This is a genomic window from Acinetobacter sp. CFCC 10889, from assembly GCF_003268395.1.
In the GTDB taxonomy this organism is placed as follows: Bacteria; Pseudomonadota; Gammaproteobacteria; order Pseudomonadales; family Moraxellaceae; genus Acinetobacter.
Window position 1 is genome coordinate 1 of the sequence record NZ_LQXQ01000239.1, and the last position, 46,944, is coordinate 46,944.

Annotated in this window: 41 protein-coding genes and 4 pseudogenes; 17 read left to right on the forward strand and 28 right to left on the reverse strand. The window is 37.4% G+C overall.

What is annotated here, in order from left to right; all coding sequences use genetic code 11:
- Positions 1-369: 369 nt before the first annotated feature.
- Complete coding sequence (gene acs / locus AVJ19_RS21740) at positions 370-2,313, reverse strand: acetate--CoA ligase (RefSeq protein WP_111861496.1); 1,944 nt, start codon at positions 2,311-2,313, stop codon at positions 370-372.
- 291 nt (positions 2,314-2,604) lie between these two features.
- Here acs and AVJ19_RS21745 point away from each other — a divergent pair, with 291 nt between their 5' ends.
- Both AVJ19_RS21745 and AVJ19_RS21750 read left to right on the forward strand, forming a co-directional pair.
- Positions 2,605-3,186 (forward strand): DUF805 domain-containing protein, encoded by a 582-nt coding sequence (locus AVJ19_RS21745; RefSeq protein WP_111861534.1) that lies wholly within the window; start codon positions 2,605-2,607, stop codon positions 3,184-3,186.
- A gap of 100 nt (positions 3,187-3,286) precedes the next feature.
- Positions 3,287-4,258, forward strand: a complete 972-nt coding sequence (locus AVJ19_RS21750) for a mechanosensitive ion channel family protein (RefSeq protein WP_111861497.1) — start codon at positions 3,287-3,289, stop codon at positions 4,256-4,258.
- Here the strand turns inward: AVJ19_RS21750 and AVJ19_RS21755 are convergent.
- From AVJ19_RS21755 to AVJ19_RS21780, 7 genes and pseudogenes are all read right to left on the reverse strand, one after another.
- The gene (locus AVJ19_RS21755) at positions 4,241-4,954 is read right to left on the reverse strand and encodes a 16S rRNA (uracil(1498)-N(3))-methyltransferase (RefSeq protein WP_111861498.1); all 714 of its coding nucleotides are present in this window, start codon (positions 4,952-4,954) and stop codon (positions 4,241-4,243) included. The genes AVJ19_RS21750 and AVJ19_RS21755 overlap by 18 nt on opposite strands.
- Before the next feature lie 76 nt (positions 4,955-5,030).
- Positions 5,031-6,230: a 3-deoxy-D-manno-octulosonic acid transferase gene (locus tag AVJ19_RS21760; RefSeq protein WP_416240592.1), complete on the reverse strand. Its 1,200-nt coding sequence runs from the start codon at positions 6,228-6,230 to the stop codon at positions 5,031-5,033.
- 92 nt (positions 6,231-6,322) lie between these two features.
- Entirely contained in the window at positions 6,323-6,658 is a 336-nt protein-coding gene (locus AVJ19_RS22740) for a glutathione S-transferase C-terminal domain-containing protein (protein WP_322873954.1), read from the reverse strand.
- A 69-nt stretch (positions 6,659-6,727) separates the two neighbouring features.
- Positions 6,728-6,823: pseudogene (locus AVJ19_RS22745) on the reverse strand (glutathione S-transferase N-terminal domain-containing protein); the annotation flags it as partial.
- An 85-nt stretch (positions 6,824-6,908) separates the two neighbouring features.
- The gene (locus AVJ19_RS21770; RefSeq protein WP_111861500.1) at positions 6,909-7,676 is read right to left on the reverse strand and encodes a transporter; all 768 of its coding nucleotides are present in this window, start codon (positions 7,674-7,676) and stop codon (positions 6,909-6,911) included.
- 12 nt (positions 7,677-7,688) lie between these two features.
- Positions 7,689-8,230 (reverse strand): annotated as a pseudogene (locus tag AVJ19_RS21775) (ankyrin repeat domain-containing protein).
- A gap of 170 nt (positions 8,231-8,400) precedes the next feature.
- Entirely contained in the window at positions 8,401-8,766 is a 366-nt protein-coding gene (locus tag AVJ19_RS21780; protein ID WP_111861501.1) for an HPF/RaiA family ribosome-associated protein, read from the reverse strand.
- A gap of 533 nt (positions 8,767-9,299) precedes the next feature.
- On the opposite strand from AVJ19_RS21780, the gene AVJ19_RS21785 reads away from it, so the two are divergent.
- The 4 genes from AVJ19_RS21785 (at position 9,300) to AVJ19_RS21800 (ending at position 12,275) form a co-directional block, all read left to right on the forward strand.
- Positions 9,300-10,034 carry an outer membrane protein OmpK gene (locus AVJ19_RS21785; protein WP_111861502.1) on the forward strand — a complete coding sequence of 245 codons (735 nt, stop codon included), beginning with the start codon at positions 9,300-9,302 and terminating at the stop codon, positions 10,032-10,034.
- Between the two features lie 103 nt (positions 10,035-10,137).
- Positions 10,138-10,653, forward strand: a complete 516-nt coding sequence (locus AVJ19_RS21790; protein WP_111861503.1) for a GNAT family N-acetyltransferase — start codon at positions 10,138-10,140, stop codon at positions 10,651-10,653.
- 93 nt (positions 10,654-10,746) lie between these two features.
- Positions 10,747-11,487: a hypothetical protein gene (locus AVJ19_RS21795; protein WP_111861504.1), complete on the forward strand. Its 741-nt coding sequence runs from the start codon at positions 10,747-10,749 to the stop codon at positions 11,485-11,487.
- 83 nt (positions 11,488-11,570) lie between these two features.
- A complete protein-coding gene (locus tag AVJ19_RS21800; RefSeq protein WP_111861505.1) occupies positions 11,571-12,275 on the forward strand; it encodes a phospholipase D family protein in 705 nt (234 codons plus the stop codon).
- Between the two features lie 27 nt (positions 12,276-12,302).
- Here the strand turns inward: AVJ19_RS21800 and parE are convergent, their stop codons facing one another.
- Positions 12,303-14,183 carry a DNA topoisomerase IV subunit B gene (gene parE, locus AVJ19_RS21805; RefSeq protein ID WP_111861506.1) on the reverse strand — a complete coding sequence of 627 codons (1,881 nt, stop codon included), beginning with the start codon at positions 14,181-14,183 and terminating at the stop codon, positions 12,303-12,305.
- Positions 14,184-14,340: 157 nt separating this feature from the next.
- Complete coding sequence (locus tag AVJ19_RS21810; protein ID WP_111861507.1) at positions 14,341-14,928, reverse strand: YqiA/YcfP family alpha/beta fold hydrolase; 588 nt, start codon at positions 14,926-14,928, stop codon at positions 14,341-14,343.
- A gap of 231 nt (positions 14,929-15,159) precedes the next feature.
- Between AVJ19_RS21810 and AVJ19_RS21815 the strand changes: the two genes are divergently transcribed.
- Positions 15,160-16,491 carry an alpha/beta hydrolase gene (locus AVJ19_RS21815; RefSeq protein ID WP_111861508.1) on the forward strand — a complete coding sequence of 444 codons (1,332 nt, stop codon included), beginning with the start codon at positions 15,160-15,162 and terminating at the stop codon, positions 16,489-16,491.
- 63 nt (positions 16,492-16,554) lie between these two features.
- Here the strand turns inward: AVJ19_RS21815 and AVJ19_RS21820 are convergent, their stop codons facing one another.
- Positions 16,555-17,055, reverse strand: a complete 501-nt coding sequence (locus AVJ19_RS21820) for a disulfide bond formation protein B (protein ID WP_111861509.1) — start codon at positions 17,053-17,055, stop codon at positions 16,555-16,557.
- 32 nt (positions 17,056-17,087) lie between these two features.
- Complete coding sequence (gene gshA / locus AVJ19_RS21825) at positions 17,088-18,665, reverse strand: glutamate--cysteine ligase (protein WP_111861510.1); 1,578 nt, start codon at positions 18,663-18,665, stop codon at positions 17,088-17,090.
- 208 nt (positions 18,666-18,873) lie between these two features.
- Here gshA and AVJ19_RS21830 point away from each other — a divergent pair, with 208 nt between their 5' ends.
- Complete coding sequence (locus tag AVJ19_RS21830) at positions 18,874-19,413, forward strand: DUF924 family protein (protein WP_111861511.1); 540 nt, start codon at positions 18,874-18,876, stop codon at positions 19,411-19,413.
- 24 nt (positions 19,414-19,437) lie between these two features.
- Here the strand turns inward: AVJ19_RS21830 and AVJ19_RS21835 are convergent, their stop codons facing one another.
- Entirely contained in the window at positions 19,438-19,956 is a 519-nt protein-coding gene (locus AVJ19_RS21835) for a hypothetical protein (RefSeq protein ID WP_111861512.1), read from the reverse strand.
- Positions 19,957-20,099: 143 nt separating this feature from the next.
- Between AVJ19_RS21835 and AVJ19_RS21840 the strand changes: the two genes are divergently transcribed.
- From AVJ19_RS21840 to AVJ19_RS21850, 3 genes are read left to right on the forward strand one after another with little or no spacing between them, the layout of a single operon-like run.
- Positions 20,100-20,654: a CC0125/CC1285 family lipoprotein gene (locus AVJ19_RS21840; protein ID WP_111861513.1), complete on the forward strand. Its 555-nt coding sequence runs from the start codon at positions 20,100-20,102 to the stop codon at positions 20,652-20,654.
- Positions 20,655-20,669: 15 nt separating this feature from the next.
- Positions 20,670-21,977 carry a DUF445 domain-containing protein gene (locus AVJ19_RS21845; RefSeq protein WP_111861514.1) on the forward strand — a complete coding sequence of 436 codons (1,308 nt, stop codon included), beginning with the start codon at positions 20,670-20,672 and terminating at the stop codon, positions 21,975-21,977.
- A 36-nt stretch (positions 21,978-22,013) separates the two neighbouring features.
- Entirely contained in the window at positions 22,014-23,927 is a 1,914-nt protein-coding gene (locus tag AVJ19_RS21850) for an acyltransferase family protein (RefSeq protein ID WP_111861515.1), read from the forward strand.
- 42 nt (positions 23,928-23,969) lie between these two features.
- Here AVJ19_RS21850 and AVJ19_RS21855 read toward each other — a convergent pair.
- A pseudogene (locus AVJ19_RS21855) lies at positions 23,970-24,317 on the reverse strand (IS982 family transposase); the annotation flags it as partial.
- Positions 24,318-24,402: 85 nt separating this feature from the next.
- Positions 24,403-24,822 carry a hypothetical protein gene (locus AVJ19_RS21860; protein ID WP_111861516.1) on the reverse strand — a complete coding sequence of 140 codons (420 nt, stop codon included), beginning with the start codon at positions 24,820-24,822 and terminating at the stop codon, positions 24,403-24,405.
- Positions 24,823-25,319: 497 nt separating this feature from the next.
- On the opposite strand from AVJ19_RS21860, the gene AVJ19_RS21865 reads away from it, so the two are divergent.
- The 3 genes and pseudogenes from AVJ19_RS21865 (at position 25,320) to AVJ19_RS21875 (ending at position 29,478) form a co-directional block, all read left to right on the forward strand.
- A complete protein-coding gene (locus AVJ19_RS21865) occupies positions 25,320-26,474 on the forward strand; it encodes a methionine aminotransferase (RefSeq protein WP_111861517.1) in 1,155 nt (384 codons plus the stop codon).
- 116 nt (positions 26,475-26,590) lie between these two features.
- The gene (locus tag AVJ19_RS21870; protein WP_111861518.1) at positions 26,591-27,958 is read left to right on the forward strand and encodes an MATE family efflux transporter; all 1,368 of its coding nucleotides are present in this window, start codon (positions 26,591-26,593) and stop codon (positions 27,956-27,958) included.
- Positions 27,959-28,108: 150 nt separating this feature from the next.
- Positions 28,109-29,478: pseudogene (locus AVJ19_RS21875) on the forward strand (LLM class flavin-dependent oxidoreductase).
- A gap of 58 nt (positions 29,479-29,536) precedes the next feature.
- Here the strand turns inward: AVJ19_RS21875 and AVJ19_RS21880 are convergent.
- The 10 genes from AVJ19_RS21880 to AVJ19_RS21925 all read right to left on the reverse strand — a co-directional run bounded on the left by AVJ19_RS21880 (position 29,537) and on the right by AVJ19_RS21925 (position 40,383).
- The gene (locus AVJ19_RS21880; protein WP_111861519.1) at positions 29,537-30,352 is read right to left on the reverse strand and encodes an ABC transporter ATP-binding protein; all 816 of its coding nucleotides are present in this window, start codon (positions 30,350-30,352) and stop codon (positions 29,537-29,539) included.
- Positions 30,353-30,363: 11 nt separating this feature from the next.
- Entirely contained in the window at positions 30,364-31,125 is a 762-nt protein-coding gene (locus AVJ19_RS21885; protein ID WP_111861520.1) for an ABC transporter permease, read from the reverse strand.
- A gap of 11 nt (positions 31,126-31,136) precedes the next feature.
- Positions 31,137-31,988 (reverse strand): ABC transporter permease, encoded by an 852-nt coding sequence (locus AVJ19_RS21890; RefSeq protein ID WP_111861521.1) that lies wholly within the window; start codon positions 31,986-31,988, stop codon positions 31,137-31,139.
- A 28-nt stretch (positions 31,989-32,016) separates the two neighbouring features.
- Positions 32,017-33,084, reverse strand: a complete 1,068-nt coding sequence (locus AVJ19_RS21895; RefSeq protein ID WP_111861522.1) for an ABC transporter substrate-binding protein — start codon at positions 33,082-33,084, stop codon at positions 32,017-32,019.
- Positions 33,085-33,116: 32 nt separating this feature from the next.
- Entirely contained in the window at positions 33,117-34,646 is a 1,530-nt protein-coding gene (locus AVJ19_RS21900) for a hypothetical protein (protein WP_111861523.1), read from the reverse strand.
- 13 nt (positions 34,647-34,659) lie between these two features.
- Positions 34,660-34,875: a TOBE domain-containing protein gene (locus tag AVJ19_RS21905; protein ID WP_111861524.1), complete on the reverse strand. Its 216-nt coding sequence runs from the start codon at positions 34,873-34,875 to the stop codon at positions 34,660-34,662.
- A gap of 109 nt (positions 34,876-34,984) precedes the next feature.
- On the reverse strand, positions 34,985-35,689 hold the full coding sequence (locus tag AVJ19_RS21910; RefSeq protein WP_228203433.1) for a Crp/Fnr family transcriptional regulator: 705 nt from the start codon (positions 35,687-35,689) through the stop codon (positions 34,985-34,987).
- A 118-nt stretch (positions 35,690-35,807) separates the two neighbouring features.
- A complete protein-coding gene (locus tag AVJ19_RS21915; protein WP_111861526.1) occupies positions 35,808-36,752 on the reverse strand; it encodes a TauD/TfdA dioxygenase family protein in 945 nt (314 codons plus the stop codon).
- Positions 36,753-37,030: 278 nt separating this feature from the next.
- Positions 37,031-39,328 carry a YncE family protein gene (locus tag AVJ19_RS21920; protein ID WP_162626716.1) on the reverse strand — a complete coding sequence of 766 codons (2,298 nt, stop codon included), beginning with the start codon at positions 39,326-39,328 and terminating at the stop codon, positions 37,031-37,033.
- Positions 39,329-39,537: 209 nt separating this feature from the next.
- On the reverse strand, positions 39,538-40,383 hold the full coding sequence (locus AVJ19_RS21925) for an SDR family NAD(P)-dependent oxidoreductase (protein WP_111861528.1): 846 nt from the start codon (positions 40,381-40,383) through the stop codon (positions 39,538-39,540).
- Positions 40,384-40,615: 232 nt separating this feature from the next.
- Here AVJ19_RS21925 and AVJ19_RS21930 point away from each other — a divergent pair, with 232 nt between their 5' ends.
- The 3 genes from AVJ19_RS21930 to phoR all read left to right on the forward strand — a co-directional run bounded on the left by AVJ19_RS21930 (position 40,616) and on the right by phoR (position 43,606).
- Positions 40,616-41,293, forward strand: coding sequence for a TetR/AcrR family transcriptional regulator (locus tag AVJ19_RS21930; RefSeq protein ID WP_228203435.1), 678 nt, complete (start codon positions 40,616-40,618; stop codon positions 41,291-41,293).
- A gap of 223 nt (positions 41,294-41,516) precedes the next feature.
- Positions 41,517-42,227 (forward strand): phosphate regulon transcriptional regulator PhoB, encoded by a 711-nt coding sequence (gene phoB / locus AVJ19_RS21935; protein WP_111861529.1) that lies wholly within the window; start codon positions 41,517-41,519, stop codon positions 42,225-42,227.
- Positions 42,228-42,247: 20 nt separating this feature from the next.
- Positions 42,248-43,606, forward strand: a complete 1,359-nt coding sequence (phoR, locus tag AVJ19_RS21940; protein ID WP_111861530.1) for a phosphate regulon sensor histidine kinase PhoR — start codon at positions 42,248-42,250, stop codon at positions 43,604-43,606.
- An 84-nt stretch (positions 43,607-43,690) separates the two neighbouring features.
- On the opposite strand, the gene asd is transcribed toward phoR, so the two are convergent.
- From asd to pncB, 3 genes are all read right to left on the reverse strand, one after another.
- Positions 43,691-44,542 (reverse strand): archaetidylserine decarboxylase, encoded by an 852-nt coding sequence (gene asd / locus AVJ19_RS21945; protein WP_111861531.1) that lies wholly within the window; start codon positions 44,540-44,542, stop codon positions 43,691-43,693.
- Entirely contained in the window at positions 44,539-45,387 is an 849-nt protein-coding gene (locus AVJ19_RS21950; RefSeq protein ID WP_111861532.1) for a sulfurtransferase, read from the reverse strand. Before AVJ19_RS21950 ends, asd begins: the two co-directional genes overlap by 4 nt.
- Positions 45,388-45,495: 108 nt before the next feature.
- Entirely contained in the window at positions 45,496-46,707 is a 1,212-nt protein-coding gene (gene pncB, locus AVJ19_RS21955) for a nicotinate phosphoribosyltransferase (protein WP_111861533.1), read from the reverse strand.
- Positions 46,708-46,944: the final 237 nt, after the last annotated feature.

The following is a 46,944-nucleotide window of genomic DNA, read 5'->3' on the forward strand; positions in this document are numbered from 1 at the left end:
CAAACTGTTCAGCAAGTCTTTGAGCAACGTCAAGGGGAGATCGGTTTAAAGTCTGTGGTGCATTCATGTGACTGTCCTTATTTTCAATATTTTTAGCTTAGCAGATCATCCTGAACTGCTTTATCTGAATGCCTGCTGTACTTATGCACTATTTTGAAAATACTGAGCCACAAAAAAATACCGCCAGCTTGAAGCAAACGGTATTTAAACTTCGATTTAATTTATTAAACTAAAAGTGATTCAAGAAATAGTATTCTCCCATAACTTAAAAATAATCAATTAGCTACTATCAAAATCATAATGTAAGTCCCTTCTTTATGGGATGAGGAGTGAAACTCCGCAAGAGAAAGGTGAAAACCAATTGTCAAATCAACTGTTCGCCTGCACTTCTTTAATCAACTGATCGACCACACTTGGATCTGCTAAAGTCGAAGTATCACCCAAACTGTCCAATTCATTGGCGGCAATTTTACGTAAAATACGACGCATGATTTTCCCTGAACGAGTTTTCGGCAATGCAGGTGCCCAATAGATCGCGTCTGGAGTTGCAACAGGGCCCAGAACCTTACGTACCCAATTTACTAACTCTTTACGTAAATCTTCTGTTTCAATAGCATCGGCTTGTAAAGTCACATAAGCTGCAACCCCCTGCCCTTTGATGTCATGTGGCATACCCACCACAGCAGCCTCAGCCACAAGTTCATGTGCAACCAATGCGCTTTCAATTTCAGCCGTTCCTAAGCGATGCCCTGAAACATTCAGCACATCATCGACTCGCCCTGTGATCCAGTAGTAACCATCTTTGTCACGACGTGCACCATCACCTGTAAAGTAACTCCCTGGATAAGTCGCAAAATAAGCTTCGATAAAACGTGCTGGATCGCCCCAAATGGTTCGCATTTGTCCCGGCCAAGAATCCTTAATAATCAAATTCCCTTCAGCTTCACCTTCAAGTTCATTGCCATCTGCATCCACCAATGCAGGTTGCACACCAAAGAATGGACGTGTTGCAGATCCCGGTTTTAATGCTGTTGCACCCGGCAAAGGAGAAATCAAAATACCGCCTGTTTCTGTTTGCCACCATGTATCTACAATCGGACAGCGACTTTCACCAACAACGGTATAATACCAATTCCATGCTTCAGGATTGATTGGCTCACCCACCGAACCAAGTAGACGCAAACTACTACGATCACTTTCACGGATATAAGCATCCCCTTCACGCATCATCGCGCGAATGGCAGTGGGTGCTGTATATAAAATGGTAACTTGATGTTTATCGACAATATGCCCTGTACGTGCCCATGTTGGATACTGTGGTACACCTTCTGAAATCAAAGTCGTTGTACCATTGGACAATGGCCCATAAAGCACATAAGAATGCCCTGTAATCCAACCAACATCAGCTGTACACCAGAACACATCATCTTGTTTAATATCAAAAATTTCACGGAAAGTACAATTCACATAGGTTAGATAACCACCTGTGGTATGCAACACACCTTTCGGTTTTCCTGTTGACCCTGAGGTATATAAAATGAAAAGTGGATCTTCTGCATTCATCGGTTCAGGTGGGCAAACATCCGTAACAGTCATGATTTCCATGTGATACCACAAATCACGCCCTTCTTTCATTTCAATGGGTTCGCCAGTGCGATACACCGTTAGGACGGTTTCAACCGATTCAGTTCCTTTTATATTCAAAGCAGCATTCACATTTTCTTTGATCGGAATTGGCTTACCACCACGTAAACCAGAGTCAGCTGTGATGACTAATTTTGCTTGACTATCTTCTATGCGACTCGCCAAAGAATCAGGAGAAAAACCGCCAAATACAACACAATGCACTGCACCAATTCGGGTACATGCCAACATGGCAATCGTAGTTTCAGGTACCATGGGCATATATAGCACCACACGATCACCTTTTTTGACACCATGCTTTTTAAGGACATTGGCAAAGCGACAAACTTCATCATGTAAGGCAACAAATGAAATAATTTTATGGCGTGAAGGATGGTCTCCTTCCCATATAATCGCAGGTTTATGTGGATGGACTTTTAAATGACGATCTAAACAGTTTGCACTGACATTCAATTGCCCATCTGCAAACCATTCAATTTTAAAATTATCCTTGTCATAACTGGTATTTTTTACTTGGGTGAAGGGTTTGATCCAATCGAGCTGTTGCGCAGCTTCTGCCCAAAACTGATCAGGATTTTCAACAGATTTTTGATAACGTTGAAAATATTGTTGCTCGTTGGTTCTTGCAGTTTTTACAAAATCTTCTGGTACTGGATATACTTCATTCATATTATACTTCCTTATTTTCTAATCATCTCGTCTCGAGATCTATGCCTACGTTCTTGATTTTATTCCTTGCATACGATCAGTATTACGATAGCGCATTTTAGATCACAATTGTGCTTTGGTCGTAGACGAGGCGTTCACTTTAATGATCGAGTTTGTACAAATCATTTGCAAAAACATTCAAAAAAATCAGCATTTTTGTCGTTTTTTGATCTTATAATTTAACAAACGCTTTAGCTGTATTTCTCAAGCCGTTACATTTTCTTACTGAACATGTTCAAAAAGTTAATTTCTATGTCATCTCAAGATAGCGCGCCATTTTTTTCTCGACAAAATCATCCATCTACAGACCGAGCTTTTTCAGTAAAGGGCCGTTTTAACCGTCTCAGTTATATTGCTTGGTATGGCTTGCTGCATTTTATTTTTTTGGCAGCCGCAATCGCACTGAGTTTGACTTTAGGTATTTTTAACCTTAGCAATGCCTCATTTCATCAGCATGATTTAGCTACTTTTGGCAGTTTGGGTAGCATTGGCTATAGTGTACTTTTGGTACTGTATATCTATTTTAATTTTGTCATCATTATTCGCAGACTACATGACCGTAATCGCTCAGGATGGTTGTGTTTACTGTTATTTGTACCTGTAGTGAATTTCTTTTTCGCCTTATATTTACTGTTTGCCAAAGGTGACGCAACATATAACTCATATGGACACCCTCGCCCTGCCACAGTGATCGAAAAAATCATTGCATGGACACTGATCATACTGACCACTTTAAGCATTCTCGCAACGGCTAGTGCGATATCGTATTTTGTAGGAACAGGTGATCTAGAAAATCCACGTGAAATAATTCAGCACAGTACTGAATATTTCTAACAAGACAATACAGTGATTCAACTGATTGTCAAAACTCACCTTGCTATTGTTGATCATGTCAAAGCAAGGCTGAGTCATTCAACTTTTATTGGACTTTAAAGTGGCTGAAGAAACAACCAAACTCAGTGATGTCGCCCAAGACACCACACAATTGCTACATACTGCAGGTGAAAAAACAGCAGAAACTGTGATTAAGCACACAGCAAAATACAATGATGCCTATACCACCATTGATAAAATTATGGATGGTTTTTGGGAACGTGTGCCTTATTTCTGTATTGCACTTATCGTATTAATGATTTTTTGGCTGCTGTCAAAAGTCTTTAAGTTTTTTGTACGTAAAACCCTTGAAAACCGTTCATATACCCGCCAAAACTTGGTTTTAGTACTAAATCGTGTTGGAAGTACGATTATCATTTTCTTTGGTTTTCTCATTGCCATGGTCATCGCCATTCCTGGTTTTACCCCAGGTCAATTGATGAGTGCTTTGGGAATTGGTTCGGTGGCAATTGGCTTTGCTTTCAAAGACATTTTCCAAAATATGTTGTCAGGGATTTTGATTTTACTCAGTGAGCCTTTCAAAATTGGGGACACCATTGTGGTCAATAATATGGAAGGAACTGTTGAAGATATTCAAATCCGTGCGACATTCTTACAATCACCTGATGGTCGCCGCATTGTCATTCCTAATGCAACGGTATATACCAGTGCAGTAACAGTCAATACAGCTTATCCACGCCGCCGTTGTGAGTTTGTCGTGGGGATTGGCTATGAAGACAATGTACAAGAAGCCAAAAACATTATCATGAAAATTTTAGATCATGATCAGACCATTCTCAGTCAACCTACATTTAGTGTGAATGTCGCAGCTTTGGCGGATTTCTCAGTGAATTTAAAAGTACAATGGTGGGTGGATACCTCTGAAACCACAACTTCGGCATCGATTAGTGAAGTACAAGAACGAGTGATTCAATCATTTGCAGACAATAACATTTCGATTCCTTATCCAGTGCAAGAAGTCAAAGTCTATCGTGGTGAAAACCTAGAGGAAGAATCAGCACGTGCTAAATAAGCATCCTAAAACATAAGGAATGACGGTTTCAGTACGAATAATACGGTTGCCTAAGCTTACAGCTTGGCAGCCATTTTTAACAAGTAAATCAATCTCATAAGGAATAAAACCACCTTCAGGACCAATGACAACTGTGCATGCATGATTGATTGCAAAAGGCATTTTTTGTTCCACATACGGATGTGCCACAAAAGCAGGTTTTTCCCGACTAATCAATGTTGGTAAAATATCTTCGACAAACGGTTTAAAACGTTTATGTAGCTCAATTTGTGGTGCTACAGTATCACCTGCTTGCTCCAATCCAAGTGTTATAAAATGATCAAGCTGTTGCAAAAAAGGCGTTTGCCAATAACTTTTATCCACCCGATAACTATGTAAAAGAATAATTTTTTCTACGCCCAAAGTCACCGCATCCATAATTAAACGGCGCAAAACTTTCGGTCTAGGCATTGCTACAATCAAAGTCACTGGTAATTTTTCAGGGACAGATTCTTCTTTAAGCGATTTGATCTGAATCAAGTCTTCTGAAATATCAACAATTTCAGTTAAATAACGCTTTCCTCCACGAATACCAACTTTTAAAGTATCGCCAACCTGCACACCAACATGGCGATGTAAATGTTCAAGTTGTCGTTTAGAACTAATTGTCCACGTTTCAGATTGAGTTTGTCGTGGATCTAATAACACGATATTCATAAATATGTATCAATCACTGCAATATGTTTTTGCAAAGAACCTTTATTTTGCGCTAACACACGATCTGCATGTTGACTCAGTGCTGTGCAAAACCAACATCATCAATACAACGCAGCAACAGCACCACAACCTCATCTACAGATTGCCCAACTTTGACCGCATCTGCCTGTAAAAACTCATCAACAATAGCTTGAAAATTAAAATAATTTTGACCAATGACGGTCGGTACATGTAATGCCATCGGCTCTAAAATATTATGTCCACCACCCGGTTCATTTAAAGAACCACCAACAAAACACGCTTGGCTTAAGGCATACCACAGCCATAACTCGCCCATACTGTCTGCTAGATAAACTTGCGTATTCTCTTGAATATTCTCATTTAAACTGCGGCGCTGTGTATTTAAATTCAAACTTTGCGCAAGCTGAAAAACCTCATCAAAACGTTCAGGATGACGAGGTACAACGACACATAACAATTCAGGTCGTTGCTGCAAATACGGCTTTAAAGCCGTCAGTAATTTTTGCTCTTCAGGAAAATGTGTACTGGCAAGGATAATAATTTTACGTGTATTTAAATGCCAATCCTGTTGTAACTGTTGTGCTTGCTCAATAAATATTTGTGGTGCTGAAATATCAAATTTAATACTACCCACCACATTAGCAACATGTTCAACTAAGCCCAATGCGATAAAACGCTGTGCAGTTGCCGCATCTTGTGCCAAAAGACGATCTAATTTTTGCAACATTGGACGGGTTAAACTCGGTACTTTGCCATAACCTTTGGCAGATTTTTCAGATAAACGAGCATTAACCAATAGACATGGCACAGCACATTGTTTGGCTTGATCAATCAAATTTGGCCAAAGTTCTGTTTCCACTAAAATCAAAAGTTTAGGTTGATATTTACGATAAAAATCTGCAATTAAATCTTTCAAATCAGCAGGTAAATATACCGCTTGGAAACGTGACTCAAAAGGTGCTTTGAGAAATAATGACTTGGCACGTGCTTGACCTGTTTTGGTGGTATTGGTCACCAAAACTGCATGCCCCTGTTTCAGATAATGTTCAATGAGCGGTTGCGCAGCATTGGTTTCACCAACAGAAACACAATGAAACCAAATTGTTTGCGTATTTTTAACAGGCTGAAATGGACCAAAACGCTCAAGATATTCCTGTTGGTATGCTGGCAAATCTGTTGCACGTTTTTTGATGCGCCATTGATATAAAGGTTTGACGATCGCAAGTGCTGCGTTATACCAAAAAGGAGTAGCCAAGCAAAAATTCTCATATCAGGATCAATCGGCAAATATAACAGAGCATACCGAGCTTGTTAATCAACAATCGTGTAGAAAATTTGCAGCTTGGTTTATTGACCCACTTCATGTAAGGCGTCCTTCATCCACATCTGCACCGCAGTCACATTTAAAATCGTGTTCATATAATGTTGACTACTATCACTCACAGGCAATCCATAACTTTTAAAACGCATCACTACAGGCGCATAAAATGCATCTACAATGGTAAATTCATCACCAGATAAAAAACCGTGTGGGTTTTCACGCTTCGCCCAAATATCTTCAATGCGTTTTACATCCACTTGTAACTCAGCACTTTCACGAAAAATTTGTTGCCCTAAGTCCGTCAAGTCTTGGGTAATATTCATTGGGTATAAGCTGCGTAAAGTCATAAAACCACTATGCATTTCCGCACAAATCGCACGTGCATAGGCACGAGTTTTTACATCTTTCGCCCATAAATGTCGTTCAGGAAAAAGTTCTGCTAAATATTCACAAATCGCCAAAGAATCCCAAACAATCAAATCCTGATGTTTTAACACAGGGACTTTGCCCACAGGTGTAATTTTCGCTAAGGTTTGTTTTTGATATTTTTAGACAAATAAAAAAAGAGCAACATCATGTTGCTCTCTTCAAATTCATATTACAAGACAGTATTTAGAACAAAAATGAAACACCAAATCCTGCATTATAACTACGATCTTGACCGTCTAAATCAACCCCAATGCTACCATCAAGTTGAGTACGATCATTTAATGCATAGATCAAACCTGAAGCCAAACCATATTGGTAATCTTCACTTTCACCTTTACGGTAAATAAACTCAGAAAAACCTGATAAATTTCCAGCAATTTTATAACCTACAGTCGGAATCGCAGTCACTGACCAGTCACCATCTTGCACTGCATAATTCATGGTAATGCCTGTATTGACCAAGTCATTGTATTTATAATCAAGTGAAGTACCTAGACTATAGATATCATCTTCATTGCTAAAACCTTCGTTGCCTGTAGCAATCACAGCTTGCGCCAACACAGCCAATGAGAGTTTTTCATCGTCTAAATCAATTGCTTTCTTTAAGCCAATGCTGACATCACCTAAACCATTATCATCAACTTTGTCGCCTTTATACTTGGTTTGTGTCCATGCAGGTCCTGCCCAGCCCAATTGTAACTCTAAACCTGATGCCAAACCTGTACGCAATAACATATCGCCATTTAAAGTCACAGTTTTTGCCTTTGCACCATCTACAGTTGTTTCTGTATAAGTTGCACTCGGTAAACCTTGCTCCCAAGCCACTTGACCGACAGGTGTAATTCCCGTACCAAACCCTGCACCAGGGCGATCAAATGAAAATTCTGCTGCAAAGCTGCTCATACTTGCACTTGCTGCAAGCAGAACGATGATTTTGTTAGATATTGTCATACTATTACTCTGTTAAGCTAATTCTTTAGACATTTTAGCGCCATGACTACGCAATAACTCTAAAGTTTCTTTCTCCTCAGGTAAAGCCTGTGACCAATCTATTTCATCAAAATCTTGATCAAAAAATAAATCGCAGATCGAAGTAAGAATGGTTTTCCCTTCTTCATCTTTGCTATTTGGCTCAACTTTGTGTTCTAACAACGTTTTACCGCAGGCACACATGCAGCACTTGCAGCATCCCACAATGGACCATAGCATTCCTCTGCATCCCATAAATGGAAATTTGCATTGGCTTGAAGTAATTGTTCCAAGATGTCTAAATGTACCTGTAACTGTGCTTGCTTCTGCTCTGCACTCAATGGCTGCCCTGCTTCATACGCTTCGCAAACTACTTCCCACCATTGGAATAAACCATCTGACCATACAGATACCGCAGGTCCTTTATCTAGGTCGATAAAATTAGGGTCTAAACCCTCAGCCAATAGACGCTTTACTTGTTCCAAATCTAATGCTTCTATAGCCTGTAAGAAATTTTGTTGTGGCGCAGTCAGCATGTGCTTATCTCATTTTGAGGTTTATATAAGGCATATTATGCCGAAAAATAAAAAAGATAGTTCAAGTAATTTTAGCTCCCTGATTTTGAAAAAAATTATGTCATTTTTTGTTGTTTTCTGACCAAAAGTTTTAAACCATCCATAAAAAAAGCCCCTTTCGGGGCTTCTTATTAAGCTTCATCAGCTTCTACATCTGCATCACTAAATTCTAACTTTCCACCACGTGGATTTTCTTTTTTCTCTAAAACATGTTCAATACTACGTTTAACACGATCAATTGCACCATGTAATGCGAGATCAATATTTTTTGCCTTATGTGTGACTACAACAGGTTTTAAACCCGCTGCTTTGGCTTCAATCATGCAACGGATATCGTCATCGCCGCCTTTGTCCCCATTTTCATCACTGATATGAACCGAAAATTGCGTAATACGCTCACTATGACGTTGAAATTCTTGATTTAACTCGTCACGCACATAGGTAATTAAACGATCACTATTTTGAATATTTTTATCTGTACGAATTTCAATGTTCATAAATATCAACCTCTTCTAACCATTTTATATTTTCAATAAATTTAAAAAAATCATTTATGTGTATGTGCAAAACTTTCTTATGTTGGCACGTTGGGTTCTGGCTGATGTTTCAGCACTAAGCACATCTTCATTTAAATTTTGGTCGTAACCTCCACAATGAATGATGAACACTTTAGAGAAGTTTCTGTGTCCTTATATCTTCAATATCGGGCTATATTGAAAAATATGCAAGGGGATTTTGAAAATATTTATGAAAACAATATGAAAAATGACAGTTTGTTACTTTAATTTCTAATTTAATGATTTATTTATCTTTTTTCCTTGATAATTTTATACTTTTCACACATCTATAAATCGCTCAAAAAGCATACTGCAATATTTTAAACTTTATGCTTCATATTCAAACAATCTGCTTTAAAGCATTTTTATCTACTGCAAAATTACATAATAATTCACATTTTCGATCATTGTAGCTTTATTTTTACTTAAGAATCTGTATCCTTGTTACGCTTTCTTGGGGGGAAGAGATTTTCATGAAACTGACACACTTTGCAACGATATGTACACTGGCTTCAACTGCAACTTTCGCACAAGCGAATCCTGTCGTTTGGCAGGATTTCAGCCTCACGGGGCTTTATGGTGAAAACTATGAAGTCGGTACTGAAGATCGTACAACAGTGACTGCTGAATATGCAGCAAAATTGAAATACTCTGATGTATTTTTCTTTTTAGATCATCAACTTGATGGCAATGATGAACAAAGTACATATTTCGAGTTATCACCTCGTTTAAGTCTAGGCGAAGTTTCAGGTCAAAAACTTGCTTTTGGTCCAGTCAAAGATGTATTAATCTCAACGACTTGGGAACATAATGCAGGTTATGATCTCAACCAAGAATTCAACAACTTTATGTATGGTGTAGGTTTTGATCTTGCAATTCCTTATACACAGTTTGCAAGCGTAAACTTCTATAAAGTTGATAATGACAAACAAGATGATGACTATCAAATGACCGTTACTTACGGTGTGCCATTTAAACTCGGTTCAGAAGACTTTTTAGTCGATGGTTTCCTTGATTGGTCTACAGCAGAAGATGACCACGCAAGCGAGCTTAACTGGACAACACAGTGGAAATGGAATGCAGGTAAACACATTTCTCCAAAAACTAAACTATATGTTGGTCTTGAGCATTCTGTTTGGAACAACAAATATGGCATCAAAGGCGCTGACCAAAATGATGTCAGTGCCTTAGTGAAATATCATTTCTAAGTCACTCAATACTTGATTTTGAAAGCAAGATTTCGGTCTTGCTTTTTTATTTTTTAAAGCGTAAAAATAATTCCATTCCTGAAATTTATACTGCTGATTTATTATGAGTTTTCATATTCGCCCTGCTCAAGCTCAAGATATCATTCACATTATGCATATTTATAATCGTGAAATTGAAAATGGCTTGGCGACATGGAATAACATCTCTAAAAGCTTAGAAGAATATCAGCAGTGGTTTGCCGATTTAGAAAAGAATAATTTTCCATTGTTTGTCGCAGAAGAAGTTGCGACCCAACGTATTGCAGGCTATGCAGAATATTCTAGTTTTCGGAATTTTAATGGCTATAAGCATACCGTTGAACATGCAGTATATATTGATCCACAGTTTGCACGGCAAGGTTTAGGCAAAGCCTTATTGTTAACCTTAATTAAACATGCTCAACAACAGAAAATTCATGTCATGATTGCCGCGATTGACCATGAAAACAAGGGTTCTATTCATTTGCATGAACAACTTGGCTTTAAACATACAGGTTATATGCCGCAAGTTGGACAAAAATTTGGACAATGGCGTGATCTTGTTCTCATGCAACTTTTGTTAGATCGTAAAATTCCATAGACTTAGAATTTATCGTCTTTTCAAATTTTGACAATGCGACATGCCTTATTTTGCTATAAATAGCTTATATAAAATTTTCAATGTTGAATAAAAATGCAAAAAGCACCAATCTTTTTCACTTTACTTTTTTCTACTTCTGCCCTCCAACTTACACATGCTGAAGAATTTTCATTTGAACAAGAACTACAACAAGGCTGTGCAGCAGTAAAAAATGAAGCTGCTTTAGGCAAAAAGTTCTATGATCAAAAAAATTATAAAAAAGCCTTAAAACATTTTCAAACTCAAGCTGCTTGGACAGCTTTTTGTCTCAGCAATGCTGATGAAACCACCATCAAATTTTCTGAAAATAATATCATCACTGCACAGAATAATGTTGCTCTAACCTATGCCAAACTCGGTCAACCAATGTGGGCAAGGGCATGGCTCATGATCAATAAAGATGAAAAAACCAATCAATTCAATCTCAAAAACTTAGCTAAACCCAAAATTTCTCATGATTTATCAGGTGAATATGTCAGTTATGCAGGTTTTGGGGAATGGGATCATATTTCAGTTAAACGCAGTAAAAATGGCTATGCCGTTGGTTATTCGGGTATTTATATGGGCATTCGTAGCTTAATTTATGGACCAAATATGGGAGAGTTTGATACGACTTTTACTTTAAATCAAAAGCGTGCGCTGTATAAATATGAAGACTGCACTATTCAGCTTGATTTTAATACCAATCAAAATTTAGGAAATTATATTGAAGTGAAACAAGAGGATGGTAACTCTGGTTGTGGCTTTGGACATAATGTCAATGCGGGCGGTACATATTATAAAGTGGAGAGATGAATTTTAATTCATCAGTCTTTTACCTAGCCCCCTAAAATATGCTTTAATTACAATATAATAATTTAAAATTTTAGGGGATATACATGGCAAAGTTTTTAAATACCAGTGCTACGAATTTTTTCTTAGAAGAACTGATTAAGAATGCCAAAGAGCGTTTGATTTTAATTAGTCCATACTTGCGTTTAAATGATCGTATTAAAGAACTTTTAGAAGATAAAAATCGTCTAAAAATTGATATTCGTATCGTCTATGGCAAGAGTGATTTACATCCTGACGAAATCAAATGGATGCAGAAATTAGACTATGTGCGTGTCAGCTTTTGTAAAAATCTCCATGCAAAATGTTATATGAATGAAGTAACCTGTATTATTACCAGTTTAAATTTATATGAATTTAGCCAAATTAATAATAATGAAATGGGGATTTTAGTTAACAAAGATGATGATATGGATGTTTTTAAAGATGCTTATGAAGAAGCTCAACGTATTATCCGTATCAGTGATGAAGTGCGTATTTCACTTGATGAAGTAAAAGCAGAAAAAGTAGAAGAACCAACTAGCATAAATACCTCAAATGAAGGAACAGGTAAATTAACTTCTTCCAAACTTGCAGCAAAACATAAAATTAAAACCAATGAACTTTTAGATAAATTTGTTGAGCTTGGTTTTCTGACATTGAATGAAAATGGTAAACATTATTTAACAGATCATGGTAAAACTATTGGTGGAGAATTTAGACCAAGCCAATATGGTGGATATTTCCTCTGGTCTGAAAATATGGAAATATAAAAAAAGCCCTTACGGGCTTTTTAAATTTTACACACCCAAATCAGCTAAATTACCTTTCTGTTCTAACCAATGCTTACGATCTGCAGAACGTTTTTTTGCAAGCAACTTATCCAACAAACCTGCAGTGAACTGACTATCATCTAAGTCTAACTGCACCAAACGGCGAGTATTCGGATCCATTGTCGTTTCACGAAGTTGACTTGCATTCATCTCACCCAAACCTTTAAATCGGGTGATTTGTGGATTCTTAGATTTCACTTTCTTTAAGATAGTTTCTAGCTCATCATCATCCAGTGCATAATGCACATCTTTAGCATCATCAATACGGAATAATGGTGGCATTGCCACAAACAAGTGCCCTTCCTCGACCAAGTTCGGAAAATGCTTCACAAACAAAGCGCAAAGCAAAGTCGCAATATGCAAACCATCCGAGTCAGCATCAGCAAGAATACAGATTTTGCCATAACGCAGTTCTGATAAATCATCACTGCCTGGATCTACCCCAATCGCAATCGCAATATCATGTACTTCTTGTGAAGCTAAAACCTCATCTGAAGACACTTCCCACGTATTTAAAATTTTGCCTCGAATCGGCATGATTGCTTGGAAATTTTTATCACGTGCTTGTTTCGCAGAACCACCCGCAGAGTCCCCTTCCACAATAAAAAGCTCTGATTCTTCAAGCGTATGCCCAACACAATCTGCCAATTTCCCGGGTAAAGCAGGTCCAGAAACGATCTTTTTACGTTCCACTTTCTTGGCAGCTTTTAAACGACGCCCTGCTTTAGCAATCGCCATTTCCGCCAGTTGCATCGCTGTTTCTGAGTTTTGATTGAGCCACAAAGTAAAGGCATCTTTGGCAATATTTAACACAATATTCGATGCTTCACGGCTCGACAGACGTTCTTTGGTTTGCCCAGAAAATTGTGGTTCTTGTAATTTTAATGACAGAATATAATTTACCCCATCCCACACATCTTCAGCAGACAGCTTCATATTTCGTGGCAATAAATTACGCAACTCACAAAATTCACGTAAAGCTTCTGTGATACCTGAACGTAAACCGTTAACGTGCGTACCACCTTGTGCTGTTGGAATCAAATTTACATAACTTTCTTGAATCTGTTCACCACCTTCAACATTCCAACAAATTGCAAACTCAGCACTTGCACGTTCTGCTTCACCATTTGCTACAAAAGCAGGATTTGGCAAAATGTCACGATCTTGCAATTCATCCATCAAATAGTCGACTAAACCATTTTCAAATTGCCATTGGATTTTTTCGTCATTGATTTGATCAACATAATTGATTTCTAAGCCTGCGGCTAATACAGCTTTGGCTTTTAAATTATGTTTTAAGGCTTTTAAAGCAAATTTTGGTGAATCAAAATATTTGGCTTCAGGCCAAAAATGCACAGTTGTTCCCGTTGCTCGTTTTGGCGCTTTGCCTGCTAAAACCTCAAGTGGTGCAACGGGTTCGCCATGTTCAAACGCCATTTTATAGAGATTGCCCTGACGCTGTACTTCGACTTCAACACGATCAGATAAAGCATTGACCACCGAAATCCCTACACCATGCAAACCACCTGAAAATTGGTAATTATCCGTGCTGAATTTACCACCAGCATGTAATTTGGTTAGGATAATTTCGATCCCGCTTTGTCCATATTCAGGGTGAATATCAACAGGCATCCCACGCCCATTGTCTTCAACCGACAACGAGCCATCTTTATACACAGTAACTGTTATTTTATTGGCATGTCCTGCAAGTGCCTCATCGACAGCATTATCAATAACTTCTTGTGCCAAATGGTTTGGACGTGTGGTATCGGTATACATCCCCGGACGGCGGCGTACAGGATCTAAACCCGATAAAACTTCAAGAGATTGGGCTGTATATTGCGTCACGTTGCAAGTTTCCCTTTTTAAAATTTAACTAAAATTCAAGACATCTATTATAGGGCGTACAGTATCGCATTTTTAGAAAAAAAACAGCCTTGATCTTGATGTTAGTCTGTTAATGCGACAGACAGTGACGTGATCAACTTTTTATTCAGTATTATTCTTAAAAAATTATTTTTTGATAGTACCCTTCTAAAAACGCCATCAACATCGGAATCTTTTCTGCAAAATTATCCATGGCATGATTACCCCGTGTTTCAGTGATCACAAAGGAAGATGGTGCATAAAATTGTTCTGCCTCACGATAATCAATGACTTCATCGCCTTGTTGCAATAACACCAGAAAATTTTCTGAATGCTGAAGTTTTTGTACTGCCATTTGTTCTAATGTTATCAACTGTGCATCATCTAAAGTCCATTGTGCATTTACAAAGTATGGCAATTGTTCTACACCAAAAAGTTTTCTAAACAGCACCCAAGGCTGCACAGCTGGATTGATGAGTACCGCAGGAATATTAAACTTTTCTGCCAATTGTGTAGCATAGAAACCACCTAAACTACTCCCCACCAACGCCACTTGATCCAATGATGTAATCATTTCCGAAAGCTGTTGTATCACTTCGTCAGGTCGACAATTTAAATCTGGCAAATGTACCTGACATTGGCTAATGTATTGACTATATTCATTAAGTTGTTGTCCTTTTATAGAGAGTGGACTGCTTTGAAAACCATGTAAATAAATAATATTCATCTCAAACCATTTGCAAATTTCAAAAAGCTGATATAAGTTATAATGTGATTCAAATCACAAAATGTTATAAATTGTATAACACCATTAATTGTCAGACAAAAAAACAATATGCTGAAACTTGAAACAGTATGCTAGTTAGGTTTCAAGATGATTAATAGAATGACATAGGGATATAAGCCTTGATCTAAATCATTTTTTAATGTGTTTGGATCATATGGAGGATAACGAAATATGGCAAGTTTAACACCACTACACGAAACGTATTGTAAATGGGATCGCTCTCCACCAAGTCAGGCTGACGTATTAGAAGGTCTAGCTCAACTCGTCAGTACACCGCTCAATGGTGTCGTACAAGATCTCATTCAATCCTTACAACGTGAAGTTTTACTCAGTGTTTTTGGTCTAAACAAACAAAAAGCCAAACGTTTTCAAGCACGTCCTTATGTCGAAAAAGTCTATCAATTTGGTTTTAATTCATTACAAAACTATGGTCATTATTTTTTAGCACCTGGTTTACGTAAAGTGATTGAACATTTTCCAAAATTACATGATAAGCCTTTAACTCCAACATTAACTTTCTTGGTCAGCGCGCTCAATGGTGTACTTGGTGATTATTTGTTAGCAACACATAACCCTCTAGCATTATCGACTGTGCTATATGACCATTATGGTGCAGTTCAGCAAGGTGATTTGGCTGGACGTGTGGTAATTTTTTCACATGGTCTGTGTATGAATCATTTGGATTGGAGTAATCGTGGTAACGGTGGAATTGGTGAAAAACTACTTGCCCAACGTGATAACAACACGATGTTATACGTACATTACAACACAGGTCGTCGTATTTCTGCCAATGGTCGTTCTCTGTCAAATATGTTAGAAGATTTAGTCAAACGTAATCCTCGTATTACCAGTATCGACTTGATCGGACATAGTATGGGTGGATTGGTTTCTCGTAGCGCATTGTTCTATGGTAAACAAAATCTGCACCAATGGATCCATATGGTTGAAAACTTGGTGTGCATTGGCTCACCTCATCATGGCGCAGTTTTGGAACGTTTTGGCTTTGCGTTGCAAGATAAAATCGGACATTTTCCACTGGTCAAATTGGTCAGTCATATTGTCAATATCCGCAGTAATGGAATTTTAGATTTACGTTTTGGTAGTGTTCGTGACGATGATTGGGAACATAATACTGCTCGTATTGGTTTGATGGATGACAACCGTAAACCAGCTCCACTCCCATCTTATATCAACACTTATCTCATTGCAGGTACACTTGAGTTTGAAAATCGCAAGAATCGTACACTCAAAGTCATCGGTGATTATTTAGTCAGTGTCAAAAGTGCTTTAGGTGAACATCCTAATCCAAAATTCCAGTTAAAATTACCAGAAGCACATAAAGCTGTATTTTATGGTTTAAATCATTTTGAGTTGCAATATCATCCACATATTGCTGAGCAAATTGCTAAATGGTTCTATCCACATCATGATGAAATCGCTGAAGAACAAATTCGTAAATATCTGATCAAATTGGAAAGTATGCAAGGCATCGTGGAGACTTAAGTCGAGATTCCATCACATTTAAATACTCAAAAAATGCCAACATTCATGTTGGCATTGTTATATTTAAGCAGGATATTTCCTAAATAATTGCCATAGACTGATCAATGCCAATACACTAAAGAATGTCAGAGACCACACCGGTAATGACTGTCCCAAGAATGTCCAATCAATCATGGCACATTCACCTGAACCTTTCAGGACATTTTCAAAAACTGATTTTAATGGCAAGGTATCCACCCAATAGTCCAACCCCGGACCACAACTCGGCACTTGGTCAGGGGGTAGGTTTTGCAACCATACATGACGCCCTGCGATTGCAACTGACCATCCAATCGAAACCAAACCTAAAAAAGCATAGAAACGTTTAAAAGCATTGGTTTTGGGATGATGTAACAATGCAATCAGGGAAATAAAACCCAATCCAATCAAGCCAATACGCTGAAATACACACAAAGGGCAAGGATCTAAACTTTGTACGTGTTCCAAATACAACGCAAATGCCATTCCTATGACACTTGCTAAAAATAAAAGACCACTAATGATGCGATAACTCTGCCATTGCATGGCTGTTCCTCTAATTTTTTGATGTGGTGATATCATCTAAATTTGGCAAGATAATCGTCAAAACTCAAATCTGTTTCTTGCTCAAGTTGCTGTTGTTGTTGCAATGATGATGTCGCAAGTTGTTCAAAATACGCTAAAGTTTCTGTACTTAATACATGTTGTTCGTAACTTTCCACATGCTGATGTGCCATAGCACTGCCAAAGCTCCACGTACCACCATTTTGTAAAGTATCTTCGATCACTTTTGCTGACAAAGTCGCATCCACATTGGCAATGCGTTGTTGCATCACAGTTAATGCATCTGCATATAAAGTCGTGTCATAGCTTTGATTGAGCAATGCAGCCAATGGCAACATTGCCTGTAAATGCTGAGATGCCCATTGTTCAAGCGGATAAGTTTGTCCAAGTTCTTGAATCGCAGCATTCGGCGCACGTCCACGATTGACCACTTCATTTTGATTTTTTTCAATCAGGTCTTGTTCTTCTTCCCAAAGTTCAGGACTGTCTTTGAGCAAACAATACAACGCCAATACTTCCAAGAAGCCTGCGGTGGTTTCGTTGATGCCGATGGCTTCGTATGGATTGACATCGACTGCACGTAATTCCACATAACCAATACCACGTTTTGCTAAAGCTTCCGAAGGGGTTTCGCCTGCTTGTGGTACTTGTTTTGGACGGACTAAACTGTAATATTCATTTTCAATTTGCAGCACATGATCATTGATCTGAATCGGTTCGCCATTGCCATCATTTAAACCCAAATGACTAAATTGTGCATACGGTGTATTGACTGCTTTTTGCAGTTCTGCGACATAGCATTGAAGGCTGTTATAGTGAATACCCAATTGCTTTTGCGCAGAATTTTGGTAACCAAAACGCCCCATTCGCAAAGCTGTTGCATACGGAGTAAATAATGTGCCTTTAACCAAAGGCAATAAATGATGCTCACGCCCTGTCATAAAACATCTACACACTGAAGGACTTGCACCAACCAAATACATCACCAATGGTGTTAAGCGAATAAAATTACGCACCAAACCCAAATAACGATGGCTGCGATAATCTTGCAGGCTGAGATTTTTTAATGCATCATCAGACTCATGTTGTTGTAATTGTTCAAATAAAGCATCAGGGAATGACACATTATAATGCACACCCGAAATGGTCTGCATACGGCGACCATAGCGAATACCTAAACCATGACGGTATAAAGTTTTAAATTTACCAATATTCGATGAGCCATATTGTGCCAAACGAATATTTTCTTCTTGATCATCCAACATACATGGCATCGACAAAGGCCACAGTTTTTCACCATTTTCCAAATGGCGATGTACGACTGCATGGATGTCTGCCAAATAATTCAGTGCTTCAGGAATACTTGCTTTGGGTGGCGTAATGAACTCCATTAACGCTTCAGAATAATCTGTCGTAATATGCGGATGAGTTAACGCTGAACCCAAACTTTGTGGATGATCTGCCTGAGATAAGAAGCCATTACTTTGCATACGCAAGCTTTCACGCTCAATGCCACGCAACATGCCTTGTAATAATTCAGCACTTGCCCAAGTCGGCAAAATGGCTTGAGAATTGGCTTCAGTTTGACTCATCATGTACTCGCTTATCTTAAAAAAGTTTTTAAAATAAAATATTTTTGATGCCCGCAGTATAACGTGAATTATCGATATACATGCATATTCAAAATGCTTTTAGACGTAATATTCATTTTTCGGCAATTTTTTATCACAATTGAACGCTTTTAGACACTTGAAATTTGTGATTTTATGCAAGAATCCTTTTAAAAGAATTTAAATACACATGAAAGCTCAAGACATTCTCGATTTTTGGTTTAGCCCAAGCACTCAACCTTTTTGGTTTGCAAAAAGTGATGATTTTGATCAACAACTTCATCGCCGTTTCAGTGAAATTTTAGTGCAAGCCACGCAAGCCGAATTGTATACATGGCGTGATACTGCCGAAGGTCGTTTGGCGGAAATCATTGTCCTTGATCAATTTTCACGAAATTTATATCGTGATCAAGCCGCAGCTTTTGCACAGGATGCACAAGCGCTTAGCCTTGCCCAAGAAGCGATTCATTTGGGTTTGGACACTACTTTACGCCCTGAGCAACGTTCATTTTTATATATGCCCTATATGCACAGTGAATCAAAACTGATCCATGAAGAAGCATTAAAATTATTTGAGGCTTTGGGCAACCCGATCAATTTGGATTTTGAGAAAAAACATAAAGTTATCATTGATCGTTTTGGACGCTATCCACACCGAAATGCAATTTTAGGGCGTGAATCGACTGCGGAAGAAATCGAGTTTTTAAAACAGCCCAATAGTGGGTTTTGATTTAAATTTTTACTCAGAATTTATTCAATCAGATACACCGAGATGGAGGAAAATACTTCCATCTTTCCCCTCAAAAATAAAATCATCCCAAGCACATTCATACCATGAATTTGTTTTCACAAACACCTGATAAACTTTCTGTACAACAAGCAATGACTTTAGCTCTACTAAAAAATTTTCAAGAAAAGACTGTTGTGCATCTCGCTCATTCAAAACAAAAGCTTCATATTTATCATCCAAATAGCAATCAGAAGAACCTAAACCGACTAAACTTTCATCAGCATCATCCGCTTTTTGATAACTAAAAAGCCATGTCTTCAATGCATCACGTACTTTCAAATCAGTCAGAGAAAGTTCTTCAAATGTAATTTTGGCATCAGAATACATCTCTAAAAAATAATGCTGAAATGCATTTTTACTCTCAAAATTTGTATGCAAATTAACTATTTCAAATGTATAACCATGATTGCATTTGGTATTGATGAGGGCGAATGCTGCTAACACTCCCGATAACCGTCCCAATTCAAAATCAATATTTTTCATTTTATGTTGTTCTATTCACTTATCATTAAAATAATTATACATCAAAGGGATTTAACAAATTTCTGCTTGAAATACATCATTTCCCCATCCATTTCAGGCAATATAAAGGATATACATTATTCAGCCATACTAAGGAGCGAAACATGAAAAAGACGCTCATCGGTCTGACTATGGTGACAATGCTCACAATGGTCGGATGCGCTACAACACCCTCTCAGCCCCGCACTTTTGACCAACTTGGGCAGTTTTCAATGCTACCATTAAATACCAATACTTTTAGAATTGGCTTTGAAACTCGCAACATGAGTTATGGTACAGCCGAAGAAATTACCCTACTCAAATCAGCACAAACCACAGTACAAAACGGTTTTCAATTTTTTAAAGTTCTCGATGATCCAAGCAATCGCACACAACAGCCACCTCGTAGAGCTGTAGTTTATCCAACGCCAAACTATTATCCATACGGTTATCGACGTCACGGTTTCTATGATCCATTTTATGACATACCACAAGTGGTCACACTCGACCCAACCCAAGTGTCCTATACCATTGAATGTTATAAAGATAAAAACTCAGCACCGAATGATGCCTTTGATGCACGCCTGATTTTACAATCTTTGGGGCAAAAATATGGTGTCAGTCCGACAGGACAGGTATTACAACCGCAAGTGACTGATGTATCATCAAACAAACAATAATTTTCAGGATGTTGCATGAACCAAGCCGAAGACGTGAATGTACCGAGTCTGAACCGCAGTAAACGCTTTGCCACGATTGCCTTGGTTGTGGCGGTGCTGATTTGGATTGCGCTGATTATTGCAGCCAAACTTTTACCTGAATACGTTTGGTTGATTCACATCTTAATGCTCGGTGCAGAAGCAGGCGTGGTTGGTGGTTTGGCAGATTGGTATGCCATCACGGTGCTGTTTCGCAACCCTTTCGGTAAAATTCCGATTCCTAAATTTTTACGGGATCACACGGAGATTATTCCCCGTAACAAAGCCCGCATTGCTGAGTCGATGGGTAAATTTGTACAGGAAAATTTCCTATCACCGCAAATTGTGGAAAAAAGTCTGCAAAAAACTGACCTGACTTTGGCGGTTGGACAATGGCTTGCCAATCCCAAAAATAACAGCCAAGTGACCGATGTCATTCAACAAACGGTGCCGAAAGTTTTTGACTTTGTGGGACAGCAACAAATTGGAAAATTCATCCAAAATAACAGCGTACAATGGGTGAAAAATACGCAAATCAATCACCTTGCAAGTGAAATGCTCCGTGCAGTTTTGGACAATGATTTCCATCAAGATGTGCTGCAACGTGGCTTGGACATGGCTCATGAATGGATGGTCAATCATCCTGAACAGACACAGGATTTGACCCGTCGTTTGTTCAAAGAATTGGGCGTGTGGAAACTTGCCAAAGGTGCGAGTTGGATTGGTATTGATGTGCAACAACGCACGATTGATTCGTTATTGGAAAAAGTTGAAGCGATTTTGGCTGATCCTGAACATCCATTTCGCAAGAAAATTGAAGATGTTGCCAACGATCTGATGCTACAACTTGCGGATAATCAAAGTGCGGTCAGCATCCGTTTGAATGAAACCAAAAATGCATTATTGGACAGTGAATCGGTACTGAATTTCATCACAGGTGCTGTGGTGATTTTATGTGATGCAATCAAAGCGGACTTGTTAAAAGAAGACTCAGGCATTGCGCTGAATTTGCGTGTTGCGATTCAGCAAGTCGGTGAAAACTTAATTGAAAATCAATCTGTGCGTCAGTTATTGAATGAACGTATGAGTGAAATGGCGATTCATTTAAGTGATCAATACAGTGAAAAAGTGATTAAATTTATCAGTCAACGTATCCATGAATGGGACTCTCGTGAAATGATTGATAAGATCGAAAGTGAGGTCGGTGGCGACTTACACATGATTCGGGTCAATGGCGTAGTGGTGGGTGCTTTTATTGGTCTGACCTTGGGTGTGATTCGAGCGGTAATTGATTATTTGATATAAAATTCTTAAAATTTTAGCTTTTCACATTTGTTATTTATGCAATTTAGATCTGATATCAATGGACTTCGAGCTTTCGCTGTACTTGCTGTTGTTCTGTTCCACTTTAATCCTCAATGGTTACCAGGAGGATTTGCAGGAGTAGATGTTTTTTTCGTCATTTCTGGATTTTTAATGACTGCTATTATTTTTAATAGTATAGAAAAAAATACCTTTAATTTCTTTCAGTTCTATACTGCTCGTGCCAATCGTATCATTCCTGTTCTCACAGCAGTGTCTACTGTATTGCTTGTATTTGGCTGGTTTTATCTCATACCTACTGATTATCAAGATTTAGGTAGACAAATCGAAAAAAGCGCTTTCTTTGTGTCCAACCTTTTGTTTGCGAAAGGAGGAGGTTATTTTGATACTGCTGAACATACAAAATGGTTATTGCACACATGGTCATTGTCTGTGGAATGGCAATTTTATATATTCTTCCCTGTTATCATCATCATATTTAAAAAATATTTCAGTTTAATCAATTTAAAGCGTATGGTAATCGCTTTATTCTTAACCAGTTTGATTTACTGTATTTATGCGACTTATAAAGACAGTAAAACTGCGTATTTCTTACTCACAAGTCGTGCCTGGGAAATGCTTTTGGGAGGATTGGCGTATCTGTATCCGTGGTCACCTAAAAAAACTACACATCAAGTCACCATACAATTTATAGGCTTGGTCATTATTGTAGCCTCCTATTTTTTAATTTCCAATACAACACCTTGGCCTGGATATATGGCGCTTATTCCAGTACTAGGGACTTACCTGATTATTGTCAGCAATTATCAACATAATATGCTCATTAATAATCCTGTTTTTAGCTATATTGGTAAATGGTCATACTCTATTTATGTATGGCATTGGCCTTTAGTCGTTCTTGGGTATTATTTTGAACTGACTGATTGGTGGATCTATGGCATTCCCCTTTCAATTTTACTTGGCTTTTTAAGTTATCAGTTGATTGAAAAAATCAAATTCACCCGATATTCATCATGGAAAGAAATATATAAAGTGAAAGCCTTTTATATGTTTTTATTTATTTCAGGATGTGGATATACCATTAAATCCATTGAGGGTATGGATTTTCGTCTGCCTCCAGAAGCCCGAATGATCAGTCAAGAAATGACCAATTCAAACCCTTATAAATGCGATCAAAAACAACTCTATGAATGCATGATTGGAAAATCTTCCAATATTAAAGCCATGATTATTGGTGATAGTCATGCAGATACATTAACAACCTCTTTGGCATCTGTCTTTGACTTAAAATCAGAAGGTATTATTTCATTATCAACAAGTTCATGCCCTCTCATTTATAATATGAAATATTATAATAAAGATAATCCGTGTCCTAAAATCAATCAGGAGCGTTTCAATTTAATCTCATCACAAAAATATAAAAATATTCCTATTGTTTTAGCAGGGCGCTATTCAAACTATGTACTGGGAGAAAATGATCCAGACCGTATCCCGAGTGGTGGCTCAAAACCTGAAATTTATTTTGGAAATCATCCAGAGCTCTCCCAAGAGCGCAGATTGGTGTTATTTGAACAAAATTTAACGCAAACTTTATGTGAAATTTCTAAAACGAATCCGCTGTACATTGTTCAGCCTGTTCCAGAGCAAGGCTTTAATGTTCCTAAGAGAATTTTGGAAAATTTGTTTTATCATCGTAATCAACAGCTCTCTATTTCATATGAAAGCTATTTGCAAAGATCTCAGCAAGTCCGTGAAATTATTCATAGAAGTGCTGTAAAATGTGATGTCGAAGTATTGGATCCTGCTGCGATTTTATGCAGTACAGGAGAATGTATTTCTGTATATAAAGATCGACCTATTTACCGTGACAGTGATCATTTAAGTGAGTATGGAAATAAACTCGTCTCTCCTATATTTAAAAAAGTTAAGTAACTTTCAGGAGTTGGAAGTGTATCAAAAGTATGCTAAAAGAAAGACAGGAATAGGAAAACCATCAATAAAGTGAATATTATCAGCACCAAAACGAAAACTTAGTTTTGCTGTAATTTGTTGATTAATATTCCATAAATTTGCACAGTGTTTGCAGAAATTAGGATATGAACCTAACTGAGGAAACCACTCAATCCAATTATGTTTGAAATACATCCATATATTTTTATCTGAATCTAGGATGAGAAACTCACCCACAATTTGCATGGTGATAATTTCAATATCACTTAAAGCGGGTGGAAAACCTCTAGTTCTTAAGGGTTTTGTGACAATGAAGAGATATATTTCCTCTATGATTAAGTAAATAGAAATGATAAATTTGTGAATAGACATAACTTAGTTTATTTTCTTGGTCGAAAATTAAATTTGCCTATTTCCTTTATATTTCAATGATTTAAAAAGTTGAGATTCGCGTTGCTTATTGAATTTTAAAAGACGATTTTACTCCATCTCTACCATAGTAATAATAAATCCCTTTGCTTTTATAAAAGAACACACTGTAGTTGATGCTATATATTTTATTTTCAATAATTTTTTGAGCAGGTGCACTCTCAATCCACCCTTGTGGTAGTATTGAATATTCTACTGAATCAATTAGATAGTCTTTATTTTTCTTGGAGTTGCAGTATATCTTCCACATGAGTTTATTTCTTTTTCCACTTTCATCAAGTTCATAAATAGTAATACCAACATTAACTTGTACTTTTTTATTTTTACAAATATTAGAACTTGAAAAGCAAAATATTGGATTCCCATTATTCTCACCTACAATACTAATACTTTCATTTTTTTCACAACCTGTAAGTAATATAATTAAAAAAATTAAAAAATATTTCATATTACTTCATCCCATTATGAATCATTGGAGTACAGGACTGTATATTTTTATTTTGTGCGGTGAGTGCTATTAAACTATATCTTTTATCAGTATAACATGTATGTGCATATATTCAGCCAAAAAATCACTCGACCAATAATCCAAAATACCCTTTTCAAGATCATCCATTATTCTTACAAATAAATTTACAACGGATTTGTACGCTAAAACGTACAAAAGTTGAGGGTATTTCCCAATATACAGCACCTGCTGAATTTCATATCATGAACACATAGAGAGCAGGATGCTCCAGACAATAATAAGAAAAGATAGCGATGGACATGCAGGTTCGACAGGAGTCAAACCAAAGCATCAAATACGTAAAAAAGCCTGACAGGAAGTCAGGCTTTTTTATTTTCAGCAATAAAGCCATGTATTAAAAAATCATAAGCAATACCTATTCAGCTCACAAAACCGACCTGCTACACTCAATTCAATACATTAAAATTCATACCCTCATGATCGAAATCCACTCCAAACTCCCTGCACAAGGTGTCACCATTTTTAGTACCATGAGTGCGATGGCACAACGCTTAAATGCGCTCAACCTCTCACAAGGTTTTCCTGACTTTCCTGCACCTCCTGAACTTTTACAAGCTTTGAGCCAAGCTACACTGGAGGGAAATAACCAATATGCTGCAGGTGATGGCTTACTCAGTTTAAGAGAACAGGTTGCAGCACAATTTCACAAAAGAGACCAACTGAAATTCGATCCCATCACAGAAATCACCATCACACCAGGGGCAACCATTGGTATCTTTGCTGCGATTCAAGCCATCGTCCATGCAGGTGATGAAGTGATTATTTTCGATCCAAGCTATGACAGTTATGCGCCGAGTGTACAATTGGTTGGTGCGAAAGCCATTCACATCGCACTACAAACACCAGACTTTTCAGTAGATTGGAACCAAGTTAAAGCTGCGATTACAGACAAAACCCGCATGATCATTGTCAATACGCCACATAATCCCACAGGTGCGATTTGGTCGAAGCAAGATTGGTTAAACCTGATTGAGCTGATTGAAGATAAAAATATCGTGGTGTTGTCCGATGAAGTTTATGAACATCTGATTTTTGATGAACAAAAGCATTACTCTGCGCTGTCATTTCCAGAACTGCGAGAACGCAGTTTTGTCATTGGTTCTTTTGGCAAAACCTTTCATGTCACAGGCTGGAAAACAGGCTATTGTGTGGCTACACCTGAGTTAATGAAAGTCTTTCGTCAGGTGTATCAATTTGCCAATTTTTGTGGTGTGACTCCCGTGCAAATTGCCCTGTCTAATTTTATGCAACAACATCCTGAACATATTGAAAATTTATCGCACTTTTATCAGCAGAAACGAGATGCTTTTAATGCAGGTTTACAGCAATCTCGCTTTAAATTTACACCGTCACAAGGGACATATTTTCAAAATGTCGATTATTCTGAGATTCGTCCCGATTTAAATGATGTCGAGATGTGCAAGTTTTTAGCAGAACAGCATAAAATCGTAGCCATTCCAGTATCGGTTTTTTATCAGAAAGCCCCACAAAATTTACGCCTCATTCGTTTTTGTTTTGCCAAAAAGCAAGAAACTTTGATGCAAGCCTGTGAAATTTTGAGCCAAGTTTAAGCACATATTTTTATGAGAATATGAAGCCTTAGTTACTTAAAAGCTAAGGCTTTTTTGTAGAATTATGATATTTTGAAGTACAAAATAATTTCAATGGATTGGACAAAACAGCAAAAATGTCAGCAAAAGATAATTTATTGCATCATCAAAAATTTTGGAAAGGATTTTTAATCTTTTTAGTGCCATTGATCGCCACCAATATTTTACAGAACCTTTCAGGTACGATTAATACCATCTTTGTGGGACAAATGATGGGTGTGAATGCAATTGCTGCGATTGCGGTATTTTTTCCTATTCTATTTTTCTTGTTGGCATTTGTGATCGGACTTTCCGCAGGTACAACCGTTTTGGTTGGACAAGCATGGGGTGCAAAAAACCTTGAAAAAGTGCGGATGGTGGTGGGTGCAACCTTATTTATGACCCTCATTGGTGGCTGTATTATTGCCATACTGGGTGTGATATTTGCTAAGCATATTTTACTGCTTTTGGGGATTGATCCTGATGTGATGCACTTATCTTTGCCTTATGTGCAATGGATGCTTGCAGGAAGTCCGTTATTGTTTATTTATATTATTTATACCTCGATTTTACGGGGTGTGGGTGACAGTACAACACCTTTGATTGCATCCAGTATGACGATTCTCATCGGTGTAGTCGTAACACCAATTTTGATCGCAGGTTATTTTGGTTTTCCTCAACTTGGTATCATCGCACCTGCCATTGCCACCAGTATTGGCTATGTAGCAGTTTTAGGGTTTTTGGCTTTTTATTTAAATTATCGTGATCATGCTTTAAAACTGGATAAAGCCTTACTTAGCCATATTAAATATGATCCTGAACTCACCAAAATTATTTTGCGTTTAGGCATTCCAACAGGCATCCAAATGGTCACTACCTCTGCCGCAGGTTTAGTCATTATTGGATTAGTAAATCATTATGGTTCACATGCTACGGCTGCATACGGTGCAGTCAACCAAGTGCTAAATTATATTCAATTTCCAGCATTATCTATTTCGATTGCAGCATCCATTTTTGCTGCTCAAGCCATCGGGGCAGGTAAATCGGAACTTTTACGTAAAGTCACACGCACTGCTCTCATCATGAATATTGCGATCACAGGGAGTTTGGTCGTTTTGGCATATTTATTTTCCAAATATTTAATGGCGTTATTTATCACAGATCCAAGTGTCATCGAACTTGGGCAAAATTTACTGTTTATTGTGTTATGGGCAATTTTATTTTTTGGTGCAGGCTCAATTTTTGCCTCGATTATGCGTGCGAGTGGCACAGTAACTGTACCCATGATTTTAAATGTCACCGCTATTTTGCTGATCGAAGTACCTGCTGCGTATCTATTTAGTGACTGGTGGGGCTTAAAAGGCATTTGGTATGCCTATGCTTTGGCTTTTGTATCGTTGTGCTTAATGCAAGCCATTTATTATCAGTTTGTATGGAAGAAAAAGGCAATTAAAACTTTGATTTAGATGATTAAATATGAAGTATAAATAAAGAATACTGGTTGACTTTTCACTTAATACATAATTTTTATAAGATTTTAATTTAATCATATTTTTCATTGCCAATTGACCTTGTTATAACCCTATGTACACATTGAATATAACAAGGTTCACCACATGGCAAAAAGACAAATTAAACTCGGTGCTTTTATTCCAACCACATCACAACATGCCGCGGGTTGGCGTCATCCCGAAGCCCGCCCACAAGATCATCTTAGCATTGACTATGCCATTGAACTGGCAAAAACTGCAGAAAAAGGTTTATTTGATGCTTATTTTTTAGCAGATGGTTTATCTACACACTGGAGTCATGGTGCATCAAAAAACAAAAATACGTTAGGTCTCAGTGATAAGTCCGCAGGCTTTGAACCCATTACTCTATTTGCAGCCATTTCAGCTGTTACACAACATATTGGTTTTATTGCAACTGCCTCGACAACCTACGAAGAGCCTTATTTATTGGCACGTAAATTTGCCTCTTTGGATCATATTTCCAAAGGTCGTGCTGCATGGAATGTCGTCACCACCTCATCCGCAGATACTGCACGCAACTTTAATGTTACTGCACATCCTGATGCAAAAACCCGTTACGCACGTGCCGATGAGTTTATTACAGTAGCACAAAAACTATGGGACTCATGGGAGGATGATGCTTTTGTACATGATAAAAGTACAGGACAGTTTTTTGATGTCAATAAAACCCATGAACCTTTACATCATGGGCAGTTTTTTAATGTACAAGGGGCTTTAAATATCCCTCGTCCACCACAAGGCTATCCTGTGATTGTACAAGCTGGACAGTCTGAAGATGGACGAGAATTAGCTGCCAAATATGCCGAAGTAATTTTTACTGCGCAGCAAGATTTAGGAGATGCACAAGCCTTTTATCGTGATGTAAAGTCTCGTTTAGCCAAATATTCACGCCATGTGGATGATGTCAAAGTCATGCCTGGTGTTTCTATTTTCGTTGCACCTACAGAACAAGAAGCTATTGAAAAATATCAACAACTTAATGCATTGATTCACCCAGAAGTTGGACTCGGATTATTGGCAGGTTTGGCAGGCGGCATCGATCTATCGCAATATGATCTGGATGCTGCATTTCCCAAACTCCAAGACTCCCAAATTGATTTCTCTAGCCGTCAGCAAATGATGATTGATATTGCTGAAAAAATCAATTCAGCATTCGCCAACTCTATGAACATATCGCTTCTGCACGTGGTCATTGGACACTCATTGGAACCCCCGCACAAATAGTTGATCAATTACAGCAATGGTTTGAAAATGAAGCTGCTGATGGCTTCAATGTTTTACCTCCAACAACACCTGCTGGCTTAAATGATTTTGTTGATTTAATCATTCCTGAATTACAAGCACGAGGCTTATTTAGAACGGCATATGAAGGTACGACTTTAAGAGAAAATTTAGGTTTAAAGCGTCCTGAAAATCAGTATGTTTTAGCAAAAAATGCACAACAAGCCTCTTAGGTTTAAAATATTCAAGATATAAAAAATGCCCTCTCACGGGCATTTTTATTGACTGTATTTACCATGCCAATCCATAGCGTTCTAATTCATGTGGCTCAGCAATCACTTTTTGATCTTTGAAATCCTGTAAAATATCATGTTTTAAAGCCGTTAAACGATAATCTTCTCGTCGACGTGGACGCTCCAAATCAACATTGACAATGCGTTTAATCCGTCCCGGATTAGGCTGCATCACCACAATACGATCCCCCAACAATACTGCCTCTTCAACATCATGTGTTACCAAAATCGTGGTGACTTTTTCCGATGATAAAATGTGCTGCAACTCTTGTTGCAGGTTTGAACGAGTCAGTGCATCCAAAGCACCAAACGGCTCATCCAACAATAAAATACGAGGTCGATTCACCAAGCTGCGTGCAATCGCCACACGTTGGCTCATCCCACCTGAAAGTTGACTCGGATAAGCGTGTTTAAATGCACTGAGCTGTACTAGCTCCAAATGATAATCAATCAATTCTTGTTTCTCAGCCACTGTAAATTGGCTTTTTTCCAAAGCCAATGCGATGTTCTGTTCAACGGTCAACCACGGAAACAAACGATGATCTTGAAAGACTATGCCTCGATCTAAACTTGGTCCCTGAATTGGCTGTTGATCGATCTGAATTGAACCTTCAAAATCAGCATCTAAACCAACCAATAATCTCAATAAAGTCGATTTACCACAGCCACTATTGCCAACGATACTAATGAATTCACCAGCAGCAATTTCTAAATTAATATGATCAAGCACATGTAAATCTTGGGCTTTGCCATGAAAAAATTTATTTAAATTTTGAATACTGACTTGTCCTGCAACGCTCACTTTTTGATTCATGTTCTACCCTCTTATTTATGTACGCCTTGACGCCAACGTAAATTATAATTTTCAAAATATTGTGCAACTTTGGAAAATGCCAAGCCCACTAATGCAATGATTGCCATGCCATACAACACTGTTTCCATTTGAAAAAGATTTTGTCCATCTAAAATGGGATTGACTACACCGGGTGCTGCGACAAAGAAATATTCTGCACCAATGGTTGCCACCCAAGAAAATACCAATGCAATATTTAATCCTGCAAAAATACTGGGTGCTGCTGAGGGCAAAATTACTTTGAAAAAGGTTTTCTGACGACTAAGTTGGAAAATTTGTGCCACTTCTTTATTTTTTTCTGAGACATTTTTTACCCCATCATAGGTATTAAAAAATACGGGATAAAATACGACCAATGCGATAAAAATAACTTTGGATAATTCACCATTGCCAAACCACATAATCATCAGTGGAATCCATGCAAAAACTGCAACGTGTTTAATAGCATTTAAGGTCGGTGAAAAAAAGCGATCTGCCCAGAGATTTAAGCCTAATAACAACCCTAAAGTTGCTCCAAGAATGCCACCAACAATAAATCCTGTCGTATTACGCAGCAAACTATAGGCAATATTTTCAAATAGCTCTTTACTTTGCCAACTGTCTACAAAAACCTGCCAAACTGTTTGTGGTAAGGGCAATAATGCACGATCCACCCAGTTTTTATGGCTCACAACAGTCCAAATAAACAGTAAAATCAGGGGAATCACCCATGCTCTCAGGTCTATTTTTTTCATTATTTTCCCCCTTATTTTTGTGTTGTCCATGCTGAAAAACGTTTTTGAATAAACCGAATGACCAAGTCAAAAGCAAAACCCACCACACCGATTACAATCACAGTTGCCATCACCACATCAAGTTGGAAAATTTGCCGTCCATAAACCATGAGATAACCTATGCCCTCACTCGAAGCCAGTAGTTCCACTGCAACCAATGCCCCCCATGCACTGGCAAGTGATAAACGCAATCCACCAATAAAACTCAGAAATGCACCGGGTAATACCAAATGTTTAAAGCGAGACCATGCATTTAATTGATAGACATTTGCCACTTCAGTCAATGCTGTGGGAATATTACGTACACCTTTAAATACATTAATGGTCATCGGCACTAAAGCAGATTTTGCAATCAAAATAATTTTCAAGGCTTCATCAATACCGACCCATAAAATCAGCAACGGAATCCACCCCACCACAGGAATCAAATTAATCACTTTAAACGTCGGCCAGACATATGCCTCAACTGTTCGAGACAAGCCCATTGCCAAACCTAAAATCAGCGCAATAACAATGCCAGCACTAAATCCGTAAGCAATTCGTGTCAAACTAACACTGAGATTGCTCCATAACTCACCACTGCTGTACAAATCTTTTAGGGCTACCCAGACCAAATCAGGCGCAGGTAAGAGCAAAGGATTCACCCAGCTTTTTTCAACAGAAATATGCCAAAGCCACAACAAAGCAATTGGAAAAATACCACCAATCCACCATGCCCATACTTTTTGACTTTTTAAAATATTGAATAGAGTAAATCTATGTTGTGCTGGAGCTGAAGAAATTTCCGAACGACGCTGTGATTTAAAAACAATTTCTTGTGACATTTTTTAATCTCCAATTAACCCCCTTGGCTTATTTTCCATTGGCATTTAAAGGTGTCCAAAATGTCTGTAAATTCAAAGTTTTTAATGCATTATTGACATATTTAGGTTCGATCCATTGATCAACATCAACATTGCCTCGAATCAATTTTAAATCTTGCCCTGCTTTCAGCTTTTGCTTAATCAGATTGATATTGTAGGCATCAAAAATTGGTGCACTGTGACGCTTTAAATCTACACCTGTATTGGCTTTGACGAAGTTGGCATAAGGCAAGCCTGATTTTGACCATAGTTTAAATAACTCAGTTTTATTGGTAGGATTACTTTCCCAAGCTGCTTGTTTCACCAACACATTGACAACTCGTTGTACAGTTTCAGGATATTTCTGTTCAAATTTGGAATTCACCAATACATAACCCGAAAGTTGGTTCTGTGTTGGTTCTTGTTTGGTGCTATAAATAATTTTAGCAATTCCACGATCGACCACTGGAAATAGCGTTTGGTTACTCCAAATCGCATCCAAATCACCACTTGCCAAAGCCGAATAGCCGACTGCACCATCCGTATTCACAATACGAAAATCTTTTTCAGATAAACCTTGACGCTTAATGGTATTGATAAAAGATAAATGGACATTGGTACCTTTAAAGAAACCAATACGTTTACCTTTCAGATCAGCAAAAGATTTTGCACTTGAACCTTGCGGCACTGCTAAGTACGCATTGTCATTGGTACCTGCAATTGCAACCAAACGTGTATCTAACCGACTCGATTTACCAATCAATGCAGGTAAATCACCAATCCATGTAATATCAACCAAACCATTGGCAAAAGATTCATTGATCGCAGGACCTGCGCCTTTAAAATTATTCCACTGAACCTTAATGCCATCTTTTTGAAATTCTTTTTCAATCAAACCTAAGGTTTGTGTGGTTGCATAATAATTACTATAGCCCACAGGTCGATTGCCTGTACCGACATAAGGCGTTGACAGGCGAATTACGGTTGGCTTTGCTTCTGCTGCAAAAATCTGCACACTTGAAAATAAAGTCGTTGTTGTAAGTACACTACCTACAAGTATTTTTGACCATGCTGACATTGTATATTCCTCTTTAAATTTTAAAATTCGTATTAAAAGCCATATTGGAACTGTGCAACCAGTTCGTTATATTTTTGGTTGATAATTTGATTGTCTACGTGGTTAAAATTGAGCTGAAATTTGGTGGTTTCAGCAAAGAAAGCATTTAAACCAACGCTATGAATATCTATTTTTTGATGATCTAAACGGGTATCTCTGTCGATGCTGTCAAATCGGTAAAAGCTTTGATAAGACTTTGGCCACCAGTCGTCATAGCGCCCTTGACTACGGAAGCCTTTAACAAATTGCTCGCCGAAATTCCAAAATAATGTACCTGTATGCGCTTCACTTTTACGGTTATAAACACCACCTGTAGCATTGATAAAAGTGTCATCTTCGCCTTGCACATATTCATAGGTCACACCAAAAGGATGATGGTTGTAATAAATATCGAAACCTTTACGCAGCACATCGCCTTTGCCTGCAAAGCTCGCTTCAGTGCCACTCAAATCAAATAAATTACTTTTGCCCTGATACCAAGAAACACCAAAGCTGAGTTCACGTAACCATGAGTTGTATTCCGCAGGTAAGGTATAGCGCAAACGCCCAACAAAGTTCTTATCATCGTTGTCATCCGACTTATTTGCACCATTGCCATTCACCAAACCAAAGGCATAGCTCAACATCGGTGAACGGTAGTTATAGCCATAATCCACAGTGGGAAATGCATCACCCCGTACAATTAAACCCACTTCACGTAATGCCAAACCGTAGCCATAACCGGGTAAACTAAACAGTGCATTATTAATGGTTGGTTTTAAATCTTCGGTGGCTTGAACTTCTTGCCCAAAAGGTAAAAGTTGCTGTCCCAAAGTGACACTCAAACGCCCTGTATCTAAGCTCATGGTTGGCAACACGTTATAAATCAACTGCGCATCTAACAAATTTAAATAACTGTTATTTGTGCCTGATTGCGGTGAAGTACCAAAACGTAAATTAAAATCTAAGTTTTTCCCCTCGTTATAATCCTTGTACAAATTGCCACTAAAACCCACTTGGACTGCACCAAGATCAAAGGATGAATGGCGATCATTCACCGCTGTTGTGGTATTTTTTCCATTTGGCAAACTACGTTGTGATTCATCCACATAGGCAGCTTTGGCTTGCACCACACCGTTGATCAACAGTTGACGAGTCGACAATGCGGTCTTGGTGTCTCGTTCACGTTGGATTTGGTATTTATAATTTTCCAAATCACTTTGCATCCCCTGAAACTCAGCCTGCGTGACATAACGCTGATCTGCATTTTCATCAATATTTCCATCCACATTTGCATCAAAATTCTCTGCTGCATTATCTGTACTTGGTGCACCTGTCGTTGCAACGATCAGATTTTCTTGAGAATTCTGCGCAGCCGATTGGTTTTTTAAACGGTTAATTTCACTCTTTAACTGCTGTAATGAACTTTCGAGTTGTGCCACTTGTTGCTGTAACTGCTGAACATCGCTATCAGCATGGCTTAAGGAAATACTTGCACTTAAAAGGCTGACTGTTGCGAGAACATATTTAAAATTTTGCTTCATCAAACGTATACACCTACAGCTTTGCAAGTGATACATCAGTCGACTTAATCAGCACAATCACTTGGCTTCCGACCTGTAAATCGAGTTGTTCCACAGAACGTGTGGTAATGACTGAAGTGAAAATACCTGATGCAGTCACTACATCAACTTCAGAAACCACATCGCCTTTGATAATTTCTTGAATTGTGCCTTTCAGTTGATTTCTAACATTGATTGATTGAATCGTCATAATTAATTCCTAAAGCTATTTAGAAATTAATATGTAATATTTTTATAATATTCAAAAATAATATAAATAGATTTAAATATCACATTTTTTAAAATAAATAATTTAATATCTAAATATCATTAACTTTACATTTTAAATATTGCAGATCCTTAATAATAATATTTTCATATTGCCACTCAATAATATTCATACTAACCAAGTTTTTAATTTCCTTATTGATCGTTTGTCTGGATGTAGAGAGTAGATCAGCCAAATCATGCTGGGATATTTTTAAATAAATTTCTGTGCCTAAAGGATGATGCAGACCATATTGCAATGCCAAATTAAGCAAAGTTTTACACACTTTTTGATGTAAATTAGCCACATGCAAAAATTTAATTTCAGCAATGAGATGGTGCATTCTAAGCGCAACAATATCGAACACATCTTGATTTAAACTATTGTTATTATTTAATTCTTCTAAAAAAATAGACTTAGGAATGACCAAAACACGTACTTGATTAAATGCATAATAATCATAATCTATAATATGCCCTTTCAAACATGGCAAAGCATTCATCAGATTTTTTTCTGAAAAATAATGAAATGCATGAAAACGCCCAGATGCACTTAAATATCCGATATGAATAATACCATCCAATAGAATATAAAGTGCTTCTGAACAATTTTCTTTATTTAAAATTAATTCATTTTTTTGATATTTTCTAATATAAGCATAATCTAAAATATATTTAATCCGATCTCCAGATAAACTCTTAAAAATATTTTTTAAAACATCAAAATTAGAAACAGAATTTAAGTCATAATATTGCATAAAAATATCCATCTAATATTTTTAGTTTATATTAGATGGAGAATAAAAATTGAGCTAATGATTTATTCTGCTGTTTAACGCTTATTTTATGCAAAGTTATTTTAAATTTTCTATGTGCTTATGAAACTTTTTCATAAGTACCTGTTTCACTTTGACGATAGTCCTGAATATCAAATTTTTCTTCTTTATGAATGGTTTGACTCAAACGACCATCGACACCCACAGGAACATCACCAGCTAAAGTCACACGGCGTACGACACGATGCTGATCACCATAATCATTGATCGCACGATGTTGTGTTGCTCGATTGTCCCAAATTGCCACATCACCGACACTCCAGCGCCAACGCACAATATTTTCCTGTTTCACCACATAACTTTGAAATAAATCAAACAATTTACGTGAATCTTTACTATTAAAACCCACAAAACGTTTGAAAAAATGCCCCAAAACTAAGGTTTTTTCGCCTGTTTCAGGATGTATGCGCACCAAAGGATGTTCCGTTTCATATTCTGTAGATTTGAAGAAGTTTTTATACTTTGCCAATGCTTCTTTATTTACCGTAAGCTCACCATTGGCATAATCATAATCATTGCTATGGATCGCACGAAGCGTATCAGCCAAAGCTTTTAACGGTTCTGGTAATGAGGCATAAGCAGAGGTTGTATTTGCCCAAGCTGTGTCGCCACCCGCTTCTGGAGCAATAACACTACGTAAAATAGATGCTTTAGGATAAGCATCCAAAAATGTAATATCCGTATGCCAACTGTCTGCACGTGCCCCATGTGCTGAATCTAACTCTAAAATATGTTTAGAACCATTTTTGATTGGCACAGTTGGATGGTTAAGTGGTGTTCCTAAACGTGCGGCAAAAGCTTCTTGTTCAGCATCATCCAAATGATGTTGTGCTTTAAAGAAAATGGCTTTGTATTGCAGCAAAGCTTGGTTAATTTCAGCAATGACTTGATCATCAAGCTGCCCAGACAATGTCACACCTGAAATTTCTGCACCAATCCGACCTGTGATCGGCTTAACTTGAATATGTTGATAGCGATGGCTCATTGTTATTTCCTCAAAATTTTTATCATTAAATAAGAACAAAACTGTCTATGACTTGATCTTGCCAAAAGTCTTTATTCTAATCTGTCAAATAAGTGACATTTTTATTCTATATTTCAGATAAGAAAGAAATTTAAAATGCTTTAGCCTTTAAAAATATATAACTATTCAACGAAAAATAGCCGCTATTTATTTCATATTCCACACCGTTCAATGCAATAATCAAATAAATAAAAAGCTATAAATTCAAAATATTAAATACAAATACCAACAATAAAAAATTAGTTTTCTTTAATTAAATCTTTCATATCCAAAGCGGTTTGTGCTTGTAGCTTCTGTGCATTCCTTGCAAGAATTTTTTTCGCTTCAGCACTCTTTAAATCATAAATTACAAAGTTTTTTGTAGAGATGAAACCATCGTAAAGTACAGCTCCATTTAATACGAGAATTCTTTCATTACTCAATGCAAGCACTTTAAAAGGTGCAGCAGCCAATTGAAAAGATCGTCGAGTACCATTAAATGCTCCCGTTGTATCAATAAAATGCATGAGATATTGATATCGTGTATCTAAATCTTGCTCATCTTCTTGTAATTTAGATTGCTTGTAATCTATCGCTGCATAAGGATGACTTTCAGTGATTTCAACAAAGAATGCACCTAAATTGTCCAAATAATCCATGCTGTGTAACTCACGTTGATTACGTGTGTAATATGTATGCTCATCTTCATCAATATATAGCTCAAATTGTTCAGTCAAACGATTTAAACGTGTATCGTAAATTGAGAAATTTTCACCTGATCTATCTTTAGTTTTTACAATATAACGGTATTGCCCATTACGATAAATAACAGGATATGGCACTTCAAAAGTACTGTGATAGAAGCTCATATCTTGGGTATTCATATAGATATACGGATCATCAGGCCAATCACCTAAAATTTTAATATTTCCAGAAATGGGACTAAATGTTAAATCAATTTCTCGGCAAAAATGTCCTTGATAAGCATCAGGCAAAGCTTTGTTTTCAATCTGTCCTGTTTTAAGCGTAATTTTTGAAATGCTGTTTGCGACACCATTATAAACAAATAAATTTTCACCACTTTCATCCAATAGCAGTTTACGTGGATAACGCTCAACTTTATATTTTTCAATCACTTGATTATTAGACAAATTGATTGCAAACACTTGGTTGTAGTCTAATGAAGCCACATAAGCAGTCTTACCATCTTTGCTGATTGCGACATCCGCAGCGCCAACACCACGACACATATTGTGGTCACAACCATCTCGTTCATGCTGTAAAGGATATTGATAAATCAGTTGTTCTTTTAAAGTCTTCGTATCAAAACGATAAAGTGCATTTTTCTCAGAATGCGTATAATAAATATCATCACCATACACCCGTAGATCACCCAAAAAGTCTAGATTCGGCAATGTGCCTGCTTGATAAGGTAATGCTTCAAGCGTTACATGCTGTTGCATAAACTGCTGTATATCCGACTTGGTTTGCTGACAGCTGGCAATAAATTGTTGTTGGTTTTGTTCGGCACGCTCTAGCATGTATTCATCAGGTGCTTGCCCTTGCCATAGCTCACGACATGGATAAACTTTTGATTCTAAAGCTTCTAATTGTGTTGATAAGCTTTGTGATGAATCAATTTTTACATTGGGAAATGCGGCAATCAAGACCTGTGTTCTTTTTTGATTCTCAGTGGAATTCAAATAGTTTTTAAACTTTTCTGCCCACTGCGGATTGTCTTTGGCTTGGTAGGTACTATAGAAGCGTGTTGCCATATAAAAAGCATCATAGGCTTTGATTTGTGCATTTAAAAAATGCCCTGTTTGTAAAGCAAAGGTATTCAATTGGGTAATGTTTTCTATATGCTGCTTATAAACTTTTTTTGAATCAATATTTTGGAATGTTTCCAAAGTTTTCTGATATTGATCAATTTCTGTCACTAAACTTGCCAATTGCTGAACTTGTTTTTTATAAATCTCCTGCATTTTTTCAAGTTCACTGCGATATTGTGTGTGATTTTTTTGGCTTAATGCAGGTAAGGGTTGGTCAAAATCTACTTGCTGTAAAATGGCTTGGTTAAACTTTAAATAAAATTGAATCTGCTGTTGAATACCATCAACACGTGTATAAATATCTGATAATTCTTGATATAACAAAGCATCTAATTTTGATTTCTTGGGTGATAATTCTCTTAAATCGAGTGCTTGATGATCTTCAACATAGACTTGCATTTGCTGCTGTGCTTTCTCAAAGCGGGGAACTTCCCTAAGGCGATCATAATAATTTTCTAAATACTCATGAAATAAACGATCTTCTGCATCTTGTTGTACATAATCTGGATATAAACGTAAAATGGTTGGACGCATTTTAGCTAAAGACTGCTCATAATGATCTTGTTGAGATTCTTCATGATCTTCTGTTGTCTCATCCTGAGTATCCATATTTTCAGCACTTGGTACTGCGGCACTAGCATCTGTATTTTCAACATCTTGGGCAAAACTGTTAGAACTCAAAGGTAATAATAAAGCAAGGCTTAAAGCTAAAACGCTATTTTTCATCATCATTTTCCAATTGTTATCACACATCACTTACAAGGATGATATTTATCATTCGTTCAAAACGTCTTTTTTATACACAAGTTATTTTACATAAAATTCATTTTTCGCCAAGTTTTATCCTTATTTAGTGAATTTAAGGCACTTTATTTAGAAATTTTCAGACATAAAAAAACCGCCATAAATGACGGTTCTCTTGATATCTAAATCAATTATTTAGGTTCAAAACGCTTGGTCAGCTTGGTTAAGCCTGTAGCCAATCTTTGATAGCCTGTTGGCAATAAACGTTGTGCCAAATCGACAATCACTGCATCACCACCAATCAATAAACGGCGTTTATCTGCAAGTACTGCATCCAAAATTTCTTGTGCTGCTTCTACAGCAGGTTTACGCAAGAGTTTGTTAAATGCTTTTGCTGATTTATCAGGATTCATACCCAATGATTTTAAGCTGTCATTCATACGTGCATCGTTTGCGATGTTGGTACGAATACCCCCTGGATGTACACATAGTGCGCTTACACCACACTTTTCAATATCCAACTCTTGGCGCAATGACTCAGTAAAACCACGTACCGCAAACTTCGTTGCGTTATAACCAGACTGTGTTGGCTGTGCAGTTAAACCAAAAATACTTGAGGTATTAATGATGTGACCATCACCTGTTTTTTTAATATACGGTAAGAATTCTTTAGTGCCGTAAACTACGCCCCAGAAGTTAATACCCACGATCCATTCAAGTTCTTCATAACTTTCACCCTCAACTGTTGCACCAAGTGCTACACCAGCATTATTGAAAATCATATTTACAGAACCATGATTTTGCACAGTTTCTTCTGCCCAAGCTTTCACTTCTTGTTGTTGTGCAACATTTACTTTTTTCGAGGTTACACGCACATTATATGCTTTTACCAATTCAACAGTTTCAGCCAAACCCTTTTCATTGACATCACTGATTGACAAATGACAACCTGCTTTTGCTAATAAAACAGCCAGTTGTTGTCCCATACCTGAGCCTGCACCTGTAATTGCAGCGACTTTATTTTTAAAATTTTTCATTGAGTTTCCTTGTTTGAATTCTTTCTGTATGTACGTTTTCTATACATACACTCACAGCTACACTATAATTTTGACAATGACTATTGTCAATATAATATGTTAAGCTTTTCGTTATGGATGGATTGCTCGGGAGCATGACATAAATATCAACTGATTTTATTGATCAAATATTGCAATTTGCACAATTAATTTGGCACAAATTCATATGACTACACACGTATTAAATGAGACGATGCAACATACTCAAGAAGAAAATACATCTAAGAAATTGGTAAAAGAACGACAATTTAAAGGCATGTCCCTGTCTGAACGAAAGTTAGCACGCCGTGAGAAACTCATAGAAGCAGGAATTGAAACTTATGGCACACACGGTTTTTTTTCAGTTACAGTGAAAGATGTTTGTAATGAAGCAAAGCTGACTGAACGCTATTTCTATGAATCTTTTAAAAAAAGTGAAGAACTGTTCCAAACTATATTTTTACAACTGATTGACCAATTACAACAAACGGTTATGCAAGGTGTCATGCAAGCCTCACCTGATCCTAAAAAAATGATTCATTCTGGCTTATTGGCATTATTTTCTGTACTCAAAGCTGATCCACGTATGGCACGCATCATTTATGTTGATGCGATGTTGGTACAAGAGCTGCATAATCATGCAACGATTCAAGAAACGATGGGACGCTTTGACCGCATGATTCATGCTTTTGTCATGCTCATGATGCCAAGAATCAATTATAGCGAACAAGAAATTTCACTCGTATCCACAGGTTTAAATGGCTATGTCACCCAAATCGCTGTACGCTGGGTCATGGGCGGATTTAAGCTTTCTGTTGATGAAGTCGTCTTTGCATGTGAAGCCGTATTTTTTTCATTATTAGAATCTTTTTCTGAAAAACAAAGCGCTTAAATATACTTTAATGTCATGAACGATGATTTTTTATGTTTTTATGAAAAATAAATGTCATCGTTATTTCATTGATTCTTCATACAACTTCATTCATTTTGTCACAAAATTTTGCAAAAAATAGCCAATATCTTTTTTTTGCAATGATATTGTCATAATTAATCTTTGTAATAAGCCTGTCATAAATAATAAAACGGTACACCGTTCATACATAGGATATTGCGTTGTGAAAGATGACTATATTTTAATCGTCGATGACGAACTTCCGATTCGAGAGATGATCCATACTTCATTAGATATGGCAGGTTTCCAATGCTTACAAGCTGAAGATGCCAAACAAGCCCATCAAATGATCGTTGATCAACGTCCATCGCTCATCCTATTAGATTGGATGATGCCAGGTGGTGTTAGTGGTGTAGACTTGTGTCGCCGCTTAAAACGTGATGAAAATTTGGCTGAAATCCCAGTGATTATGCTGACTGCACGTGGTGAAGAAGACCATAAAGTACAAGGCTTAGATGCTGGTGCTGATGACTATATGACCAAACCATTCTCAACCCGTGAACTGGTTTCTCGTATTAAAGCAGTACTGCGCCGTGCCAATGCCTTAAGTGGTGAAAAAACCATTGATGCCAATGGTTTAATTCTTGATCCAGTCAGCCAACGTGTCAGCTTTGGTGACAGCATTTTAGAAATGGGACCAACAGAATACCGTTTATTGGCATTCTTTATGACTCATCCTGAACGTGCTTACACACGTGCACAACTGCTTGATCAAGTCTGGGGCGGTAATGTCTATATTGAAGACCGTACCATTGATGTACATATCCGTCGTTTACGTAAAGTGTTAGAACCATATGGCGCAGACCGTTATGTACAAACTGTTCGTGGTACAGGTTATCGTTTTTCTACACGTGCTGATGTTGCTTTAGGCTAATTTTAGGTCAATTTTGTTTTATGTATGAACCCTACCCCGTCCCCGATTTAGCACGAGACCATAAAAAATTTCGTTATAGCAGTTTGTGGGCATTTGCCAAACAAGATTTACGTCTATTGGCATTTCTTTTAGTCATTGCATGTTTTGTCGGTTTTGGGATCGGGTATTTTTGGGTTTGTATTTCACTCGCATTTGCGACTTTTTTTATTTTCCAACTGCGCTCTTTGTATTTGGTAAATGAATGGATCTCTAATCGTCCATATGATGTGCCACCCAATTTAAGTGGGATATGGGGCGCTCTTTTATTTAATGTGTATCGTGCACAACGCCAAGAACGTGTAGTTCAAGCCGAAATGGTGGGCTTAATCGACCGAGCACAATCCTCTCTGATCGCATTGGCAGAGGCGGTGGTTTTAACTGATGAATTGCATCAAATCGAATGGTGGAATCCTGCTGCTGAAAAACTACTTGGTATCCAAATGTTAGATCGTGGTCGTAATCTTTTGACCATTCTACGTCAACCAAGTTTTATTGAATATTTTAATAATATTGACCAATCCCCTGATGGTATCAAAATAAAATCAACAGTTTATGATGAACATTATGTGCAGGTTAAACTGACCCGTTTTGGTAGTGAAAGTCGCCTATTGGTTGCCTATGATGTCACTCGTATCCATAACTTAGAACAAATGCGTAAAGATTTTGTGGATAATATTTCACATGAATTACGCACCCCACTCACTGTTTTAAGTGGCTATATCGAAACTTTTACTGACCAAGAAGATTTAAACCCTCGCTGGAAACGTGCTTTTGATCAAATGCATTCACAAACACGCCGCATGAATGCCTTAGTCAATGATTTATTGCTCTTGTCACGTCTTGAGGGCAATAAACAAATTGCTAAAAATCAAATCATTGAAATGCCAAGTCTAATGAATCAATTATTTGATGATGCGCAAGCCTATAATGTTGATTATGGACATACGCTGAACTTGGACATCGACAGTCATTGTGATCTCATCGGCTCAGATACAGAACTTGCCAGTGCTTTTAGTAACTTGATTACCAATGCAATCAAATACACCCCCAAAGGTGGAACGATTACCATCGGTTGGCATGATGATAGTTTTCATGGTTATTTTACAGTGCAAGATACAGGCATTGGCATCGACCCAAAACATTTACCACGTTTAACTGAACGTTTTTATCGTGTAGACAGCGCACGGAGCCGCCAAACTGGTGGAACAGGCTTAGGTTTAGCGATTGTGAAACATGTACTGATGCAACATAATGCATATTTAGAAATTGATTCTATTGAAAATCAAGGCTCTACATTTAGAGTTGTATTCCCGAAAGAGCGCTTATATAAACCTGAATGATTTTTGTTTTTTAATTTTAGAATGACATAAAGATGAAGAATAAGTCATTCTTCATCCTTAATAAAGCATATCGTGTTGTATGACTTATAGTGTATGTCCTAAAGCTTCACCCATGACCACAACAGAGTTTGCTTTAAATTGTGCATCCCACTTCATTTTATCTTGCTCAAATAAAACAATTGCTGTTGAGCCTAAGTAAAAACGCCCCAACTCATCGCCTTTTTCAAGTTTAAGCTCATGATGATTTAGCTCTAAGCGACCTGATGGCTTCACTTTACCTGTTGCCACTGTTTCGATGCCTGCCACAATCATTGCACCGACTAAAACTACTGCCATACGACCAAGTTCGGTATCAAACAAGCACACCATACGTTCATTACGTGCAAATAAGCCCGGTACATTTTCCGCAGTAGTTTGATTGACAGAAAATAACTCACCTGGAATATATAACGTTTCAGTTAATGTTCCTGCAAATGGCATGTGTACACGATGATAATCACGTGGTGATAAATACACTGTTGCAAATTCACCATCTTTAAATGGTGCAGCAAGTTGCGGATCACCAATCAATTTTTCAACAGAAAAACTTTGCCCTTTGGCTTGGAAAACATCGCCAGCTTTGACTTGACCCAATTGTGAAATTGCACCATCCGCAGGCGATACAATACTACTTGCATCTGCATCAATTTCACGTACACCATCTTTTAATGCACGGGTAAAAAATTCATTAAATGATTTATATTTTAATGCATCGGTTTGCTGCGCAATCGACATATCAATGCCATATTGTGCTTTAAATGCTTGAATCACGACATTTTTAAGCAATGGATTTTCACTCGCAGCAAGTTTACCCACCACACGGCTGAGTTGTTGCTGTGGTACTAAATTTTGAGCACGAATAAAAAGTTGTTTTTTTAAATTTGAGGTTAGACTCACGAAGGTGATTCTCCACTAATAATAGGACTGTCGAGGCGGTTGCCCCATTCGCTCCACGCACCATCATAAGCTTGAATGTGCCAACCGAGTAATCGACCTAAGATATATGCCAAACCTGAACGATGATGTGATTGACAATACACCACCACAGGTTGATCTAAATGAAAGCCCAATTGTTCTAAACGTTGTTGCGTGCGTTCTAAAGGGTGCAATTTTAAATGATTTTGACGATTAATTGCAGTACTCCACTCAAAATGTCGTGCATTTGGAATATGACCACCACGTCTCGCAGCTAAACGTTGTCCTGTATATTCTTCTGTGGTACGACAATCCCAAACTTGTATCGCATTATGTTGTACTTTTTCTAATAACTCATCATATTGAATACGATATTTTTCAACATGTTGTAAATCAACTTTGAGTAACTCTGTGACTTTTGGATATTCCTCTACCTCAGATGAAGTCGGTAAGCCTGCACCCAACCATGCATGAATACCGCCATTGAGTAAGCTCACATTCTCAAAGCCCAAGCAATGCAAATTCCAAATCAAACGCCCTGCCCATGCTCCGCCTTCATCATCATAAACCACCACATGATGTTGAGCAGAGATATTTAAATATTCAATTAATGCTGCCAAACCTTGTTCATCAGGCAATAAACCTGAAGCATGTTCTTCTTGATGCACCAAAAGATTCGGCTTTAAATGTAAAGCATGTGGAATATGCAACTGTGCGTAAACTGAACTACGACTCAAATCAACTATACGTAGTTGTTCATGTCCTAAATAAGGGACAAGTTGTTCAGCTTCAATCAATAAATCAAAATTAAAAGGAGAGGCAGTCATAAGATTTTTTGAATTTTAACAGGTTTATTGTCATGATCTTAGCATAGTCTTTTTTACAGTTTTGCTGATTTTCTGCTTTTCTATAGCAAAAAATCAGCTATAGATTTTCTACTCTGCATGAGGTTCTTGAATTTCAAAAACTTGGCGCAAATAAGCCAGAAAAGTATCATTATCAGTCATGGTTTTACCTGGGCTGTCAGAGATTTTAGCCACTGATTGACCATTACATTCCACCAATTTCAACACAATATTCAGTGGTGTTTGCCCCATATCATTGGTCAAGTTCGTACCAATACCAAAACTCACTTGGAAACGGTCTTTAAAATACTGATAAAGTGCCCAAGCACGTTCCAAGTCCAGACCATCACTAAAAGTCAACATTTTAGTTTTAGTGTCAATTTTCAGTTTACGATAGTGCTGATATGCTTTATCACCCCACGCAAATGGATCACCACTGTCATGGCGCAAGCCATCAAATAGCTTAGCAAAATATAAGTCAAAATCTCGTAAAAACGCATCCATTCCAACAACATCTGTCAATGCAATGCCTAAATCTCCACGATACTCTTGCACCCATGTTTCGAGTGCTGATTTTTGGAAATCACGTAAACGCACATCTAACGCTTGAAAGGCTTGAAGAAATTCGTGCGCCATGGTTCCGATTGGGAAAATATTAAGCTCTTTGGCAATCAAAACATTACTCGTACCACGAAATACATTTGGCACTGCATTATGAAAAGTTTCTATCACATGGCGCTGCCAATCTAGGCTATAACGACGACGAGTCCCAAAGTCTGACACTAAAAATGGTGGTTCATTAGGCTGCATTTCTGTTTCATATTTTTGCATCAAAGCAACTTTAGCTTGTAAGCGACGCTCACCTTCGAGCAACACCTCATCGGAACGAATGCGTAGAAAGTACAATTCATTAACAATCGCAAGTACAAAAATTTCAAACATCATCGCTTGAACCATTGGACCTTCAACCCAAATGTCCAAACGACCTTCTTGATCAATACCCGCTTTAATAAAACGACGTTTCAGTTGGAATAATTCTAAATAATCAACAAAGTCACTTTTTATAAAACGTAAACTACGTAAATATTGTAATTCATCTTCTTTAAAACTCAGCTGACAAAGATAATCAAGCTGTTCATTCAAATCATCTAAAATATCCGTCAATGGATATACAGTATCTTGCAAATTTCGACAACGGAAATGATATACGCTATGTGTTTGTGGAAATTTATGAAGTACCACTTGCAACATTGTAAATTTGTACAAATCCGTATCAAGCAGTGACTGAATGATGGGTTGCATATTCGATCCAATTAATCTGTATTTACTCACTATAAAAACATAATCCAATCTTGCAAATCAAAAAATAGATTATCTGCTGTTTTTTAACAAAAATCTGACGACTATCCATTTTTGCACTCAATAAAACAAATTAAGTATTAACATAAAATTATAATCAAATATTATTTAATAATTTAAAATTATTCTTTATTGATATTTAGTGAATTTTTAATTAACATTGAATGCGATATAAATGTA

Coding starts and splice junctions, on each gene's coding strand:
- acs (WP_111861496.1), bottom strand. CDS start 2,313: ATGAATGAAGTATATCCAGTACCAGAAGATTTTGTAAAAACTGCAAGA.
- AVJ19_RS21745 (WP_111861534.1), top strand. CDS start 2,605: ATGTCATCTCAAGATAGCGCGCCATTTTTTTCTCGACAAAATCATCCA.
- AVJ19_RS21755 (WP_111861498.1), bottom strand. CDS start 4,954: ATGAATATCGTGTTATTAGATCCACGACAAACTCAATCTGAAACGTGG.
- AVJ19_RS22740 (WP_322873954.1), bottom strand. CDS start 6,658: ATGCATAGTGGTTTTATGACTTTACGCAGCTTATACCCAATGAATATT.
- AVJ19_RS21770 (WP_111861500.1), bottom strand. CDS start 7,676: ATGACAATATCTAACAAAATCATCGTTCTGCTTGCAGCAAGTGCAAGT.
- AVJ19_RS21780 (WP_111861501.1), bottom strand. CDS start 8,766: ATGAACATTGAAATTCGTACAGATAAAAATATTCAAAATAGTGATCGT.
- AVJ19_RS21785 (WP_111861502.1), top strand. CDS start 9,300: ATGAAACTGACACACTTTGCAACGATATGTACACTGGCTTCAACTGCA.
- AVJ19_RS21790 (WP_111861503.1), top strand. CDS start 10,138: ATGAGTTTTCATATTCGCCCTGCTCAAGCTCAAGATATCATTCACATT.
- AVJ19_RS21795 (WP_111861504.1), top strand. CDS start 10,747: ATGCAAAAAGCACCAATCTTTTTCACTTTACTTTTTTCTACTTCTGCC.
- AVJ19_RS21800 (WP_111861505.1), top strand. CDS start 11,571: ATGGCAAAGTTTTTAAATACCAGTGCTACGAATTTTTTCTTAGAAGAA.
- AVJ19_RS21810 (WP_111861507.1), bottom strand. CDS start 14,928: ATGAATATTATTTATTTACATGGTTTTCAAAGCAGTCCACTCTCTATA.
- AVJ19_RS21815 (WP_111861508.1), top strand. CDS start 15,160: ATGGCAAGTTTAACACCACTACACGAAACGTATTGTAAATGGGATCGC.
- AVJ19_RS21820 (WP_111861509.1), bottom strand. CDS start 17,055: ATGCAATGGCAGAGTTATCGCATCATTAGTGGTCTTTTATTTTTAGCA.
- gshA (WP_111861510.1), bottom strand. CDS start 18,665: ATGAGTCAAACTGAAGCCAATTCTCAAGCCATTTTGCCGACTTGGGCA.
- AVJ19_RS21830 (WP_111861511.1), top strand. CDS start 18,874: ATGAAAGCTCAAGACATTCTCGATTTTTGGTTTAGCCCAAGCACTCAA.
- AVJ19_RS21835 (WP_111861512.1), bottom strand. CDS start 19,956: ATGAAAAATATTGATTTTGAATTGGGACGGTTATCGGGAGTGTTAGCA.
- AVJ19_RS21840 (WP_111861513.1), top strand. CDS start 20,100: ATGAAAAAGACGCTCATCGGTCTGACTATGGTGACAATGCTCACAATG.
- AVJ19_RS21845 (WP_111861514.1), top strand. CDS start 20,670: ATGAACCAAGCCGAAGACGTGAATGTACCGAGTCTGAACCGCAGTAAA.
- AVJ19_RS21850 (WP_111861515.1), top strand. CDS start 22,014: ATGCAATTTAGATCTGATATCAATGGACTTCGAGCTTTCGCTGTACTT.
- AVJ19_RS21860 (WP_111861516.1), bottom strand. CDS start 24,822: ATGAAATATTTTTTAATTTTTTTAATTATATTACTTACAGGTTGTGAA.
- AVJ19_RS21865 (WP_111861517.1), top strand. CDS start 25,320: ATGATCGAAATCCACTCCAAACTCCCTGCACAAGGTGTCACCATTTTT.
- AVJ19_RS21870 (WP_111861518.1), top strand. CDS start 26,591: ATGTCAGCAAAAGATAATTTATTGCATCATCAAAAATTTTGGAAAGGA.
- AVJ19_RS21880 (WP_111861519.1), bottom strand. CDS start 30,352: ATGAATCAAAAAGTGAGCGTTGCAGGACAAGTCAGTATTCAAAATTTA.
- AVJ19_RS21885 (WP_111861520.1), bottom strand. CDS start 31,125: ATGAAAAAAATAGACCTGAGAGCATGGGTGATTCCCCTGATTTTACTG.
- AVJ19_RS21890 (WP_111861521.1), bottom strand. CDS start 31,988: ATGTCACAAGAAATTGTTTTTAAATCACAGCGTCGTTCGGAAATTTCT.
- AVJ19_RS21895 (WP_111861522.1), bottom strand. CDS start 33,084: ATGTCAGCATGGTCAAAAATACTTGTAGGTAGTGTACTTACAACAACG.
- AVJ19_RS21900 (WP_111861523.1), bottom strand. CDS start 34,646: ATGAAGCAAAATTTTAAATATGTTCTCGCAACAGTCAGCCTTTTAAGT.
- AVJ19_RS21905 (WP_111861524.1), bottom strand. CDS start 34,875: ATGACGATTCAATCAATCAATGTTAGAAATCAACTGAAAGGCACAATT.
- AVJ19_RS21910 (WP_228203433.1), bottom strand. CDS start 35,689: ATGCAATATTATGACTTAAATTCTGTTTCTAATTTTGATGTTTTAAAA.
- AVJ19_RS21915 (WP_111861526.1), bottom strand. CDS start 36,752: ATGAGCCATCGCTATCAACATATTCAAGTTAAGCCGATCACAGGTCGG.
- AVJ19_RS21920 (WP_162626716.1), bottom strand. CDS start 39,328: ATGAAAAATAGCGTTTTAGCTTTAAGCCTTGCTTTATTATTACCTTTG.
- AVJ19_RS21925 (WP_111861528.1), bottom strand. CDS start 40,383: ATGAAAAATTTTAAAAATAAAGTCGCTGCAATTACAGGTGCAGGCTCA.
- AVJ19_RS21930 (WP_228203435.1), top strand. CDS start 40,616: ATGCAACATACTCAAGAAGAAAATACATCTAAGAAATTGGTAAAAGAA.
- phoR (WP_111861530.1), top strand. CDS start 42,248: ATGTATGAACCCTACCCCGTCCCCGATTTAGCACGAGACCATAAAAAA.
- AVJ19_RS21950 (WP_111861532.1), bottom strand. CDS start 45,387: ATGACTGCCTCTCCTTTTAATTTTGATTTATTGATTGAAGCTGAACAA.
- pncB (WP_111861533.1), bottom strand. CDS start 46,707: ATGCAACCCATCATTCAGTCACTGCTTGATACGGATTTGTACAAATTT.